The sequence below is a fragment of the Algoriphagus litoralis genome, assembly GCF_003259255.1.
Taxonomy (GTDB): Bacteria; Bacteroidota; Bacteroidia; order Cytophagales; family Cyclobacteriaceae; genus Algoriphagus; species Algoriphagus litoralis.
This window is the reverse complement of sequence record NZ_QGOL01000008.1, coordinates 344,357-402,027: the sequence shown is the minus strand read 5'-3', so window position 1 is coordinate 402,027 and position 57,671 is coordinate 344,357. Positions and strand designations below refer to the sequence as shown.

Here is a 57,671-nt window from a genome sequence, read left to right as displayed (position 1 = left end):
GACGATCAGCTGCAGGAGCTTTCGATTCGAGTGAGTTTGAAAAAATAATGAAAGAGGCTTCGGCCTCTTTTTTATTTTGGATTGATGAGATAGGATCTAATCCCCATCACGATCAACAGCTGGGCAACCACATACGTGCCCATGATAACAATACCGGATTCTGGGAAGTCCTGGAAGAATCGGCTGATGGCAATCGTCCCATCAGAGATGAAAAACAGAATCGCTCCAATGAATACCTGCCAAAAGGAGGCAGCATTACATTTTTTGAATCGGTCTCTGGCAGTAGCCACCATGCTGACGATGACTATGATGTAAATAATGACCGGGATTTTCAGACTACCCAAGTTTGGATTGATCAGATAGTAGGTGAAAGCTGCGGTGAGGTAGATGGGGAGATTGAAAAAGAAGGTTCGGATAAAATTAACCTGCTCCAATTTGCCGGAATTTTCCTGAGCGAGTTTGAAGCCAATGATGTAACAGACCTGCGCCATTAGAAATGCACCCAAACCGTAAACAAAAAGATCTGACCACAACAGAAGAATATCACCTATCCAAGAGAATATCAGTGCTGAAAGAATTGACTTGGTAAGGAGTGTGGAAGCAATCGGGCGGGTAATCCGGAAAAAATAAATAATTAACCCCAAAAGGATCAAGGGTTTCGAGTAAAAACGCATTTCTGAATTGCCTTCTAGCAAAAATGCAATGTCTGCCAGTGAAGCCAGCAGGAATAAATAAAGCCAAATAATATTTTTATCTCTCAAAGGAATAATATTCTGAATTTCAAGCTAAAGATAGATGAAAAGTTGGGTAGGGTGTAGGGGTGTTCTACTATGTTCCGAAAATCAGGAAAAAACCTTTTTAAATATAGGGTCTATTTCTAGGCATAAATTATAATTTTTTGGGGAAATTGTTCAATTGCAGTTAATAATCAAGCGTGATTTTTATAAAATGGATAAAAATTGTTTGATTGAAAGTGTTAAGGTTATGTTAATTATTGTGAAATTTGGGGGTCAAAAATTAACGATAACTACCCCTAGATGCCTAGGCGTAGAATTACCTTTGCAGCGAGTAAAAATCAAAACCAACTTTTACCAAAACAAAAAATTATGAGGCAAAATTTACTGAAAAACTTGATGGCAGTGATGTTTCTGGTGCTCAGCACAGGACTTGCATTGTCACAGGGTGTGACTACTTCCGGTATCTCCGGGGTAGTGTCAGAGACAAATGGATCCCCACTACCTGGGGCAAATGTCGTAGCGACTCACTTACCATCTGGAACTCGGTATGGTGCAGTATCAAATATCGATGGAAAGTACTCCATTCCAGGTATGCGTGTTGGTGGTCCGTATAGACTATCGGTATCATTCATAGGATTTTCTACGCAGGAGGTTGACGGTATTGTTCTTTCTCTCGGTGTATTTTCAAACGTTAACATTTCGTTGTCTGAAGATGGACAGGAACTTTCAGAAGTTGTGGTTACTTCAAGTCCCAACAACTTGTTTTCATCTGAAAGAACCGGTGCCAATACTTCTATCGACAACCAAGCGATTACCAGACTTCCTACTATTTCAAGAAACATCAATGACTTCACCAGACTTACTCCTCAGTCCAACGGACAGTCTTTTGCAGGTCAGGATTCCAGATTGAACAATATTACAGTCGATGGATCTTACTTCAACAACTCCTTTGGTTTGGGTAGCGGAAGTAACCCAGGCGGTAGAACTGGCGTGTCTCCGATCTCTTTGGATGCTATTGAACAAATCTCTGTAAACGTGGCTCCTTATGACGTAAGACAGGGTAACTTCACCGGTGCCGGTGTGAACACTGTAACCCGTTCAGGTACAAATGAATTCTCTGGTTCTGCATACTATTTCTGGAGAAATAACAATAACGTAGGTACGGATGCAGGTGAAAACACCTTTGATCCAGGAGACTTCACTTACAAGCAAATCGGTTTCCGCGTAGGTGGTCCGATCATTAAAGACAAATTGTTCTTCTTCGCATCATTCGAAGACGAGACTGAAGCTAGACCAGGCACTACTTGGAGAGCAAACAGAGGTGAACCAATCGAAGGTAACGTCACTCGAGTATTGGCTTCTGATCTTGATCAGTTGAGCAATTTCTTGAGAGACAATTTCGACTACGAAACAGGTCCTTACGAAGGCTATGATAACGAGACCCTCGGAACCAAATTCTTGGTGAAGTTTGACTACAACATCAATGACAAGAACAAACTAAGCTTGAGATACAATCACTTGGACTCTTCTACAGATGTGTTGATGTCAAACTCCTCTTCTCTGGGCTTTGGAAACAGAAACGGAAGACCAGAGGCGTTGAACTTCCAAAATTCGAACTACAGCATCTTGGAAAATATCCGATCTATCGTTGCTGAATTGAACTCAAGATTGAAAGATAATATGACCAACAGCTTGATCGTAGGTTATACTTATCAGGACGAAAGTAGAGGATTTAAAGGTTCATTCTTCCCAATGGTAGATATTTTGGAAGATGGTGCTACCTATACTTCATTCGGATTTGAGCCATTTACGCCAAACAACGAATTGAGATACAAAACTTTCCAAATCCAGGATAACCTTCAGATTTTCAAAGGAAAGCATACCATTACTGCTGGATTTAGCTACGAGCGCTACGAATCTGAAAACGTGTTCTTCCCAGGTTCTCAGTCTGCTTATGTCTACAATTCATTGGAGGACTTCTATACTGATGCCAACAACTTCCTGACTAATGGAAATACCGTTCCGTCTGACGTTGAATTGAGAAGATTTCAAGTAAGATGGAATAATATTCCAGGTTCTGAAAAACCAATTCAGCCATTGAAAGTAAATTATTTCGGTGTCTATGGTCAGGATGAAATTCAGGTGAAAACCAATTTCAAAGCTACAATCGGTTTGAGAATCGATGTTCCATTCTTTGGACAAACAGCACTTCGTAACCAAGACGTAGAAGCTCTTAATTTCAGAAATCCTGCAGGTGAGTCTGTTAAATTCAGAACTGATCAGCTTCCAGAAGCCAACATACTTTGGTCTCCTAGAGTTGGATTTAACTGGGATGTATTCCAAGATCAGCGAACTCAAGTACGTGGTGGTACAGGTATTTTCACAGGTCGTCCTGCATATGTTTGGATCTCTAACCAAGTCGGTAACAACGGTATCCTTACAGGTTTTGCGCAATTTGACAATACTGAAGAGCGTCCGTTCAACCCAGATCCTGATTTTTACAAGCCATCAGAGGTTTCAGGTGATCCAGCTGCTTCCTATGAACTTGCTTTGACAGAATCTTCATTCAAATTCCCTCAGGTTTGGAGATCAAATATCGCAGTAGACCAACTGCTCCCAGGTGGTATTGTAGCGACTGGAGAATTTATCTATAGCTCTGATGTAAACGGTATCGCTTATTACAATGCGAATTTGCCAGCTGCCTCAGGTTCGTTCACAGGTCCTGACAATAGACCTAGATGGACTTCTGGAAACAGAATTAACAGCAACATCCCGAATGCAGTTACCCTTTCAAACCAAGCGGTAGGTAATTCATGGGTTGCTTCCGTTTCATTGGAGAAGCCATTTGCAAATGGTCTTTATGTGAAGGCTGCATATAGCTACTCTGAAGCGAAAAACACTGTGGATGCAGGCTCAATTGCTTCTGGTTCTTGGTTCAACAATCCTATCTCAGGTGATCCGAATAATCCAGGTCTTGGATTTTCAAACAACTTCTCCGGAAACAGAATTTTTGCAGTAGTGAGCTACAACAAAGACTTCTTTAAGTTTGGAAACACCTCAGTTTCTTTATTCTGGGAAAGTGTTAACCAAGGTGTAGGTAGCTACAGATTCTCCGGAGACCTCAATGGTGACGGTGGAACAAATAATGACCTGATCTATATCCCTGCAAATACTTCTGAGATGAACTTCCAAGAGTTTACTTCCGGCGGAAGAACCTTTACTGCCGCAGAACAAGCAGCAGCTTGGGAAGCATATATTCAGCAGGATGAGTACCTCAGTGCAAACAGAGGTAAATATGCTGAAAGAGGCGGTGCTTTACTACCAATGGTGTCAAGAGCTGATTTCTCATTTGCGCAGCAACTGTTTACCAACATCAGCGGAAAGCGAAATTCCTTGGAGTTCCGAGTGGATATCCTGAACGTTGGTAACCTTTTGAACAAGGACTGGGGTGTAGGTGAAACTTTCAATTCCACTCAGCCATTGATCGTTCCATCCAATTCACAAGGTGGTCCTGCAAGTGCTAACGGAGCTACTCAATACAGATTGAGAAACTTTGGTACCAACCTAATCTCTGAAACTTACAGATCAACCGCTGGTGTGTCTGACGTTTGGAGAATGCAGTTTGGTCTGAGATATATCTTTAACTAATCGAAGATTTAAGTCTTTTTCAAAGCGCCTCTGTTTAGAGGCGCTTTTTTTTTATTTTTCCTATAAGTATTGCTTACCTAATTCTTTTAGCATGAAAAAAATTCTGATATCTCTGGCATTCAATTTATTTTTTGTCTCGGTCCTTTTGGCTCAAAATGACACGCTGATCATGAAAAACAAGGATAAAATCATCGGCGAAATCAAATCGATGGATAAGGGAATCATGACCTTTGAGACTGACTATTCCAATGTGGATTTCAAAATTGACTGGAAAAATGTGAATCAAGTTTTCTCCAAAACCAATTACCTCATCACATTATCGGATGGAATGCGATACAATGGCAGCCTTGGGAGCAAAAACGATAGCCTTGTTGAAATTTTTCCCACTTCCCCTGAGCGGGTAATTAATCTTTCCAAAAAGAAGAAAATCGATGAGCCTATTCCACTGACTGCGTTGACTGTCCCAATTGGGAATATTGTCTACCTCAATGCTATCGATGAGGGTTTTTGGAGCAGACTTTCGTTTTTCTTTGATGTGGGGACCAATATTACCAAAGCTAATGATCTCAGACAATTTACGTTCAATTTGGGTACGGGGTATCTGGCTGATCGCTGGAAGGTAAATATGACACTCAACTCCTTGAGGTCTACCCAATCCAATACAGAGCCAATCAAGAGAAATGAGGTGGCACTGAATTACAATTATTTCCTTCAAAAAGACTGGTTTTTACTTTATAATCTCAATGTGCTGTCCAATACGGAGCAACTGATCGTCTTTAGAAATTCCAACATGGTTGGTTTGGGTAAGTATTTCATTCATTCCAACAAAGTCTATTTGGCTTTTCAGGGTGGGGTCAACCTCAACAATGAAGAATTTGAGGGACAGACTAGTTCTACGCAAACGGCAGAGGCTTTTGTGGGCATGGGATATAATATTTATGATATTGGTGACTTGGATCTCTTGTCCTCTGTGGTAGTGTATCCCAGTTTAAGTACCAAAGGCAGGGTTCGAAGCGATTTCAAATTTGACATCCGCTATGAGTTTAAGTTTGACTTATATTTTAAAGTCGGAACAACCCTCAACTATGATAATCAACCTGTAGAAGGCGCATCAGACCTGGATTACATTTTCCAAACTACTATCGGCTGGAAATTGTAAAGGCCGTATTTTTTGGAATTGTACTTTTCGCCAATCTTTGGCTAAAAAGCATCACTTATTTTTTCCTTTGATAGTAAAGATTTGCCTCCAGTATCTTTTATCTATTCGAGGCAATATTATACCGTATTTTTGATATTTGGTAAACTTTTGTCCTTTTAGGGAGTCTAACTGTCTATGTTGTATTACAAAGAATTTGTACATCCGGAGAGTACCGAATGGGTGGTTTTCATCCATGGCGCAGGTGGGTCTTCTGCAGTTTGGTACAAGCAGTTGAAAGACTTCAAAAAGGAATTTAACCTACTTCTTATCGATCTCAGAGGCCATGGTAAATCCGCCGATCTGCCTCAGGCTGTTTGGAACGATGAATATACCTTTGAGGCAGTCACAGGAGATGTCATAGAAGTTTTGGATCATCTTCAGACACCGCCGGCTCATTTTATGGGCGTGTCTTTAGGGACAATTTTAGCCAGGCAACTTGCCGAACTAGAGCCTCAGCGTGTCAAATCTCTAGTGCTGGCAGGGGCCATCACCCGTCTCAATGCCCAAAGCAGAATTCTTGTTTTCCTGGGAAACACTTTCAAGCGAGTGATCCCTTACATGTGGTTGTATCGTCTTTTTGCTTTCATCATTATGCCTCGAAAGCAGCATGAGGAATCACGTAACCTTTTCGTCCGAGAGGCTCAAAAGCTCTGTCAGAAGGAGTTTATTCGATGGTTCAAGCTCACCAAGGACATCAATCCATTGTTGAAATTCTTCAAAGAAAAAGATTTGGGAATTCCCACACTGTATGTGATGGGAGATCAGGATGTGATGTTTTTGGAGCCAGTAAAAAACCTTGTCAAAATTCATAAAAATTCAATACTAACAATTCTTGAGAAATGCGGACATGTGGTAAACGTAGAAAAACCCGACCATTTCAATACCCTATCCATGGCTTTCATCAAAAACCAACAGTAATCTGACCTATTGCCTTAAATGAAAAAACAAACCAAAATCGCGCTGATCATCGGGATTATCGCAATCATAGCAATCGCTTTTTTTTACCCAAGATTAAGTAATCAGGCATCCAACTCTCCTAGTGCATCATCTTCAGTCGGAGGGTCTGCCGGCGCATCTCAAGATCTTCCTGTGAATGTGATAAAGCTTCAAAAGGAAACCCTGAGAAATCAACTTTCAGTTTCAGGTACGATTCTTCCAAATGAATCCGTAGACCTGCGATCAGAAATTTCAGGCTTGGTCACAAAAATAGCTTTTAAGGAAGGTCAATATGTGACTAAGGGTACCCCTCTGCTATACCTGAATGACGATGAGCTTCAGGCGCAATACCAGCGATTGCAGTACACTCAAAAACTATTTGAGACTCAGGAAAATCGTCAAAAACAGCTTCTTGCCCGCGAAGCGATCAGTCAAGAAGAATACGATATCGCCCTGAATCAATTCAATACCGCCTTGTCTGATATCAAACTCGTGGAGGCCCAGCTTTCCAAAACAGTCATTCGTGCCCCTTTCAGCGGTATATTGGGATTAAGACTGGTGTCTGAGGGTTCAGTGATCGGAACCAATGACATTTTAGTCAGTTTGGTAAATATTGACCCGATCAAAATTGAATTCTCAATTCCAGAGCGATATGCCAATCAAGTGACTGTCGGTTCTCCCGTGTATTTTACCAATGAAACTTCCACGGAAGAAGTTGAAGGCAAAGTTTATGCCTTCGAGCCACAGATTGATTTGGCTACCCGTACACTGAAACTCCGAGCCCAAAGCCCTAACAAAAATGGCCGCTTCCTCCCGGGGATGTTTGTCAAAATACGATTTATCCTTGAAGTAACAGAAGATGCACTGATGGTGCCTTCTGAGTCAGTTATACCGGAGCTTTCTGGATACAAAGTATTTGTAGTCGGAACAGATGGATCGGCAGAACAGCGTCTAGTCGAAATCGGAACTCGGACCGAATCTCATGTACAAGTCCTTTCAGGATTGAATGAAGGAGATTTGGTACTCACCACTGGTGTCATGCAAGTAAGGCAAGGAATGCCGTTACAACCCACTCAAATCAACTAAGCTATGGCTAGTTTATCCCAAGTCAGTATCAACAGGCCAGTATTGGCCATCGTGATGTCATTGGTCATCCTTCTCTTTGGAGGGATAGGGATTTCACTATTAGGTATCCGTGAATATCCCAGTGTTGATCCCCCGGTAATCAACGTCAGCACTTCCTACGTCGGAGCAAATGCAGATGTAATTGAGGCTCAGATTACCGAACCACTGGAAGAACAAATCAACGGTATTCAGGGAATTAAGTCCCTAACCTCAGTCAGTGCTGACGGGCGAAGCAATATCACCGTCGAGTTTGAAGTAGGGGGAGACTTGGAAGCTGCAGCTAATGACGTACGGGACAAAGTATCCGGTGCACAGCGAAATCTCCCTCCGGATGCAGAACCACCCGTAGTATCCAAAGCCGATGCTGACTCCCAACCGATCGTGGGCGTAAATGTGAAAAGTGAGAACCGTAGCTTATTGGAGCTCTCCGATATTGCTTCAAATATTTTCAAAGAGAGACTTCAAACCATCCCTGGTGTCAGCCGGATTCAGATCTGGGGAGAAAAGGAATATGCTATCCGCCTAAGGATGGATCCCCTCAAAATGGCTTCTTACGGGATCACCCCATTGGACGTCTTGCAGAAAGTACAAAGTGAAAACGTGGAGCTTCCGTCTGGAAGAATAGAGGGAGAAAGCATTGAGCTCTCGGTCCGGACTAAAAGTAGACTGAGTTCTCCTCAGGAATTTAACAGCCTGATCATCAAGGAAGATCAAAACAACATCGTTCGCTTCCAGGATATCGGTAATGCAGAATTGTCAGCGCTGAATGAAAAAACCGTGTTGAAGCGTGACGGTGTACCGATGGTTGCCGTAGTTTTGGTACCACTTCCCGGTTCTAATAACATCGAGATTGCGGATGAATTCTATCGCAGACTTGAATTTATCAAAAAGGATCTCCCTGATGACATTGGTGTCGAAATCGGTTTTGATTCGACCAAATACATCCGAAGCTCTATAGCTGAGGTTCAAGAGACGATTATTACTGCCTTTATTCTGGTGGTTGCGATCATCTTTCTTTTCCTGAGGGATTGGCGGACCACCTTCATTCCGGTACTGACTATACCGATTTCTCTCGTTGGGGTATTTTTTATCATGTACCTCATGGACTTCTCGATCAATGTCTTGACCCTCCTTGGCATAGTGCTATCGATCGGACTCGTGGTCGATGATGCTATTGTGGTCTTGGAAAATATCTATACCCGAATCGAAAAAGGAGAAAGTCCGAAAAAAGCTGCCGAAGATGGATCCGAAGAAATCTTCTTCGCAGTTATCGCCACTACTGTAGCCTTGGCTGCGGTTTTCTTACCTGTGATCTTCCTGACGGGCACCACTGGCAGACTATTCCGAGAGTTCGGAATTGTAGTTGCTGGGGCGGTTATCATTTCATCCTTCGTCGCTTTGACCATGACACCTATGCTGAGCTCCAAAATGCTTAAGCTACGTGAAAAGCAGAATGCGTTTTACAATTTTACCGAGCCATTCTTTGTCTGGTTGAATGATCTATATGATCTGGCACTTGGCAATTTCATGAAAATCAGATGGATCGCTTTCCCTTTGATTTTTATCATGGGATTTGGCATTTACTGGTTGTTTTCGGAGATCCCCACCGAGTTGGTACCCAATGAGGACCGTTCTGAGCTCCGCATCAACCTTTCAGGACCTGAAGGAGCCACTTTCGGCTACATGGGAAATGTGGTGGATAAGTTGACAGACCAATTTATGGAAGAAATACCCGATTCCGAACGTCTAGCTGTGATCAGTGTGACTTCACCAGGATTCGGCACAGCAAACACCAATTCTGCATTTATCAGACTGTTCCTCACGGATGCCGATCAGCGTACCCGAACCCAACAGCAGATTTTTAACAGTGTAAATGCTTCACTGAAAAATGAGACTGCCGTAAGAGGCTTTGCCCAGCAGCCTGTATCCATCGGTGACAGACGTGGAGGATTGCCTGTTCAATACGTGATTCAGGCACCGACTATTGAGAAGCTGAAAGAAGCCATCCCTCCTTTCATGGAAGAGGTTGGTAAAAGTCCGACTTTCATCTTTTCGGATATCAACCTGAAGTTTACTAAACCTGAACTGGAAATTGAAATCGATCGTGAGCGGGCTAGAAATCTCGGGGTATCGGTTCAGGAAATTGCCAGAACCCTCCAGCTTTCTTATTCAGGACAGCGCTTTGCCTATTTCATCAGAGACGGTAAGCAATATCAGGTTTTGGGAGAAATGAGACTTGAAGATCGAAATGAACCGGTCAATCTCCGAATGCTCTACGTTCGTGGAGATAATAATCAATTGGTCCAACTGGATAACTTGGTAAAGGTGGTAGAAAAAAGCACTCCTCCACAACTCTACAGGTTCAATCGTTTTGTAAGTGCGACCGTATCAGCAAACTTAGCCGAAGGCCTGACCATAGGACAGGGTCTGGACGAAATGGATAGGATCGCTGGTGAAGTATTGGATGGATCCTACTCCACCGATGTATCAGGGCCTTCGAAGGAATTCAGAGAGAGCTCCAACAGTTTGTTGTTTGCATTCATTTTCGCGCTTATATTGATTTATTTGGTCCTTTCAGCCCAGTTTGAGAGCTTCTTGGATCCATTGACCATCATGTTCACTGTGCCACTGGCGATCTTTGGAGCTTTGGCGACACTTTGGGCATTTGATTTTACGCTGAATATTTTCAGCCAAATCGGGATTATCATGCTGATTGGTTTGGTGACCAAAAACGGGATTTTGATCGTGGAATTTGCCAACCAGCGCAAAGCTCAGGGCATGGATCCTTATGAAGCAATCTATGGAGCTGCAGTAGCCAGATTCCGACCTATTCTGATGACAAGTTTGTCTACTATTCTCGGGATTTTGCCTATTGCATTGGCTTTGGGTGCAGGCGCAGAAAGTCGTGTACCAATGGGAGCTGCAGTCATAGGTGGTTTGGCCTTCGCCACGATTTTGACCTTGTTTATTATCCCGGCCATTTATACTTACCTCACCTCCAAAAAAGGAAGACTAGCTAGAATTTAATGAAGAAATTAGCCATTTTGCTCTTTTTGAGCCTTAGTTTTTCAAGTTTAAACGCCCAGATTCAGGAAACCCTTGACCTCGAAAAGGCCATTCAGCTAGGTTTGGAAAATAATCTTCAAATCAAGATAGCAGTAGAAGGGGTCAATCTCCGTGAAGGGGAAAAGAAAATTGGATTTGGGGATTTATTTATGCCTCAGGTTGATGCCACCTATCTAAGATCCTTTAGCAAGGAAGACGTGGAGCAAAAATTTGTAAATGATCCTGAGCCTCGACAGATCGATAATGCCAAATCCCAAAATGAGAATTTCAGCATTGTTGGGATTTATGGATTCCGACCTGAAGCCGTGGTGACAATGAAGCGTCTCGGGGAGTTGAGTGAAATCAGTGAGCTTGAAGCTAAAATAGCCGTAGAAAATACCGTTGCCGGTATTTCCACTGCCTATTATCGCCTGATTCTGGAGCTGCAGCGTTATAAGGTTTTGAAAGAGACCCTTACCTTAAGCAAGGCTCGTCTCGACATAGCCCAAGCCCAGTACGAGCTCGGTGGAGCAGGAAAACGTGACTACCTGACTGCTCAGGTTGATTACAATGCTGATTCCAGTCTTCTGCTCACTCAGGAACAAATCATCCAAAATTCCCGAGTCAACTTGAATGAACTGATGGCGATCAGTCCCGATGAAGACTATATGGTAGAAGATACTATTGTAATCTCCAGCGTTTTAAGCTTTGAGGATTTGGAAGACAATGCTTTCCTTGAAAATAAGCAATTGCTCATCAATCAAAGGCTCAAAAATGTAGCCTTTCTTCAAAAACGTGAGTTGCAAGCCTCAAGGCTTCCGATATTGAATTTCAATGGGAACTATGTGAACAACACCTCCAATTCTGATGCTGGTTTTTTAATTCAAAACCAGCGGCAAGGATTCAATTATGGAGGAAATATCACGGTAAATCTTTTCAGCGGTTTGACTCTGAACCGTAGAATTCAAAATGCAAAGGTTCAGGAACGAATTCAGGATTACGCGTTGGATGAATATGAAATCCAGCTTAGATCAGATATTCAACGAGCATATAACACCTACCAAAATAATGTGAGGCTCCTCTCAATCGAGCAGGCTAACTATCAGGTGGCTCGTGAAAACTCTGAAATTGCCCTCGAGCGATTCCGATTGGGGATTGCATCTTATTTGGAATTCAGAGATGCTCAGGTGAACTTACTGACAGCAGAGAACAGGCTGATCACTTCCATTTACTCCATCAAAGAACAAGAAATCGAGTTGATGAGGCTTTCTGGGAAGATTTTCTTCCAAAATAGTCAGGAGGAACTGACTCTCAATCCTTAAGCAAAATCGAAAAACTAACGGGGGCCAAAAGCTTCCGTTTTTTATTTGCTTTTTTTAAGATTCACTTTCTTTTTGTTTTGGCATAGGCTTTGCCAAGTAGCGGATTGAACCATCCGGGGATTCCTCCTAGGAATGAAAAAAGCCTTTATATCTGCATTTTCTACCTTATTCATGCTCTTCTCAGGAGTACAATGTACTTTCCTGGGAGACCGGATTGATAAGGTGATGCAGGAACCTTACATATTTGATCTCCCAGCTATCCAATCCAGGGGCACGCTCAGGGCCGCTGTGGACAATAATTCGACTTCCTATTACATCTACCGGGGAAGACGGATGGGCTATGAATTTGAGCTTCTCAGAGATCTGGGAAAAAGTCTGGGCGTCCAGCTGGAATTGGTCGTATTGGAAGATATTGACGAGGCTTTTGACTACTTGGATGCAGGAAAAGTTGATGTCATTGCCATGAACCTGGAAAACACCAATGATCGGAGAAACCGGGCCGCCTTTACCCATTACCTAGGTACCATGAGTACGGTAGTGGTAGGGAAAAAAACAAGCAATGCTCCTATGACTTGGCAAGAAATAGGATCGGACACCTTGTTTGTCAGAAAGGGAACAGTCTATTCGGATCAGCTGAATGCGATTAAAGATTCCTTGAATTTAGCCTTTACCATCCAGGAGACGGTAGAGCATGAAGAGAATCTCATAGATCAGATAGCCGAAAATTCGATTAAATGGACGGTCGCAGACCGGAATATCGCGAAAGCAAATCAGACTTATTATCCCGGCTTGGATGCCACACTCAAAGTTTCCGAAAATGGAACGGTGTCATGGGCGGTCCGAAGAAATGCACCTCTTCTTTTGGAAGAAATCAATTCTTGGTTAGAGGAAAAGAAGAAGCGGTTTATTCCCGAATTGTACGCTAAATATTTCCTGAGTTCCAGAAATAGTCTTTTCAGATCTACCAGCCCTTTCTCCTCTTTGGCAGGAAATAGGATTTCTGTGTTTGATGAATTGATCAAGGAGAATTCAAAGGAACTGGGTTGGGATTGGCGACTTTTGGCAGCTTTGGTTTACAAGGAATCCGGGTTTGATACCACGGCTCTTTCCTATGCTGGCGCAGAGGGATTGCTTCAATTGATGCCTGTTACACTGGCAAGATTTGGAGTGACAGATCCAAGTGATCCAAGTCAGTCACTGCAGGGCGGAGTGAAATATCTGCAGTATTTGGATAAATTCTGGAGAGCAAGAGTTCCTGATGCCAATGAGCGAATTCGGTTCATTCTGGCCTCTTACAATATCGGTCAGGGGCATGTCGAAGACGCTTGGAGGCTGACGATGAAATACGGAAAGAATACCCAAAGCTGGGAAGATGTCTCTTACTTTCTCAATCTAAAAAGTGATCCCGAGTTTTATCGGGATCCTATGGTCAAAAGTGGCTTCGCAAAAGGGCACATTGCTGTAAACTATGTACGAGACATTCTTAATCTATTCGAGTCGTATAAGGACTTAGTAGAGCCATAAATCTATTCATGAAGCTCAAAAAGTGCTTCGATCTCCACTGGGATATTGTCTGGCAATGAGCCCATTCCTACCGCAGAGCGAACGCCGATTCCATTTTCCTCTCCCCAAACACTGGCAAAGAGTTCACTCGCACCATTGATGATATACGGGTGTCGTTCAAAGCTGGAAATGCAATTGACCATGCCCAGGACTTTGATTACTCGTTTTACTTTGTCCAGTGATCCGATAGTGGCTTTGATCGTCGCAAGCATGGCAAGCCCCACTTGTCTGGCAGCCAATTTCCCCTCTTCCATATCCATATCCTCACCGATTCTTCCAATGATCAGCGTGCCATCTGACTTCACTGTACCGTGGCCGGAAAGGTAGAGGTATTTCCCGTCTATCAGGCAAGGTTTATATACGCCAAGTGGCTTTGGCGCGGGAGGGAGGGTTAATCCTAGTTTTGCAAAGTTTAATTCAGGGGTTTCCATACAGTTAGTTTTAAAATTGAAATTAGACAAAAAGATCTAAAATCAGGACGCCAATAAGTCCAACCACGGCTACAATGGTCTCCATCAGCGACCATGATTTAATGGTGTCTTTGATGCTCACGTTAAAAAACTCCTTGTACATCCAGAATCCCCCGTCATTGAAGTGGGAGAACATCAAACTTCCGGCACCAATCGAGAGCACAAGTAAGTTGGGGTCCACATTCATCGTGGTGACCAAGGGAGCGATGATTCCAGCCGTGGTAAGTCCGGCAACAGTCGCAGAACCGACGCAAACCCGAATCACAGCGGTAATCAACCAAGCCAAAATCAACGGATGCATATCCCAGGTTTTTAAGCTTTCTGCTATGGTCATACTTACTCCGGTGTCTGTGAAGATCTGCTTTAACGCACCCGCTCCTGCCACAATCAACAGAATCATGGATACATCTTTTGTAGCTACGGTATAAATGTCCATCAGCTTAGTCATCGGGGTCTTTCTCCTAAGTCCAAGCGAATAGGTCGCATAGAGCAAAGAGACCAACATTACTATTCCCGGATCGGCTATGAAATTGACGATCGGACTCATCGGGTCTTCTTTTGCAATATTCAGACTGAGGGCAGTGGTGCCAATCAGCAGAATCACAGGAAGCAAAGCAGTGAAAATGCTATTTCCAATCCCCGGAAGTTCGTGCTCAGGCTTTGGTTCTGCCTGGAATGTCTTGAGGGGTTCGGACTTGATGTTTTTAAGAAAAGGGGCAAAAAGAGGCCCTGCAATGATAATGGTCGGAATAGCAATTAAGAATCCGTAAAACAAAGTGAGCCCCATATTGGCATCAAACTGGGCCACCAAAGCAGCGGGAGAAGGATGTGGAGGTAAAAACCCATGTGTCACCGAAAGTGCAGCAAGCAAAGGTATTCCGACATAGACTGCAGGCAGTTTGTATTGATAAGAAACAGTAAACGCCAGAGGAACGAGCAGGACAAATCCTACATTGTAGAAAAGCGGAATCCCCACGATCAACCCCGTAAAAGCCATGGCCCAAGTCATGTGCTTTGCCCCAAAGATTTTCATCAAAAAACCGGCAATTCGCTGCGCAGCTCCGCTTTCAGCCACGAGCTTCCCAAGCATAGCTCCGGTAATGATGACGATCACCAGATCGCCTAGCATAGCACCCATACCTTTTTGAACGGACTTGGCCACTTGGTCAGCAGGAAGGCCGAGCATCAGTCCGCCTGCAATGGAAGCTATCAGAAAGGCAAGGAAGGGATTGAGTTTCGCCCATACGATCAGCAGGACCAAAATGGCAATACTGAGCAATACAAATACAAAGGTCATAGGTTGGGGTTTATGGGGTAAGATAGGAAAATCAGCCAAAAGTGTCTTTTCTGTTCGAATAAAAGTGTATTTGCTTGGGCTAAAGAGATCCTTAAGCAGAATCTTGGTACTTTTTCAAAAAATTCGCTTCAACAGGATTTCTTAAGTTTTTCGTGAAGTAACGGCCCTTTTCCCGAAAAAGATGTTTTGATACCTAAGGTAAGTATTGTTTGCTGATCCTGGAAGATTGAATTACTGTCTGATCAGCTTCCCTGTCACCACTTTTTCATCTGAATTGACCCTGACCAAATACAATCCAGGAGCTAAACCAGAGACCACCTCAGCTACATGGATAGCAGAAAGATTGGCCTGAACAATTGTCATGCCCTGAGAATCCTGAATAATCAACTCCGCCGCTTTTGCATCTATAGAGGGAGGCAGAATGAGACTTAATTCGCCTGATGCATAAGGATTTGGGTATAGGATAAGCTCCTCTTGGGGAAGGATTTCCTTCGGAAAAGCTACCCTTGTCACTCCACTCCATGATCCTCTGCCCGAAAAATCCACCTGTTTGATTTTATAATAATAGTCTTTAAATCTATGGGCTGCGGTATCCAAATATTGGTATTCTCGGGTCAAGTCGGTATCGCCAAGTGAATTGATGACACCTATTTTTTTCCAGTCTGCTTCGGAAACCGTCGGACGTTCACTTCTATAGACCTCAAAAAGTAAATTATTCTCCTCTTTTGCCACACGCCATTTAAGTTCATTGCCCCGGCTTGTAGATCTGGAAATCAACTCAAGCCAAGTCACTGGAAGTATGGAGAGAGTCCGGAAGCTACCTACTGTAAAATTTACTCCGGCCAATTCATCAAAAGTCAAGGTCCGCCTAGCCCAAAGTTCCACCGGATCCAATCCCTGGAGATGCGCTCCGGGTGCAGCATATCCGGTACCTACGATCCGAAGGTCATCCACATTATCTACGATAAGATCATCAGCCGAGATCCTCAGTTCCACGGGATTTGAGCTTGGGCTGAAATTTGAAAAATTAAAATAACTGAACAGCCGATACAAAATGGTAGTCCCGTCCGTATCAATAAATCCTGAATTGTATTCAGCTCCTAAATACTCGGTGAAATTGACACTGAGGCTGCCTCCGATTGAGTTTCCTAAGAGCTGCACTTTTCGGATACCTCCGTTTCGGGTATCTTCAAATGGAAACGTCGAATTGGATCCATCCAGATTGGCAGGAATTCCGAAATAGGTGAATTGGCCTATATTTCTCCATGATCCTTCATTGAAATTCAGCGAACCCAAAAGTCCAGTGTTGATGCGTAAATCATTCCCTTCCAAGTCTAGTGTTCCCTGAACTTGAATAAGGTTTCGCAGAATACTCAAATCCGCATTTGGATAAAAAACTCCTGCAGCTTTGTTTACCGTCAAATCACGAACTTCTAGTGGAAAACCAATGATTTCTTGATCTGAGGATCCAAATACGGTCAGATTTGTACCTGAGGCAAGGAAGTTTCCCGTTCCGCTTTTTTCTAAATTCCCAAGCAAAGTAAGGGATGTTGGGAGAGTTAAGTTTTGCGAACCTTGCAGTTCCAAATCTCTTACAGCACTGGGTGTAGAAGCATCTACAAAAGTGCTGGAAAGATAGGTTTTCGGTGACGTTCCGGCCCGGAAAATCACTCTCCCGTTCAATTGAAAATTTGCAGCTTCAATCTCCGGGTTAGACCCCTCCAAGATTAGTGTCCCGCCATTTTGAAGGTCAAAATTGAGCGCACTGATTGTGCCCGACCGAAACAAGATGTCGGAATTACAATCGGTAAGAAAAGTAGCACCGGACTCGATGATGAATTCCCCAAAAGGTCCTGTACCATATACTGTTGTTTCATTATTAAATGAAAAAGTCGGGCAGGCAGCAGGAAATACCGTGGTATCCAATTTTTGGATGACAGTTCCGGATTTTACTGTAAATGAAAGTGCCTTAAAGGGTTCTTCAATTATCAGTTCAACGCCATCTCCGGGATCAAAAATGACAGAATAGCGACTATTTGTACTAAATCCACTCCAAGCCCCGGATGGTATTATCGTTCTGGAATTTCCCCGAAAGACTAGTCTACTCGTGAGTGAGTTGCCTATCCAATTTTGACTATTCCATGATCCGCTTTGGATACCGGGAGCAGCTCCTGAAAATGCATTGAGTGAACCATAGACTTCAAGTTCAAATCCATTCAAATTCAGTTTTTGCCCGGCACCTGTTTGTGCATTGATGTACACATTTTTTACAGCCTCATTACCTATTAGTCGCAGGGTGTGCGTTTGATCCACATAGATATCATTGGTTTGATTGGGTTTTACCGTAGCAGGATTCCAGTTGAACCCATCCCATACGACCCAAATTGAAATATCAGGGAAGTCTCCGGAAAAGATGGTTTTGTATGCTCCAATTTGCTGAGAAAAGGAACCATGCAGGAAAGAACAGACCAATGCAACTGCCAGGAATAACCTGTATATTCGGCAGAGGAAAAGCGTACGCCGGAAAGCCGATAAACAATTAGCATTCATAAAAAATTAGGTTTCGAAAAAAGTATTTTAAGTTAAGAAGATGATTTCAAAAAGTAAATTAGTTTTCCTCTTTTTTTTACTGATAATCATAGGATTAGCTCCCTTACGAGCTCAAGTCTATGAAATTAGTCTTTTGACTTGCGATCCGGGCAAGGAGCTGTATAGCAGTTTTGGTCACAGCGCTATCCGTATGAGGCAGATCGGGTCGGGTGGGCAAGACTTGGTTTTTAACTTTGGTACTTTCAACTTTCAGACCCCAAACTTCTACGGCAAATTTGCCACTGGCAAGCTGGACTACATGCTGAGTGTGAGTACCTATGCGGATTTTATCCAAGAGTATGATTACTACCAGCGGGATGTCCGGGAACAGGTATTGGATTTGAATGGTCAACAGCGTGACTTTTTGATACAGCATCTTTGGGCACAATATGATCCAGCTAGGAGGTATTACCGCTACGACTTTTTCTTCAATAATTGCGCGACCAAGATTAGGGATGCTTTTGAAATCGCGCTGGGAGATCAACTTGTATGGAGCGATTCCTCCAGCATGGAAGAGAAGACATTTCGTGATCTCATAGACGAATACGTCTATCCCTTGCCTTGGGCGGATTTGGGGATTGACCTTGCGCTGGGTTCTGTGATAGATCGAGTGGCAACCGAGCGAGAATCCCAGTTTTTACCGGATTATATGGAAGCCGCTTTTGCAAAAGCCACTATTGTGGGTGATGGACCGACCAGACCTTTGGTAAAGGAGACCAGAGTGATTTTGGAATATCCCGACGAGGAATTCAAAATGAACCCCATCAATCCCTATTTCATATTTTGGGGGATTGCAATACTTTTCACCGGAGTAACCTTTTTTGGACACAAAAAGAAACGCTTATTCCTAGGCTTCGATGTAGCCTTGTTTTCAGTTTTAGGGATATTAGGATTAGTGGTGACCTTCTTGTGGTTTTTCACTGACCACTCAGCTACCAAGTGGAATTGGAACTTGCTGTGGGTTTTTCCAGGTCATTTGGTGTTAGTTTGGGGTTTATTGAAAAAAAATCTAGCCCCTTGGGTCAGGAAATACTTGCTGTTTGCGTTGATTATGGCAGATGCAGCCGTGGTTTTCTGGATTTTGGGCTGGCAGTCCTTCCACCCAAGCCTGATCCCAATTCTCTTGGTGATCATCCTTCGTACCAATTATCTGTATTACAATATTGGGAGTAGGCGTCTAAAATCTACCTGATTTTCGTGTTCCAAAAACCTTTTCCCCTCGTTTTGGTGTTGGCAAAGGAAGAATAAGCTATGGATTTCAAACTTACCTCAGATTATAAGCCGACAGGCGACCAGCCCAAAGCCATCAAGCAATTGGTGGAGGGAGTAAATGAAGGCGATGCCGCACAGGTTCTTCTTGGGGTGACGGGATCTGGAAAGACCTTTACGATTGCAAACCTCATCCAAGAAACTCAAAGACCTACCTTGGTACTGAGTCACAATAAAACTCTGGCAGCTCAGCTTTACGGAGAGTTCAAGCAGTTTTTCCCTGAGAATGCCGTTGAGTACTTCATCTCCTATTACGATTATTACCAGCCTGAAGCCTTTATTCCGAGCTCGGGGACCTATATCGAGAAGGATCTCAGCATCAATCAGGAAATCGAAAAGCTCAGATTGAGCGCTACTTCTTCGCTTTTGACCGGCAGAAGGGATGTAGTAGTAGTGGCCTCAGTCTCCTGTATCTATGGTATTGGCAATCCCGAGGAGTTTGGCAAAAATGTCGTTCGTCTACAGGAAGGAGATCGGATTCCGCGAAATCAGCTCCTATTTAAGCTAGTCGATATTCTTTACAGCCGGACCCAGCAGGACTTGACCCATGGAACCTTCCGGGTGAAGGGGGATACTGTAGACATCCATGTGGCCTACGGGGATTTTGCATACCGCATTTTCTTCTGGGGAGATGAAATTGAGGCCATACAGCGGGTAGAGCCTGCCAGCGGAAAGAAGATTTCTGATGAAAAAATCATTTCCATTTTCCCCGCAAATCTCTTCGTCACAGGACGTGATACCATAGATGTGGCCATCCGGGAGATTCAGGATGATATGGTCGCTCAGGTGAATTTCTTTGAAAAAGAAGGAAAATTCCTCGAAGCTAAACGCCTGCAGGAGCGTACCGAATTTGATCTGGAAATGATCCGGGAATTGGGCTACTGCTCTGGAGTGGAGAATTATTCCCGGTATTTTGATCGGAGACAGCCAGGGACGCGCCCCTTTTGCCTTTTGGATTACTTCCCGGATGATTACCTTCTGGTGATCGATGAGAGTCACGTGACCGTTCCCCAGATTCGAGCCATGTGGGGCGGTGACCGCTCCCGCAAAGTCAACTTGGTGGATTATGGCTTTCGTTTGCCTTCGGCTTTAGATAACAGGCCGCTCAAGTTTGAGGAATTTGAGCAAATGACCGGGCAGACGATCTATGTCTCTGCGACTCCTGCTGACTATGAACTGGCGCAGACTGAGGGTATCGTGGTGGAGCAAATCATCCGACCTACCGGCTTGTTGGATCCGACGATCGAGGTCCGTCCTAGCCAAAATCAAATCGACGATCTTTTGGAAGAAATCGATCAGACCATTAAAACTGACGCTCGGGTTTTGGTCACCACGTTGACCAAGCGAATGGCGGAGGAATTACAGAAATTCCTCGAACGGGCTGGGGTAAAGTCACGATATATCCACTCCGAGGTCAAAACACTCGATCGGGTGGAGATCTTGCGTGAGTTGCGATTGGGAGTTTTTGATGTACTCGTGGGGGTAAACCTTCTGAGAGAAGGCTTGGATTTGCCAGAGGTATCTTTGGTAGCGATTTTGGATGCAGACAAAGAGGGCTTTTTGAGAAATGAGCGATCGCTGGTGCAGACCATCGGCCGTGCAGCGAGAAATTCCGAAGGGCGAGTCATCATGTATGCCGACAAAATCACCGATTCCATGCAGTCGGCGATCGATGAAACCAAGCGAAGACGAGCATTGCAGATCGAATACAACACTGCACATGGAATCACCCCTACCACTGTGATCAAATCCCGGGATAAAATCATGGGTCAAACCAAAGTGGCTGATTCCAAGAAAAATGCAAAAATATACGCCGAACCTATGCCGGGAGAGGCTCAGATAGCGGCAGATCCGGTAGTTCAATACCTCAGCAAAGACAAGCTGGAGAAATTAATCCAGCAGACCCAAAAGCAGATGGAGAAAGCTGCAAAAGAGCTGAATTTCATGGAGGCCGCTAGACTGAGAGACGAGTGGCAATCCCAAAAATCCCGATTGGCTGAACTCAGCCGGGGACTTGGAAATTAGTATTCACCTGATCATCGGATCCTATGACCCTTCAAGAAGTGAAGGCTCTGGCTGCAAAAGGCGAGGGGCTTACCATCGAATTCAAGAAAAAGGCGGCATTTCCAGAGAAAATCGTCAGGGAAGTGATTGCCCTGGCGAATACCGAAGGCGGAGATTTGCTAATAGGGGTGGACGATGACGGCACGGTCAGTGGACAGCGATTCATAGAGGAGGAAGTTTTTGTGATGGAAAAAGCCATCCGGGAGATGATACTTCCAAGTCTGGAATACCGAATTTTTACCATCAAACTTTCCGAAAAGAAAGGAGTGGCTGTTTTCAGAATTCCAAAGAGTTTGGATCGACCGCATTATTTGTTGGAAAAGGAGCGAAAGCAAGCCTATATCCGAGTCATGGACCGCAGTGTGCAAGCCAGTCGCGAAGTCTGGGAAGTATTGAGAAAGGGTAGAATTCCCAGAGACACGATTTTCACCTATGGCTGGAAAGAAGAAATTCTGATAAAAGCATTGGGAGAAAATGAAAAAATCACCTTGAAAGAATTTGCACGAATTGCTAAAATTCCCCGCTTCTTGGCTTCTAAAACGCTGGTACGACTCGTGTCTGCCAATGTACTGAAGCTCCATCCTCAAGAATCAGAGGATTTCTTTACGCTCAAAGAATAGGCAGGTGGATTCCAGTCTGTGCCGCAAATCCGGCGTTCCCCTGCAATCCTCCGGTATGGATTAACAACACGTTTGATCCGCTAGGGAAATGCTCCTTTTGAATCAAATCCCATACTCCAAACATCATTTTTCCGGTATAGATTGGGTCAAGGGGGATTTTGAATGCGTTGTAAAACCATTTCATGAATTCGATCTGCTCCTGTTTATGCTTTCCGTATCCTCCAAAATTATACTCAGTCCGGATTTCAATGGCACCCTTGACCTGGATCCGGTTGAAGGCTAGCAGGTTTTCCACCTCCTGATGAATGAATTCTCCTTTCAAGGCGGAAAATCCGATCAACTTTTGATGTTTTTTAATTCGGGATGCAATTCCTGTAAATGTTCCTCCCGTCCCGATGGAAACACAGATATGGGAATACAATTCATGGGCTTCGGATACTATTTCTGCAGTACCCTGAATCGCCAGTTCATTTGTCCCACCTTCTGGTATCAGGTAAAAATCACCGAATCGAGTGCTCAAATTTTCGAGGAACGCGGCTGAATTTTTCTGCCGATAGCTATTTCTGTCCACAAAATGAAGATGCATTCCCATGTTTTTGGCATGGGTCAACGTAGGGTTTGAGCGATCCGCATCTTCCCCTCGGATAACTCCGATACTAGTGAAGTGCAGCTGCCTGGCAGCACTGGCAGCGGCATAGATATGATTGGAAAATGCTCCTCCAAAGGTCAAAATCGTCTTTTTCCCTTTTTTCTTTGCTTCTGCTAGATTGTATTTAAGCTTGTAGAATTTGTTTCCGGAAACCTGTGGGTCCACCAGATCCAGCCTCAATACGGCCAACTGCACCTGTTTTTCCTCCAAAAGTGGATGAGTCAGGGCCTGAACTGGAATGGGTTTCGCTAGAAGCATTTGAAGTCTTTTGCCAAAGTTAAGGTACATCCTCCTATTTTTGCAGGATGAATCAGCAGCCCGAAGAAGAGTTTGAAGAGGACGAGTTAGAATTGTTTGAGCGCCACAGGATTGTGGTGGACAAAGGTCAGTCTCAAGTGAGAATTGATAAGTTTTTGACAGAAAAGATTGCCTTCGTCACCCGCAACAAGGTACAGCAGGCCATCGACAATGAAACTGTCCTGGTCAATGGCAAACCGGTCAAGGCAAACTATAAGATCAAGCCGCGGGATGATATTCAGGTTTTCATGGATAAGCCTCGACGGGATACCGAGGTTATTCCTGAGAATATTCCTTTGGATATCGTCTATGAGGATAAGTACCTGCTGCTGGTCAATAAACCTCCGGGCATGGTGGTCCATCCTGCACACGGTAATTGGGATGGTACTTTGGCCAATGCGCTGGTGTATCATTTCCAGCATCTTCCGGAAATGAAGGGGAATGAAGGTCGCCCTGGTCTCGTTCATCGGATCGATAAAGATACTTCTGGCCTCTTGGTGATCGCAAAGGCGGAAGATGCCATGGCACCTTTGGCTGCGCAATTCTTCCACCATACGATTGACCGGACCTATGTTGCGTTGGTCTGGGGAGAGCTTGCGGAGGATTCCGGCACGATCGTGGGGCATGTAGGGCGCAGTGCTAAAGACCGAAAGGTGATGGATGTATTTCCAGATGGCAGTCAGGGCAAGCATGCGGTGACACACTGGAAAGTATTACAGCGACTGCGGTATGTGACATTGGTGCAATGCAATTTGGAAACGGGGCGAACGCATCAAATCCGTGCGCATATGAAATCAATCGGTCATCCACTTTTCAACGATGCAATGTATGGGGGAGATAAAATCCGAAAAGGAACCCAGTTTGCCAAGTATAAGTCGTTTATAGACAATTGTTTCACCTTGATGCCTAGACAAGCGCTGCATGCAATGAGCTTGGGCTTTGTTCACCCAATTACCAAAGAGCGAATTTACTATGAAGCCCCGCTTCCGGATGACTTTCGTTCTGTGCTTGAAAAGTGGGAGAACTACGTTAAGTATGAATAAAATTGACGATATGGCAACGAAAATGATTTTTTGATACAAATAGTGCAATGATTTTATTGAAATGATGCGTTTTAAATAAAAAAAGAAGCGGTTGTTAGTAAATCGTTAAAATAAGCTGTAGATAATGGGATGATATTAACTAATCATCATATATCAATCGATTTCATTAAATAAACTGTAAAAATTCAGATAATTTCTTGAATAATTTGCAAAATAGGTTCGGCTGCCCCTATATTTGAATCATCAAAAGGGATAAAAGATCCCTCACACAATGTAGGATGTTGAAATTGGCAGACAAGCCCTCCTGTCTCGAGGGTGGAGAATCTGGGATAAAGCAATTAGCGAGCTCGTAATTTTGCCTAACTACTCCGTGGAGGTTCGAATCCTTCTCCTACAGCAGGTTATTTTGGGTTTATTGTTAATTGACTAAAACCATGAAATTTTATTTCATGGTTTTTTTATTGCCTAAAATTTGATAGGCCAAATTATATTCTGTATCCATGATTAATTCAATAGCTTTATAAAGTTTTTTTAAGATATAGACTAGATTAACAAATTGTTTACAAAAAGGTCATTTTTGCGTGTTCGATTTCCTTTTTATTCTGAAAAAAGAGTTTTTATTAAAAATAATGTAAAAAAATAAAATAAAACTTGCCAAAATTTTAATAAACCAATGGTATTTCTAATTTTGGGGAATATTATTTCTCAAACCTATTCATTCTATATCCGAAAGCTCGCAAGAGCTTTTTGATTATCAGGGGGTTAAGAAAGTTTTACCAAAAGGGTAAGATAAATTTAACTCCATCATTTTCATTTTGTAGGATGTTGAAATTGGCAGACAAGCCCTCCTGTCTCGGGGGTGAGGATCCCAGCACAAAGCGTAATTCAACCGGACTATTGCCTAACTGCCTCGTGGAGGTTCGAATCCTTCTCCTACAGCACTTCCCAAAAGCAATGCACTGCATTGCTTTTGGTGTTTTTGGGATTTTTTTATGCTATCTTTTCATCAATAAGAGTTTAAATCATCTGTATGGCATCTGGGAAACGGGAGAAACATTTTGCCCATCCACTTAGAAAAAAAATACTCCGCTGGGTCATGATGGGGATACTTTCCCTTCTTTTTTTGGAATTTATAGTATACTTCGGCTCCAACATTTTTCTCTCAAATCTAGCACAACGTAAAATCAACGAAGCCACAGATAATATCTATCAGATTGATTTCAACCGCTTCAGCTTTTCTCTTCTGAGGAGAGGTTTTTTTATGGACGGAATCGTCATGAAGCCCATGAATTCTGATTTGAGAAAAGATGGACAGGCGCTTTTTGACGTGAAATTAGATCAGATTGCCTTTACAGGTCTTTGGTATAGCTTTTATGACAAAAACTTTACGATTGGGAAAATATATATCGACAATCCCAATGTCATCCTAGATCTTCCCGAAAGCTCACAGAATCCCAACTCAAAAAAACCGAAGGGTGCTTCAGCAGGGACTAAGAAAATTTCCCCGATAAAAGCACTCGAAGAGGAAATTAAGAAGACTGTTCAAAGTATAAACTTGACAGGGCTACTGGTAAAAGAGGTAGAAATTGATCATGCGAATTTTTTCTTTTTCAATTTCCTGAGCCAAGATGCCTTAAGAGCTGAAAATACAGCACTTATAGTTAAAAACATTGATCTGACTACTCAAAAAGAATGGGAAACCCCTTTCAATGCAGAAGGATTTGAGTTTGAACTTGATCAGGTTACCTTTCCATTGCCTGATGGTATTCACACCATTCTAGCCGAGCGGGTATTTATTTCTTCTTTGGACAATAGTATTGATATCCAAAATTTTGTACTAAATCCAGATAAAACGAAGGACAGCAGGGCCTATTATCAAGTGGGTTTGGAGGAGCTCCGAATCGGAAATGTGGATCTGAATAAGGCATTTATGACTTCGGTATTGGAAGTGGATGAATTGATCTTGAATGATCCAAATTTCAAAATTGCAAGTAATCCAAAAGTTAAATCCGATAGTGCAGGAACTGGAGATTTGAATGATTTCATCAAAGGCAACCTCGAGTCAGTCTCCATCAAAGAGCTGTCCATTACTAAAGGGACTTTTGTCAAATCGGAATTGGACGATACCCTGAAAAACAGAATTGAACTGGATGAATTGGATTTCAAGATGGTTGGATTTTATCTGGGTGACGATTCTATCCGACGGACAAACCAATTTTTCTATGGGAAAGATGCTGCCATGGATATCAAAGGGAGCAAGATTTACCTTGGTGACCAGATTCATGTATTGACAGGAGAGGAGGTCAGCCTATCTTCATTCAAAGACGAGTTGATCGTGAGAAATCTGAGTATTCAGCCAAGGACTGATCCAGCCGTAAACCAAAATCCGGAAAAACTTCTGAAAATTGACTTGACAGAGTTTTCGATTGAAGAGATCGATCTCAAAAAGTTATACAATGAGGGGAATCTTCAGGCTGATGAAATCCTGATCTATCAACCAAAAGTGGAATTTACGGAGCTGAGAGAGTCTACTGCGGACAAAAGTAAGCAAGTCCCGGCTGCTGAGGTGATTTCTGGATTTTTAAATCGGATCAACATCCGAAATTTTGGGGTGGAGGAAGGCTTGATCCAGTTCAAGGATGAAAGGGGACAGCGTAGCAATGATATTGGGTTTGAAAAATTCAGTTTCCGCCTAGAGGACTTGGAGCTAGTCGAGGATTCGGAACTAGCCCTAGCCGAAAAATTAAAAATCGGGGAGATTTACCTCTCGCTGGATAAGTATCGGCTTAAGCTAAAAGACAACCTGCATACCATTCTGGCTGATCAATTGATCGTAGACTCCAAACGACAATTGCTGGAGGTGTATAATCTGACCATTCGCCCTGAAAATCAAGAGCAAATCCAGACCGCGCTGGATGCCTATGGCAAAACAGCAGCGATTGATTTTTCAGTCCCTGTATTCAGAGCGGAAGGGATCGATATCAAATCAGCCTTTTATAATGAAGAACTTTTCATCAGGCAGATTGTACTGCCAGGTCCTACCTTTTTCATTTCAAATTATCGGGAAAAAGCAAAATCAGGTGATTCACCTGAATCCTCGGCCGATGTCAAAAACCTACTATTAGGGTATTTCAAGACGATTCAGATCGATTCGCTCAGTTTGGATAAAGCCCAAATCAAGTACCAAAGTTTGGTTGAGAATAAACGGTCCAGTTTTGAAGAAGATAATTTTTCCTTTAAGCTAAAAAACTTTTATCTGGATGAGCAAGGATTGATTCAAGAGGATAAAACCCTCTTTTCTGATGAAATCGAACTCATCTTCAATAATTATTCTTTCAGTCTGGCAGGCGGAAAATATGAGGTAACGACAGATCAACTGAAATTTAATTCTCTGTCCCAATCGATTGAAATCAAGGATTTGGAGTTGATCCCAAATGAGAATTTCTCCGGAAGAATCCAGCTGGGGATGCAGTTTCCCTCGGTAAGTTTTCAAGGGGTGGATATCGAAGAATTTTTCTTTGAAAATAAATTGGATCTGAACAAACTCGAGATAAGCCAAGGAAACATTGAAGTAGGAATTGACAAAAAAGTCGAACAAAAGTCTGACTCTCCTTCAGCTAAAAAAATCAAAAAAAGAGCACTCAGTGAGATTCTGATCGATACTATTCAGACCAGGAATTCTACTGTCGCTATCAATTATCAAGTAGATGATTCTGAGCTGAACTCAATCCAAACTGAGTTTGAATTGATGATTCGTGACTTTAGGCTGGATTCTGCTATTTCTGCTACACGGAAAGTCGGGGATATGTACAAGGAGGTAAACTTGAGTCTGAATGATTTCAAATTTGCCTTGCCTGATAGCGTTCACACCTTAGGTTTTTCGGATGTAATTATCGGAAACCTTAACGATGAAATCTCCTTTACCGATTTCTACCTTATACCAAAGGATCAATTTGGAAAACCGGGAAATCCTGTCCTAGAAGCTAAAATAGACCAACTCATTTTGAGAAATAATTATCTCGCTGAAATCCAGGAGACAGGAATATTTAACCTTAAAGATATCAGGGTAGTCAATCCCAAATTGAATCTCTACCTGGATACTGCCAAGGTGGAAAAAGCCACCAAACCCAGCAAGCCTAAGTCCTCGACTTCCCTGATTCAGTCCATTTTGCTCGGAGATTTTCATCTGGAAAATGGAGAATTGACGGTGCATCACAAAGGAAAAGGGCCAATCCCAAGACTGGATTTCCAAGGCATTGGACTGGATATCGAAGGCCTGAATCTGGATCTATTGGATAAAAATCAAGCGGTGGACCTGAAAAAACTTGCCGAAGTAGATACCAAATTCAGCTTGGGTGACTATTCGATGGTTACTCCAGACAGTCTCTATAAGATCGACATAGGAAGTGTGGATTACAGCAGCAATAACCTTGTTTTGGAGAATATTTATTATCGTCCTTTATCTGGGAATTATGCCACACTCAGGAAATTACCCTACCAAACAGATGCTGTCACAGCTATAATAAAGTCGGTTGGAATAGATAAGTTGGATATTCAAAGCTATCTCGAAAACAAAACAATGAAGGCGGAAGGGCTCACTATAGACGATCCGCAAATTGATCTGCTACGGGATAAAAGGCGACCATTTGACAGTGCTGCCCAGAAGCCGATGCCTCAGCATCTGCTGGAGCACGCTAGAATTGATGCTGACCTAAATTTTCTGCGAATTCGTGGTGGGGATTTGCGGTATTTTGAATTTGCCGAAAAAGGCTTAATGCCCGGAATGATTTCATTTGATCGAATCAATGTAGATATGGCTCCCTTTTTTCTCAGAAAAGCCGGTCAGGAATATCCACTGGATCAATTGCGACTCGGAATCGAAGCCTACATCATGGACACCTCCAAAGTTACGTTGAATGCGGTGATGCTATTTGAGGAAGACTATCCTATGGATGTCAAAGTGAACATGGATAGATTTGCATTCAACGAATCAAATGACTTCCTCTCCAAGACTCTTTTTATTAAGGCATTGGATGGGACAGTGACTGAGGGAGATTGGCAGTTTCGTCTGACGGATGATGAAGCGATCGGAGAAATGAAGTTTGCCTACTCCAATTTGAAAATCCAGTTTTTGGATTCGCTCACGCTAGAACAAGGTTTGGGTAAATTGAAAGTATATACCTTTGGAGCCAATCTTTTGGCAAAAAATAGAAATCCCAGAGGGCTTTCCTCAAAAGTTGTTTCCCGAAAAATCTATCAAGAACGAGACAAGCGAAAGTTTGTGTTCAGTGCTTGGTGGAAAGCTACCTTCAGTGGACTAAGAGGAACTTTTGGACTTGGGAGAGCCAAAGGACCAAAGGAAATTAAAAAGGAAGAGGATGAATAGCTGTTGAGTGGTTATAGCCAGATCATGGAATAGCCTCAGGCATATTCATTAAGTAAAGAGAAATCCGTGTAAAAAAAGAATAGCGGCTGAATATCCTTCGGCCGCTATTCGCATGATTGATGGTTTGCTTACTTTTTCAGCTTGCCTTCAGTATCGGTAAACTCTCCCGATATGCTGGCTCCACTGTTGATGGTGACGTCGCCATAGACTGTAATTGATGTGCCTTCTCCCACAAACTCCAGTTTTGCACCACTATTTAGTCTCAAGTCCCCATAGATTACTATACTTCCTGAAAGTCTGAGGATAGCATTGCTGTTGACGTTCAGACTGGTGTTTTTTCTATATTGGCCAAAAGCAAAAGATCCATATACCTCCATCAGCCCGTTTGAGTTTACATTTAGATTTTGCTCAATGGCCAAAGAACCGCAAAAAAGGAAGGTTCCGCCGATGTTGACATTTTTCAATTGAGCAGACCCCCGATATCCTACGGATTCATTGCTGTTCACATTGAGATTGGAGTTGCCTTTGTATGACTCAAGGGATTCACAGTCTGGCTTTTCGTTCTCATCATCGTCGTCATCATCCTCGTCTTTTTTCTCAATCTTCAGAATCTGGAGGCCGCCGGCACCCGTTGCCACAAAGACAAATTTGTCTTCATACCTGACAAAATTGGAAGAGCCATCTAAGTCCAATACCCCATAAAGTTCGGCCTCCTCTTCATCATCGACGTCTGCGATGGAGATTCCGGCCGCACCATTTGCCATAAACAGCAAATCATCCTCAACAGAAACCGCATTGGTTACAATATCGCCGGATTCAACATTTTCCGGATTGATGGGGATCGAAAGTTTGTTGACTTCTTGCCCGTTGGAAAGTCGGTAAATGCCCGATCCATTTTTCCCTTCGGCAATGTAAAGATGATCGTCCTCGATGTCCATAGTTCGTTTGGCTTCCGATGCATCTGCGGGCAGGCTGATGCTGGCCACTTCAGCGAGGGAATTGGGATTTAGGATTTTAGCTCCGGCACTTCCGCTTAGAATTGCAAGGCGATCATCCCCATAGGCTACACCTCTCAAATCCTCAAACGGTAATTCTCTCAAAGTCTCAAGACTGCTATTAAATAGTGTCAGCGAGCCATTGTTGCCACTGACCAAAGCCACAAATTCACTTGTCGCCTGGACGTCTGTAGCTACAAATCCGGGCACTGAGACAAATTTAAAATCCGAGGTAAATTGGCCATTCACGACGGATACTATACCCAAATTAGCAGGGCTGGAAGCATCACTGTTATCCACATCGATGGCCATTGCCAGATATAATTGTCCATTTCTATATTCTACAGCGCTGACATCTGCATTTTTGAAAATTACCTGAGATACGATTTTTGGCTTATACGCATCAGAAATATCAAATATCTCCACTGCTCCAAGGTATTGGGGTCCAGCTGTGTTGTACGATACAAAGGCAAAGTCATCCTCAATATCCACGTGTGTAGCCTGAAGCGAGGTGCCTTCATAGGTAGGAGAGGAGGCTTGAGAAATCAGGACCAATGAAATTTTCTCGGCATCGTCATCATCTAGTGTCCTTCCTGATGGGTTGGAGGGGGCTGTGATGCCGATAACCCCAGAACCATCCAAACTTAACCTTTGGCTCAGGGTTTCTGCATCATTATTGAGCAGGATGTTGTCATCATTTGGATTTTCAGAGGTATTCTCACAAGCGGATCCTATCAAAATAAGCGTTAGGAATAAGATAGGCTTAGCAGCCCACGCGTGAATTTTTCTTTTCATAATTTAAAATTGTTTTGCTTTGACTTAGAATCTCGGAGGATGGGGAAGAATTACTGCTTTATTTCATTGCAGAAACGTTTGATTTCGTCACAATTTTTTTGTTTTTCAAATACTGTAAAATGATATATAATTTGGTTTGAATAAAAAAAAAGGAATTTTATTTTGAAAATGGCTCGAAATATAGAGAAAAACTTTAAAAAACAACCTGGTCAATATTTGAATAAAAATTTACCCCTAGTCTAGGTCTACTTTTTCCATTGAAAAAAATGCCACTTAGTAAATGAGCAGTTTGATTGATTTCAGGTGGATGGGGTTAAAAATGTAAGATTGGATAGGTATGGCGATACCTTATTATTGAGGTATTTTCACCTCATCTTTGGCCTTTATTCTACTTTAATTCGGGCTCAAGTCGAATAGAAGCCATAGAAAGTCCGAACTAAGTCCGAACTAAGTCCGAATAAACCCTAGGTGAGATACCCATTAGATGAACAAAAAGAATAATGGATATACCTATTAATAAAAGAAGAAAAAAAGATGGCAAGTAGCTATCGACTTTTGGATCTGTTCAATGCTTTGAAAAACTACTGAATGATGAGTTTCAGTTGTTGAACAGTATCACCCCATTGGATTTTCAAAATATAGATTCCTTGAGATCGGGTTTTAATGGCCTCAGGGAGATCTCTGGAAAGAATGCTTGGTGATGAATACTGGTAAGTTTCAGTTAATCCAGTCATAGAAGAAACTGTCACGAAGATTGGCTCATCATGATAGGATTCAGGTCTTAGGAGTTTGATCTCTACTCGCTCATTTCGAGTACTAGGTACAGGATATGCGGTCCATGGATTAGACCCTTCCAGAGGATTAGCTTGGATGGCTTCTGTATTGGAATAGATAAATTTCCCATTGAAATCCACTTGTTTGATGCGGTAAAAGTGGCTTCCTCCAGAGGCAATCAAGCTTTTGTCTTCAAAACTATATTTCAGAGGAGTCTCAGAATATCCAGCTCCTTCTACTTTCCCAATTACCTCCCAGGATTTGACATCATTTACCGACCGTTCAATTTCAAAATGTGAATTCTCCCATTCTTTAAGTGTGGACCAAGTCAAGACTCCAGCGCGCTGAGCAGGAATGTATTGAGCCTCGAAGTCTGCAAACTCCACCGGGAGGATGCGGCAGCCTCCATAGTATGCTGGAGAGGGAGCAATATTCATATTTGTATGGGTTGTGGGAGGGTAGGCGCCTGATTTGGTTCCATTTACTCGGTCATTACAAATAACCAATTGGCCTTTGTTCAGGACTGAAATGCTTCCAGAATATTGAGGCTTGGCCAAATCACCTTTGATTAAAACATCACCTTCGCCTGAAACTTGAAGGTGTGTTCCTCCCCCTTTGAGGATTACATCCTTTTCAAAAGTCGCAAACCCCGGAATTCCAATACTTGCGCTTCCTTCCAAATTTGTGATTCCTCCTACCAGAAGATTACCATTTGCGAGCACAGAGGCATTGCCTTTTATGGTTAGGTCGCCTTTCAATTGGGCGTTCCCTTCGATTGGAAAACTTGTGGAAGATTTAATTTCACTTGATCCATTTACTGTGAATGTACCTGACCCGGAAACGCTTGCTGATGCTGATCCTTCTAATGTGAAATCATTGGTTACATTCAGTTTCCCAGATAGGGTGCTGGTTGTACTTCCGACCAGCGAAAGGAACTTAACTGTTCCTTGTGAATCAGGTAAAAGCTGAAGATGATTTGATGTGGAGCCAGTATTTGTCAAAGTGGTAGCTGAAAAAGTTCCAGAAAGTTTCACATCGGCACTGCTACCTGCGAGTTTAAACTCATTTTTCACTTCAAGAGAGGATGTTGCATCGAGTTCAATCAAACTGGAATTCCCGCCGGTAGATAGGTTTCTTCTGACGATGACCCTTCCGCCATTGATGACTTTTAGTTTTGCTCCATTACTTATTTCTAAATCATAAACCTCCAAAGTACCTCCATCTACAATTAATTCTACTGCACCATAGGAATTATTGGTAACAGTGATTGTTTTATTTGAAACAAAATTAAGTTTGGCACCTTGGGTGATTTTCAGACTTTTGAATTTTGAAGAAAAAGTTGCCTGATCACTTTTAGTAATCTGATGACTGATTGTAACAGTAATTGCACAATCTGGCCAAGAACTTGAAGTAGGGGGTACTTGCGGATGATTTGAATCATTCACAGAACCCCAATTTGGAGCAGGGCATATCGTTTGACGCTTCCATACATTTTGGGAGCTCCAATCTCCATCACGGAGTGTAGAATAATTTTGGCCAAAGGATTTACCGAAAAATCCCAACCAAAAGATCCAAACTAGCGACCAAATTGTTTTCATGCTACAAATATAAGAGGCAAAAAAAGGTATTCAAAATACAAAAAAAAGTATTTGAAATAATCGTCACGATTTTGATCTATCTCAAAACAGAATATTATTTGGCAATATTAGAGTTTATGATATTAAAATTAAGCCCTGAGAGTTAGTAGCAGGAGGGAAGCGGTGTTGGATCGAAAAAGGAGATAGAAGTTCTAACTATTGAAGCTATTTTTTTGAGGGGTTTTTCCTTTCAATTCCCTCCTGCTTCAGCTGGGGGTTTATACAATCACCAAAGAGCTATGCTACTTTAGCCAAATACTTAAAAAAAGATCAATGATTTGCCAAAAGCCGATTGGTATGTTGATTCTTGGAGGAATTGACTAAAGCCACATTTCTATTAATTGGACAGTAGATTTCTTGGGGGTTTCTATTCAATTCCCTCCAGCTTTAGCTGGAGGTTTATATAATCATGAAAAAGCATTGCGGCTTTAGCCAAATCAAGCTTACTAAAAAGTAAACCGAACAGTCATAAATGATCCCAATTTGCAGTTTCAGGCTCCAAATGGAATCTTTTTTAGGCAATTAATCCAAGTTCCACTTTCTATCTCCTCAAAATAACCTTATGGTATTCCCGCTGAATGCCCCAACTTATCTCAATCGTATAAATCCCAGCTCTTTTGCTTCGCAAAATGTCGGATAGCAGAGTACTCAATTGAGAAGGAGAGCTGCTTTCGATTATATCATATTGACCTGTTATTGATACTATTCGGACAGTGATATTCTCATCCCGAAAACCTCTGTTGTCCAACAGCTCTAGATTGATCGGATCACCTGTGGTTGGATTTGGATATATTCTCCAATAGGTCGTACCTGCCAAAGGGTCCACTTGGATCGCTTTGGTGTCACTGTAGCTGAACTCCCCGCTAAAGTCAAACTGCTTTAGGCGATAGAAGATGTTTCCACCAGCTAGTGGAAGCTTCATATCCCGATACGCATATTCGACAGGTTGGTCAGAATAACCTGAACCAGATACTTGCCCGACAGTCTCCCAAGACTTCACGTCATTTACTGATCGTTCGATTTCAAATCGGTCATTTTCCCACTCTTTGGCTGTGGCCCAGGATAAGTCACCGGATCGCATAAAAGAATTGTAGTCGGCTTTGAAGTAGAGGAATTCGACGGGGAGGATGCGGAAGTTTTTATACCTAATAATTACTATTCCAGATCCGCCATTTCCACCATTTTGATTGTTTCCAGCTGCGCCACCGCCTCCACTTCCTGTATTTGTCGCACCATTTTGCGGAGCTATAGACCTATTACTTCCATTCCCTCCAATTGCAGAACCGCCAATAGCAGCGGAATTTGAGTTTCTAGCAGTACCACCACCACCACCCGCAGCATAAAATCTTCTAAATCCTGTAAAAAGGTTACTGTAGCCGTCACCACCGTTACCAGCTGGGCCATTTCCGTTTGATGCATTTTCTCCATTTGATGTACTTCCGCCACCTCCACCTCCATGATTATTGTTTGTGGCTCCCCCGGAAGTAGAATTCCCTCCCACAAATTCACCCGTTCCACCTGTATTAGCATCACCAGAGTTAGTTCCAGCCCCTCCCCCTGAACCATTTATCGAAAGTATAGAAGATGATGAAGAAGTTATTCCATCTCTACCAATTCTTGAGTCCGAAGTACCACCTCCGCCTCCACCACCAGCAACTATGGTTACAATTCCATTCGAAAATGTGGAGTTTTCACCATCTCGTTGGGTATCATTATTCCCAAAACCACCAGTTCCAACAATAACTGGATAGGATGCCCCAGAAGGGATTCCCGATCCTGGTACACTAAAGAATTCCCAAACAATACCTCCGGCTCCACCTCCTCCTCCAGTTTTAACTAGAGTATTTGAATTAGAAGTTGTTGTTCGTCCGCCTGCACCACCACCTCCAACTAGCAGAACCTCATATTCTTGTAAACCTGCTGGAGGGTTCCATGTTCCCGAGCAAAAATATTCAATAACTGTGTATCCATCATTTGTTCCAAATTCAACAGTTCTTGAGCAGGGATCAATTGTTGGACAGGTAAAAGAAATTGTGACTTGTCCATTCCCTCCAGAACCACCTATACCTCCAATATTAGCAGATCTAAATCCACCACCCCCCCCTCCACCAGGAGAAACACCAGTAATTCCTGCAGTTGAATTGTTAACCGCTCCTGAACCTCCATTTCCTCCACCGAGTGGTGCTGTTCCTCCTAAATTTGTGTTTCCAAGATTAGTTGCTGAATTTGAAGTTCCTGCTGATGCGCCACCACCTCCGCCATTAGAGCCAGATGTCCTAGTAGATCCGTTTCCACCACTATAAAGAATTGCTCCAATTCCATTTGTACTTAATCCTCCATTACCACCGTTTTGAGTGTTTGTTTGGCCACCGTTACCACCTTTAGCTAATATAATTGCATCTGCTACATTTGTAGTTCTTGCTATCCATGAATCCCCACCAGAAGAGTTAGGTGCGCCTCCTACACCAACGTTTATGTATATTGTTTCCCCTTCGGATACACTAATTATACTTCTTGTATATGCACCACCACCACCACCACCACCACGACCATTAGTTGATCTTGATGCACCACCACCACCACCACCCCAAATTTCAACTGTAATTGAGGATACACCTGCAGGAACGTAGAATGTTCCAGTTGTATAATAGTTTTCAAAACAAGTAGCACAACCTGTTCCGCTTGTTCTGCTACTAGATCTATAGCATGCTGATTGAGTTACCAAAGGGCCTGTGGACCATGTTGTGGTATTTCCAAAAACAAGAAATTTCGAAGAACCTGATAAGGAAAGTGGATTATTCGATTGAACATTATGAATTCCTAAAATTTGAATTCTACTAAAGTTACTACCAACATAATTTCCTCCGCCAGATTGCGATAAATTACCATTAACAAATATTTCAGAATTCTCTCTGGAATTGACTACTCCATTTTGAATGTCCAAATTTCCAATAATTGAGGTTCTAGAAGTACCATAAAAATTAACAGTTCCGCCTGATGAAAGTGTTAAGTCTCGTGTTTCAAAGTCACCATTGATGTTTAATGTGGCATTACTTTCAAGCCTAGTAGTATTTTCAACAATTAACCTTGAGCCTGCTTCAACGTTGACAATTGGCGAGTTAGCTCCAATCACAAGATTCCGAACAGTAATTATACTATTCCCAGAAATATTAATGACACCTCCTCTATCTAAAGTTAATGTGCCATTTGGAACATTTAATTGACCACCGTTTATGACGTTAAAGACCACATTATTAGGAGCAGGTAGGCTTGATCCGCTGGTATTAAATACCACATCCCCTTGAAAAGTTAGATTTCCAGTTGGTCCATTGACTGTTAGAAATCTAAAATATCCCCCACCAAAAGAAGCAGTAGGTGAATTAAATAAGACTGAGTGATTAATTATAGCATCAACTTGGCATGGTCTTGCATAATCATTTGTATTTGGTGGTGAATTTCGAAGAGGTACTCCGCAAGAATTAGGATTTGTCCTAGTCCAAATGCTTACCGAATTCCAGTTACCATCTTGATTAGAAGTATAGGTTTGCCCCTGAGCCTCCCCAGCCCAAGACCATAATCCAAGAAAAATTAAAACCCAAAAGCCTTTTAACCTCGCACTCATTTAAAATTCTAATTTTCGCAGTAGGGTGATGAAATGGTTTTTTTTGGGTTTGTAAAACAAAAGTATGCATTTAGTGGAATTCATTTATTTTAACTAAAAAAATTTTGAATTGTTTTAAGGAATTTTGGCATTTTTCTGAGTTTATTTTTAAACTCTCCATAAATTCCTACCCACGTACGTATATTTTATTTACGTATGAATTGAATCTGATGGATTTATAGGTTGAAATTTTTTCTCAATAGAATTTGAGATTCTGAGGACAATTGACAGGATTTAAAATTTGCCTTTTGTTCTCTATTCTTGGAAGGTGGAGAAATGGAGCAAATCCTCATTTTCTATATTTCCAAATACCACATTTCCTAGGTCATCTCCCCATCAGTCCTATAGCAACTCCATAGCAGTCCCGTATCAGTCCCATAGATACTTAACCTTTTTAGTAGACCAGAAATACGAGTCAAGTCCATAGATTCCACAGATTCCATATTTTCCACGGATCACACGTTTCTCAGAATTACAAATTCGAAGGACTTTTTGTAAGATTTCTAATCCGACTAAAGGCAAAAAATTCCCTCCTGCTTTAGCTGGGGGATTAAATAATCACGAAAAAGTTTTATTGCTTTAGCAATGACTCTTTTCGGTAGATCAGAATTTGGCTGAAGCTGGTTGAGATTATGAATTTTGGAGCTATAGGCTAAAGCCACATTTCTATTTATGGAAGATGGAATTATCAAAAATTTTGATCCGATTCTATCAGAAATCAATTCCCTCCTGCTTTAGCTGGAGGATTAAATAATCACGAAAACGCTTTTGGCCTTAGCCAAATCATTTTTCACCGAACGTAATCAAGAAAAAATCCCAATTCGAAGCATCAGACTTCAAATTGGGATCCTTAAGTTTTCCATATAAGAAATCCTATCTCCTCAAAATCACCTTATGGTATTCTTTAAAGGTAGACCAGCTGATCTCCACAGTGTAGATTCCAGCAGCTTTGCCTCGCAAAATGTTGGAAAGCTGACTGCTCAGAAGTACTGCTGAAGTTCCTTTCAAGGATTCAAACTGTCCCGTTGCTGAGATCACTCGAACAGTGATTTCTTCATCGTTATACACTCCCGTATCTAGCATTTCCAGATTTATAGGATCGCCTGTTGTTGGGTTTGGATATACCCTCCAGAATGTAGCTCCTTCCATTGGCTCTACCTTGATTGCCTTGGTATCACTATAAATTGAATCACCATCAAAGTCGACTTGCTTCAGACGGTAGAAAATGGTGCCACCAGCTAACGGCAATTTCAGGTCTTGGTAAGTATATTCCGTAGGCTTATCTGAGTAGCCGGCGCCAGCCATTTCTCCTATAGTTTCCCAAGATTTCACATCATTGACTGAGCGTTCGATTTCAAATCGGTCATTTTCCCATTCTTGAGCTGTAGCCCAAGTCAGATCCCCTGAACGGAATACTGGATTGTATTTGGCATTGAAATAGAGGTATTCTATTGGTAGGATTCTGAAGTTAGGGTAGCGGATGTAAACTACGCCTTGGAAGCCGTTGCTTCCACCCAATCGTCCTGCGCCTCCACCTGATCCGTATGTACTTGGAGACTGACCTATACCATTGTTGTTTCCATTACCTCCGGCATTAAATGTTCCGTTATAAGGACTTCCTCCCGCTCCGGCTTCATTTGAAATCGCTCCTGATGAAGTGCCCCCACCTCCAGCGCCATAGTAAATTACTTCACCTGAAATAGTTCTGGATTCACCATTTCCGCCTGATCCGGCAACCATTAATGCTCCACCGCCGGTGAATGTCCCGCCTTCTCCAAGTGAACCTGCACCACCTCCGCCTGCACCTGCTAGTCCAAAGGTTTCTGAAATTGCATTTCCTCCGTTATTTCCTGCATTACCTGTTCCTCCAACTGCTTCATCGGTACCATATGCCGCACCACCTCCTCCGGAAGCACCAGGGGATCCCTCTCTGATTAAGGAAGAAGAATAACTTGATCCGCCACCTCCGCCACCAGCTGCAGTAATATCTGAGAAAGTATTTCCTCCTGCATACTCAAAGTTAGGGCCGGTAAAGGATGAATTTCCTCCGTTATATCCTTGCTCTGAATTAGAACTTGCTCCCAAACCTATTCCTCCAGGAGTGACAGTAAATACTGCTCCCTGAAGCCCTGGAGATCCGTTCATGGTGATTCCAGTGTATTGCTGGTAGACAACTTCGCCACCGCCACCGCCGCCGGCCGCTTCTCCGTAGCCACCGCCACCGCCACCGCCGACTACAAGTACTTCAAATTCATCCAACCCATCCGGAGCAGTCCAAGACCACGAGGAACAGTCGCCTGTAATCCGAATCACGGTGTACCCTTCGGAATCGGTGTATTGGTACACATCGCCCGTACCACTACATGGTGGAGGTGGAGAACAGTCGTAATGAATTACAATCCTGCCATTCGGTCCGGTGGCTGAAACAATGTAATCTGCAGGAGTTGCGGAAGCCAAAGGCACTTGGGTAGCAAAAATTTCATTTCCAACTGTTCCAATAAATACCACTCCCCCAGGTATAACTGGGATGGTTTGAGTCTCGGAAGGAGAGCCATCACCATAGGCTACAATAGTAAGTTCAAAGACATCTGCAGGTACATAGAAGGCATCATCTCCTCCACTCTGAAGAGACTCAGAGCTGCATCCAAATCCATAAATTGCTGTATTGTTATTTGGAGGGAAATAAGCACATGGATCTGCCGGACTTGGTATTATTCTTCGAATAGAATTGATAGTCAAAACAGTAGTGCCTTCATTGGAATAAGTAGGAGAGGTCAAAGTAAATTGGCCGGATGTCGATACCACTACAGTGGTCATCACATTATTTGCACCTCCATTTACCCCATTCGTACTGTAGACAATCTCATAGGTACCCGGAGTCATATTTGGACTAAATACCGTAAATGTGGAACTGCCTGGGAGAGCGGTTGGATTGACTACATCGATAGAAGTGATTGGGTAGTTAGGGTTTTCTACGGTGATAGTACCCGTAGCATTTACTGAACCACAACCTCCAGTCAATGGAATACTGTAATTGAATTCCCCATATTCTGTAGGAGTTCCTATGATAGTGATGGTGTTACCTGACCACGTAGCAAAAATTCCGAGTGGTAATCCATTTGCACCGGATACTCCATCATTGGCAATGCCTGTAGCGCCTGAAGTAGTATGGATAATTGTCGAAATCCCTACACCTATACAGATACTTGGGTCTGGGTTCACTGGAGTTACAGTATTGTTAGGGTTTATAGTGACTTGAACAGGAGTTGTGGTCGCCTCACAGATTACCCCATTAAAATCAGCTACTGTGGTTCTTCTAAATTGGGTAGTAACACTTAATGCAGGCGCATCATAGGTAGCCAAATTGGCTCCGCTAATTTCTGTCCAAGTGGTAAATGGACTTACCGCACTTTCCCAGATGTAGGATATTGTCCCAGATCCAGATCCATCCAAGGTACTGGTAAATGCAGCAGGATCCTCTCCTTGACAAATAGACTGATTACCAGCAATTGTTCCCTCAGTTGGAGAAGCACTTACAATAACTTCAACCGGAGCTGTAGGTACTGATTCGCAATCCACACCATTAAGAGTAGATATGGTAACTCTTCTAAATCTAGTAGTCTGCGTCAAGCCTGCAGGGGCATCGTAAGTGGAAGAATTTGCTCCGCTAACTGAGGACCAAGAAGAGAATGGGCTTACAGCACTTTCCCAACGATATGTAATTGTACCATCTCCTGTACCATCCATGGTACTGGTGAATGCGGCAGGATCGTCACCATTACAAATTGTTTGATCTGCAGCTATAGTTCCCGCTGTTGGCACACTCTGTAAAGTAATAGTAACCGGATTTGTTGCAGGGCCTTCACAGCTATTGGCTCCAACAGTAGAAGTGGTATACCTTCTGTATTGAGTTGTGATCGCCAATACGGGAGGATTGTAATCCGCACCAGTAGGATTACCAGGGACATCTACCCAATTTGGAGTAGAAAGGTCAGTATTCATTTCCCATCGATAAGAAATTACCGCTCCGGCATCCTGTGGAGTATATACTATACCAATGATCGGAGAAGGTGTGTCTCCTTCACAAACGGTTTGGTCACTTGCTATAGCGCCTGCATCTGGAACATCTCTCACGGTGATCAAACCTTCTACCCGTACTTGCTGACAAGAGCCAGTAGTAAATACTTCGTAAATATATTCTCCCGGAGTAGTTGGAGATCCACTGATCCTCAAATTCAATCCGTTCCATGTAGCTGTAACGCCTGCAGGCAAACCAGTAACCAATGGTCCATCCAAACCTCCACCAACAGCATATTCAATATCTACAATAGGAGAATCTTCGCAAACCACTTGGCTGTCGTCTGTGCCTACGGCTGAAGTTAATCTAATGAATGGAGAAAGCGTACCGAAGGAGATATCATCTAAAGCAAAGTCATTACCTCCAAGGGCAGTATTTAAGTTTACTATTTCAATTATTGCAGTTGTGGCACTACCTGAGCTCCAGCTTGGATTTGATCTAAATTCTCTCCAATTATCTAATCCCACCTGTGCATCGCTCGTTGGTTCAGGTGCAGTTGACAAATCCAATACGGTACCTACCAATTGACCATTGATTTTGAACTGTAGTCTAGCATTCGAGGCTGGATTCAGATTCATCGCCCATGCAGAAAAATAGTATTCCGTGAAAGGCTCGACTACCACTTGTTGCCTCCAAATTACTGGCTGTCGGAGAGGGCTGCCGATGAGTGCCCCTCCATTTACCATCATAAAATTCCTTGGACCGGATGCATTATTGGTATGATCTCTTCCATAGAATGCAGTATGATAACCCGGAGGTGTTGTAGTTGTGCTACCGTTAGCATTCACATTAACAGCATAATATCCTTCAGGCCATAATCCAGTCGAACCATCTCCATTGACATAATAGTTTTGATTCTGTGTGTACTCGGTAAAGAAACTTGGATTTGCAGGGTCAAAGTTTGTGAATGATCCATCTACAATTAATTCTTCTGCTATACTTATAGAAGCTGTACTTATGCATCCATCTGGAGATGTAGCGGTTACAGAGTAAGACCCTGCGATATTGACAGTAATAGATGCTGTTGTTTCTCCTGTACTCCACTCCCATGAAGTGCCTGTAACATTTGAACTGGCCACCAAGAGTACACTACCATCTACCGCACAATAATCCGCTTGCAATGTGATTACTGGAGTAGGATCAACGGTAATGGTGAAGGTTTCTGAAGGACCGGAGCATCCATTAACTGTTGGCGTCACTGTAATTGTTGCGGTGATCGGTCCTGAGCTAGGATTCTGGGTAACGAATGCAGGAATATTCCCGGTTCCGGATGCTGCCAAACCAATAGATGGATGACTATTCGTCCAATTATATATTACACCGGCTACTCCATTTCCGCTAAAATTCACCGGAGTTGTAGATTGACCAGAACATCCAACATCTTGATCAGAAATAGGATTGACTATTGGGGTTGGCCGCACCAAGACATCCACTTCAAAGCTGTTTCCTACACATCCTTCTGGAGTAATTGGGGTAACAGTGTATGTTACTGTCTGATCCACAAGGGATGTATTGGTCAGAGCCTGTGAAATATTAGCCTGAGGGGTAGAGACATTTGATTCTCCGCTTACATTTCCATTGGTAGAAACAGTCCATGTGTAAGTCGTACCTGCAGGAACAGAGCCGTTTGTTCCGTTTATAGGAGTAACATTAAATGTGGCTCCACTACAGATGATGGTTCCTGTAATATCAGAAATCACCGGTGTGACATTGACATCTGTGGAATTTGTAACTGCAGATACTGCTGTACAACCCCCTGCATTGGAATAATTTACAGAAACGTTCTTAGTGCCGCTCGTTAACCAAATAAGGGTAACAGTATGATCGTTTGATCCAATACCTCCAGCAGTAATTGTATAATCTATTCCTGAAGTTCCGGGTATTGTCCAAATATAGTTTGCTTGCCCTGGTTGGGTACTATAAGTCACCGGAGCTCCAATACAAAGGTCAGTTGATGGAGCAGCTGTAAATGTAGGAGTTGGAAGTGGACTTACATTTAAAGAGTTTGAAACAGCCGTTGCCGCTGTACAGTTATTCGAATTGCTATAATTAACACTTACATTTTTGGTACCACTAGACAGCCATCTTACGGTCACTGAATTATCAAATGGTCCAATTCCACCAGAGGTGATGGTATAGTCAGTTCCGGCAGTTCCTGCCACAGTCCAAACATAATTCTCTTGACCAGCTTGGGTGGTATAAGTTACCGAAGTACCAACACAGACATCAGTTGTAGGTTGAGTTGTGAATGTAGGAGTCGGCAGTGAATTTACAATAGTGGTGTTAACCACAGCGGATGCAGCAATACAATTAGTGGCATTGGTATAATTGATTGAAACATTTTTGTTTCCAGATGTCAACCAAGTTAGGGTTACCGTATTGCTTGAAGTTCCAGTTCCTCCAGCTGTAATAGTGTAGTCGGTTCCTGAGGCCCCAGGAATTGTCCAAACGTAATTTGATTGGCCTGATTGGGTGGTATAGGTTACCGAAGTACCTACACAAACAGCTGCTGGGGGTGCTGCGGTAAATGTAGGGACAGGAAGTGCATTTACTAATGTCGAATTGATTGTAGCACTAGCTGCAGTACAATTATTCGAGTTTGAATAATTGACTGAAACGTTTTTTGTACCCGATGTCAACCATCTAAGCGTAACTGTATTACTTGATGTTCCGATTCCACCTGCGGTAATAGTGTAATCGATACCCGCCGTTCCTTGAATCGTCCAAGCATAATTTGATTGACCAGGTTGGGTGGAATAAGTTATTGGAGCGCCCACGCATACCTCTGAAACAGCTGGAGCTGTGAAAGTTGGTGTAGGTAATGCATTTACTATAGTGGAATTTATAGTTGCTGCAGCAGCAGTACAATTGTTTCCATTTGTATAGTTAACAGATACTGCTTTGGTACCACTTGTTAACCAGGTAAGCGTAACTGTGTTGCTGGTATTTCCAATACCTCCTGCAGTAATGGTGTAATCCGTACCTGCTGTACCAGGCACATTCCAAAGGTAATTGGATTGACCCGATTGGGTGGAATAAGTTACTGATGTACCTACACAGACCTGAGCTGGTGGCGGAGCAATAAACGTTGGAACAGGCAGGGCATTTACTATGGTAGTGTTGACAGTGGCGGTTGCCGCAGCACAATTGTTTGAGTTATTGTAATTAATAGAGACATTCTTGGTTCCAGCAGTTAGCCATGTCAAAGTTACGGTATGATTTGTTGCTCCTATTCCACCTGAGCTTATGGTGTAATCAGTATTTTGTACGCCTGGTATTGTCCAAACATAATTGGATTGGCCAGCTTCCGTAGTGTAAGTGATGGAAGTACCAACACAAATCTCACCGGTTGGAGTTGGAGTCAGGGTAGGAACCGGCAATTCGTTCACTACAAAGCCACCTGAAATACTAGAGGTTTGATCCGGTCCACATCCTCCTGAGCTTGTAACTACCACGTAGTAGTAAACAGGGATGCCATCAGCACTAGTTGAAGGTGGAGTAAATGTGTCAGAGTTGGTTCCAACCTGTGTATCAACTCCTGTATTTATCACCCCTGTTGTATTACTGTACCATTGATAGGACAAGGTTCCAGTGCCAGAAGCGCTAACTGATATCGGGCTAAATGGACCCTGACCTTCACAAATGGTATCTCCGACTAGATCCTCAGAGTCAATAGCTGTTAGAGGATTGACTATAAATGCACCAGAAATTGAAGAAGTAACCGTTCCGCAGCTTGGACTGGTGGCAGTAGCATAATAATATCTCGGTAATCCATCCGCCACACTCGCATCAGATGGAGGAGTGAAGGTAGAATTGGTTTCGCCTGTGAGCAATATGCCCCCGGTGTTGGTAGGAGAGGTGTTTTGGTACCATTGATAAGTTGCAGGCACGCCTCCATCACCAGTTGCAGCGATTTCCAGCTGCGAGAAAGAAACAGCGCCAAAACAAAATTCCTGATCAGGAGCTGTTGAGTCTAGATCTAGGTTGATGGCAGTTCCAGAAGGGGAAACGATGTAGGCTCCTGTGAGGTCTGAAGTTTCAGGGCCACCACAAGTTCCTGAGACGACAACATAGTAGTAAGAAATACCCTCAGGAGAGGAAGGAGGAGTAAAGGATGCTGTTGTTGCACCAGGTACAGCCGTACCAGGATTGGTACTGATGTCCGAATTATCTGGTTTCCGATACCATTGGAAAGTTAAACCAGAGCCAGATGCTGTAATTGTAATAGGGTCAAAACCATCACCAAAACATTCAGTATCACCAAGCTGACCCGGATCAATCTCAGGATTAATAGCAACTGGAGTACTTATTTCAATCGTATTCGAAGCCGGGCTCGGCACTGAACAACCATTCGCATTTGTATAATTGACTGTTACTGTTTTGCTACCCGATGTTAGCCATTCTATAGTAACTGTATTGCTGTTAGTTCCAATACTACCTCCAGTGATATTGAAGTCAACCCCTGAAGTACCGTGAATATTCCAATCATAATCGAATTGACCACTCTCAGTAGTATAGGTTACAGCATCATTGAGGCAAACCGGATTTGATGGCTCTACTGTAAAACTTGGCGCAGGGAGTGGATCCAAGTCAATGGTGTTTGAAGCTGGAGTGACACCCGTACATCCATTGGCATCCGTGTAATTAACTGTTACCGTTTTCGTACCATTCGTTAGCCACTCTATGGAGACTGTATTGCTGGTAGTACCGATTCCACCTGCTGTTATAGTATAGTCAATTCCGACAGTTCCTAAAACAGTCCAAACATAGTTGCTTTGCCCTGCTTGGGTAGTGTAAGTCACTTCCTGCCCAATACAAACCGGGTTTGCAGGTTCAGTAGTGAATGTTGGTACAGGAAGAGGGCTTAATGTGATTGTATTGGTAGCTGGTGTTGGATTAGTACATCCATTTGTATTGGAATAATTGACCGTTACAGTCTTATCCCCATCGGTCAACCATTCAATGGTTACAGTATTGCTGCTTGTACCGATACCTCCAGCTGTGATGTTGTAATCAGTGCCTGAAACTCCCGTCACTGTCCACAGATAGTTTGATTGTCCTGACTGTGTGGTATAGGTTACTTCATCGCCTATACAAGTCGGATTTGCAGGTTCAGCAGTGAAGGTCGGAACAGGAAGCGGATCAATATCAATGGTGCTAACCGCCGCTGAAGCTCCCTGACAACCGTTGGAATTTTCATAGTTGACAGTTACGGTTTTTTGCCCATCAGTCAACCAAACAAGTGTCACCGTGTTACCTCCATCCGAAATGATGTTGTAATCAGTTCCTTCATCTCCAGAATATCCCCAGTCATAGTCTACAATGTCCGGGCCGGATTGTGTGGTATAGGTGACTTCTTGATTGATACAAATTGCGCCAGAAGGTTCTGCAATAAATGTTGGAACTGGTAGAGTATTAATATTAATGGTATTTGTGGCAGCAGACGTTCCTGCACAACCATTTGCGTTTTCATAATTAACTGTAACAGTTTTAGATCCTGCTGTCAACCACTCAATGGAAATTGAATTACTAGTTACCCCACCAGCGTTAATTGCATAATCTGTCCCCAAAACTCCTGTTAAAGTCCAAGTATAGTTTGCCCGACCTGACTGGGTGATATAGGTTACCACTTCACCTATACAATATTCACCTGATGGCTCAATTAGGAAGGTAGGCGTTGGCAATGGACTGACTGAAATTGGGCTGCTGATAAATGCTGCTGCTGAACACCCGTTGGAATTGGAATAACTCAAGAATACTTGTTTTGAACCTTGGGTTAACCAGATTAGTGTAAGTGAATTACTTGTACTCGTCCCGCCTGATGTGATCGAATAATCGGTTCCTGAAATTCCAGAAATCTGCCAATCATAGTTGAATTGCCCTGCTTGAGTAGAATAAGTAACCTCTTCTCCTATACATACCACACCGGTCGGTTGAGCAGTAAAACTTGGAGTTGGAAGAGGATTTATGGTTAAACTTCGGGTAGCAGTGTCATCTGGACAGCTTCCAGAACCTGCTACAGTATAGGTTATTGTTATGCTACCACTAGAAACTGCAGTGACCTCACCAGTTGAACTGTTTATTGAAGCCACTGCTGGATTGCTTGAAGACCAAGTTCCTCCAAGAGTAGTTGAGGAGAAAGTTGAGCTTTCCCCAACACAGAGTTCATTTACTCCACTTAAAGTGCCGGCATCAGGTAACGGAGTCACTGTGATAGATCGGGTTTCAAAGTCGTCTGAACAACCTCCTGAACCAGAAACGGTATAGGTAAGGATTGCCGAACCCGGAGACACTCCTGTTACAACCCCTGTTGAAGGATCCACTGTTGCTACAGCTGGATTTCCTGATGACCAGGTACCGCCAGAGATAGTGGAAGAGAAAGTGCGGGTTCCACCTTCACAGACTTCCTGTGTTCCACTCAAGATTCCAGCATCAGGCGGCGCAGTGACAGTAATACTGATACTGGTTTGAGGAGCAGGACAACCTCCACTGGCAGGAAGAGTATAAAAAATATCTACCGTTCCTGAAGAAATCCCGGTTACCAAGCCTGTGCTGGATACTGTTGCAATAGCAGGATTACCTGATGACCAAGTACCAAAGGAGGTAGAAGATAAGAGCTGTGTATCTCCTCCGATACAGATATCCTGATTTCCGCTCAGGGTTCCTGGGCTAACAGGCTCATTTACAAATACCGTTCTGGAAGCAGTGGCTACCGTACATCCCGTTATGGTATAACGTATGGTTGCGGCGCCTGCACTTACTCCGGTGATAACCCCTGTTGTTGGGTTGACCGTAGCAATAGTTTCATCTGTAGAGGACCATACTCCGCCAGCCATGGTAGAGGTAAAGATTGTGCTGCCTCCTTCGCAAATTGATTGTGGTCCATTTACAACACCTGCAGATAGCGTATAGGTTAATTTGATTTGGCCATTTGCACCATTTCCTCCTAACCATGTACCAATACTGCTGTTTCTAGAAGCTCCACTTCCACCCCCACCAATTGAAGACCCTCCCACTCCATTCGTAGTACTATTATCTGGAGCTGTACCTCCATCACCGCCCCCATTTGTATTGCTTCCTCCAAATCTTCCAGATCCAGGTTCTCCATCGCCACTTTGGCCAGCACCACCGCCTCCGCCGCCACCTCTTCTGCTACCTCCTGATCCAGATCCGCTTGCTCCATCTCCGCCTGAATATTTTACTTCACCTTCTCCATCATCCGCATCACCTCCAGTGGCCCCTCCACTTGTATTATTAGATACTGAGTTTCCTCCAGTGGCCCTAACAAGGTCCGTCCCGGGTGCTGATGATAAATAAAATCTTGATGAGCCTCCAGATGAAGTGGAGTTACTACCAGCACCAATAACATATGAAAAATTTTGACCTGGTGTAACAGAGATAATGGAGCGTGAGTACGCTCCACCGCCTCCTCCTCCTCCAGTTCCATTTGAAGTTCTTCCTCCACCTCTTCCTCCACCTCCCCAAGCTTCTACAATGACCTCGGTAACCCCATTTGGAACTATCCATGTATCAGACCCAGAAGGAGTGGTGGAAAAATCATAAGTAAACTCACAGCCACAATCTTCTACGATGATAGTTCCAGTTGCAAAAGCTACTCCGCAAGTACCCAGTAATTCTATGCTATAGTTGAAAGTTCCAAGCTCTGTTGGATTCCCAGTGATATCAATTTCACCAGTTACAGAATTAAATGTTGCACTGACTCCATCAGGAAGGCCATTGGCACTGTCCACTCCATCTCCATTAATTCCAGTTACCCCGGTAGTACCATGCGTAAGATTAACGTCTCCTGAGAAAAAGCAGACTGTTTCAGTAGTAACTGGTGTTACTGTTTTGCCCGGATTTACAATTATGGTTTTTGTAACTACAACAGGACTACAAGATCCACCACTTGCGGTAAGCTGCAAAGTGATCACACCCAAAGCACTATCGTTCGATCCGGCAGTGTAGGTTGCAGTGGCTGGGTTATTGGCGTTGGTCCAGGTTCCGTTTCCATTCAAGTTGGTCCAGATTCCGCTGGTGGCAGCACCACCTATACTTCCACCCATAGGAGCTGAAGTCTCTCCATCACAGATCTCTGCCAAAGCCCCACCTGCATTTGCCGTAGGGCTAGTCGTTATAGTTAGCGTTTTGGTTGCAGTGGCTACCCCACAGCTCCCCCCGACAGTAGTTAGGGTTAAGGTAATCGTTCCTGTTTCAGATGCTCCTGGGGTATAAGTAGCAGTTGCCGGATTGTTTGGATTGGTCCAAGTACCTGAACCCCCGCTCCAAGTTCCTCCCGCAACAGATCCGCCAACAGATCCTCCCATTGCAGGAGTTGTTTGGCCTTGGCAAATTCCAGATAAAGCAGGACCAGCGTTGGCTGTTGGGAGTGCATTAACTTGAATAGTTTTTGAAGCAGTTGTAGTACCACAAGTCCCACCTGTAGTGGTTAAGGTTAGCGTAATTAAACCGGATTCCCCAGATGCAGCAGTGTAGGTAGCAGTTGACGGATTGTTGGCATTAGTCCAGGTACCGGATCCTCCACTCCATGTTCCCGAAGTAGCGACACCTCCGATACTTCCTCCCATAGGAGCTGAGGTTTGACCTTGGCATATCGCGGCTAATGCTCCTCCAGGATTTGCGGTTGCGCCTGGATTTACCGTTATGGTTTTAGTGCCAGTAACAGAACCGCATGATCCCCCAGTGGTGGTCAGGGTTAAGGTGGCAGTTCCTGTATAGCCAGTGGGAGGCGTCCATGTAGCGTTGAGAACGGTTGGAGCTGGAGTAAATGTACCACCAAGTCCTCCGTCAGTCCAAATTCCTCCTGTGGCCCCACCGAAGACCAAGCCTCCTAGGCCCACGGTTGATTCCCCCTCGCATATATCTGGCAAAGGAGCACCGACCGTTAAGGTGGGATTTTCGTTGACAAGAATAGTTTTTGAATCTGTATCGCTGCAGCTACCTCCCGTTGTGGTTAAAGTAAGGGTTGCAGTTCCTGAATATCCTGCTGGTGGAGTCCAAGTGGCATTAAGAGTATTGGCATTGGGGCTAAAGGATCCACCAGCACTGGAACTCCATGTTCCTCCAGTTGCGGCTCCTGCTACACTACCACCTAGAGCAGCAGAGGTTCCTCCTTGGCATATAGCTGCCATAGCTGATCCAGCATTGGCTGTTGATGAACACCCGGGTCTTAATGCGAGTAAAATAGATCCAAAATGGGAATTAGTGTTTCCAGAAAGTTCAGAATCTCCATCTCCAGTATTTCCTATACTATTTTTAATAACCCAAGCACCACCAATAGCCATATCAGCACTGGTTGTGGAGCCCAAATCAAAAAGTTCATTTAAACCTAAATTTCCAGGACCAGGGGTATTAACATTCCATCCTGAAAAAGTTCTATTGCCCTCAATTATACCTAGCATCACAATTCCAGCATCAGCAGTGGTGTTTGATATAGAGTTTGCAGTTAAATCATCATCGTCTCCTGTTGTAAAAGTTCCAATAGCTTCAAATGGAGAAATTGGATCAACACCTGAAAAAGCAATTATAGCCCCGATAGTACTTTCTGAATCATTATCTACATTGAAGGTAAAATTTGCAGCAGCAACATCGGCCGCTGTCGCTACTTTATAAAGAATGGTTCCCCACCATCTATCATCTGGAGTCCCGGGATTAATTTGCTGTCCATGAATAAGTGTCCAACCTGTGCGAGTGGCATTACTTAGGTTATCGTCTTCATTATTGCTTTGACCGATAGTCGCTATCATCAAATCACCAACTTGCAGGCCGGTAGGTCTTGCTATTGTTATTGTATTATTTGTTGAGGTTGCTGTAGTAGCCGCCCCCCTCTGAGCTATCTGCCCCCTCACTTCCCCTGCTCCTAAAAAAATCATTCCCATCAAAACCACTAACCCGATTAGCCCTTTTTTCAAAAAAGGGAGGGTTTTGGTTTGAATACCAAATTCAATACGGGTATGTTGAAAAATAGCATTTCCACCTACTCTTTTTAACCCTTTGAGGATTAAAAACAGAAGGGGTAAAAAACCTAAAACAAATACCAAATTCGTCAGACTCATTTCCAAAGAAATGGATAAGGGTGAATGTTGTAAATGTACATAAAAATGTATTTCACACAAACAAAAGTCCTGAAAATCACATGTTTTAGGTGGTATGTCATCTCAACTGAGGCTGTTTTTGGAGGAATCCCAATGTATGCCGATGCACACTTACATTTATTCGGTGCCCCTCATAAGAGATATTCCTATTTAAATAAAATATAAACTTGCCCTGAGTAAAAAGGCTTCCGACTAAAGTGTATTTAGTATTTAAAAATTTGTAATAGTTTTTCATAGGCAATTTGTTTCCAACCACTCAATCAAAATATCATCAAATAGCAAATGGGCACAATAATATTGCAGAAAAATTAAATAAACAAAATTTAATTTTTAAGCTCATTTTTTGATTCTCCAAATGCAAAAAATTGGATTTCAAGCATATGGAATGGAAATCAGGTGTTTTCCTTTGTGTCGTTCTTCGAGATTTGTAATCTCGAAGAACGACTATGGGATTTGCATTCCCACTTCTATTTTTTTTAAGGCTAAAAGCCAGGTTTATACCGGCCATGGGCGCCCTCCCTTTGAATTTTGGAAGGATCCAAATTGAGGATGGGTCTGAAGGATGGGATTTTCAGCAAAAAAATAACCCCGACATCGCTGCCGGGGTTAACCAGTTATATGGAAGAAAGGATATTACCCGTTCATACTAATCAAAAACTCCGCATTGTCGCGCGTTCCTTTCATTCGGTTGAGCAAGAATTCCATCGACTCCTGTGAGTTCATGTCGCTCATCAGTTTTCTGAGAATCCAAACACGTTGCATTTCTTCTTTGTCCATCAGTAAGTCTTCACGACGGGTACCTGATCCCAATACATCAATTGCAGGATAGATACGTCTATTGGCCAACTTACGATCCAAAGCAAGTTCCATGTTGCCGGTTCCTTTAAATTCTTCAAAGATCACCTCATCCATCTTGGAACCTGTTTCCACCAAGGCTGTTGCGATGATGGTCAATGAACCTCCATTCTCTACATTCCTAGCCGCGCCAAAGAAACGCTTAGGTTTGTGAAGCGCATTGGCATCCACCCCTCCGGAAAGAATCTTACCAGAGCTTGGTACCACAGTATTGTGAGCACGGGCCAGTCGGGTAATCGAATCCAATAAGATTACTACATCATGTCCTACTTCCACCATTCTTTTGGCTTTTTCCAAAACAATATTGGAAACTTTCACATGACGGTCAGCAGTCTCATCAAAAGTGGAGGAAATTACCTCTGCATTTACTGATCGGGCCATGTCTGTCACTTCCTCAGGACGCTCGTCGATCAAGAGGATCATCAAATGAACTTCCGGGTGATTCTTCGTGATCGCATTGGCGATCTGCTGAAGTAATACAGTCTTACCGGTTTTTGGCTGCGCCACGATCATGCCTCGCTGCCCTTTTCCGATGGGAGCAAATAGGTCAAGGATTCGGGTAGAATAGCCATCTGGCTTGGTAGATAGATTTAATCGTTCCTCCGGGAAAAGCGGGGTCAGGTATTCAAAAGGAACCCGGTCACGGATTTCGTCTGTGGTCTTTCCGTTGACGGTAGCGATTTTAAGTAGGGCGAAGTACTTTTCTCCTTCTTTAGGCGGGCGGATCGACCCTTTGATATGATCTCCAGTCTTTAGACCAAAAAGTTTTACCTGACTCGGTGATACATAGATATCATCCGGAGAGGCCAGGTAGTTGTAGTCTAGGGAACGAAGGAAACCATACCCTTCCTGCATCATTTCCAAAACGCCTTCATTCTCGATCACTCCGTCAAATTCGCGGGGACTGACAAAAGGTTTTTTGCGGTTGGGATTGTGGACGGTCTCAGCTGCAGGAGCCATGATTTCGTCCGGAGAGCGGAAGTTTTTTCGCTTGGGTAGTTCGATTTCAGCTTCCTGTTTTGCTGCTGGTGCCGGTGCTGAAGCGGGAGGTGTGACTTCCTGAGATTCCCCCGTATTTCCAGTGATGTCAACTTCTTCAAATGCCCTTCTTCTAGGTCTGAAGGTTTTTGGTTCGTCTGAAGAAGGGGCTGCAGTAGGTTCTGCTTGGGCTTCTTTCTTTTCAGGTGTAGGCCTAGGCTCTCTTTTCTCCAGATTAGGTCTTTCTTCCCGCTTCTGCTTCCATTCCGGTTTGGGCGGTTTTGATTCTGCGGTAGCTTCTGCAGGCTCTGGGGAAGTTTTTTCTGGTTCAGGAGTGGCGGGGATTTCAGTGACGTTCTGTCTTCTGAATTTTGGTTTGAATTCTGCGGCCTCTTCAGCTTTAGGTGAGCTGATTGTAGGTTTTTCGTCTGGTTTTGTTGCCTCGGTAGGGGGGATCTCTACGGCTGAAGGCTTTTTCTTGGGGAGGGCTTGCTCTGGGGTGATGGCTTGCTGATCAAGTATTGCGTAGACTAATTCGTCTTTTTTGAGGGTTTTGAAGTTTTTGACTTTAAGCTCCTCAGCAATCTCCTTCAGTTCAGATAAAAGCCTGATTCGGAGTTCTTCTATGTTATACATAAAGAGGGTATGAAATAAATAAGATATTGTAAAATGTGCTATTTGGGAACGTGGATGATTTTCTGAGCAAAAAAGGTCTGCAGGAAAAGCTCAAGTCAATGTGGGCGACTTGTTCATTCACGGTGATGCCACAATATTAACCGATGGTTTTGGATTTAACAAATTTTTGTTTCTAGTACAGATTTTTGACAGTCAGCGGATTCACTCCAGCACCTGTCTAATGACTACCAGTGATTTGAAGGAACTTGAGTTTTCCATATGCTGGGAATAAAAGTCCAGCAGATGATCCAATAGCTTTCTTCGCAAACCAACGGGTACTTTGTCGCAACACTTGTATTTATCACTCAATAACCTTTCCAAATAATCCAAAATCTGCGGAAGCTCCTGATCTGAAAAGGGCTGGTGGACAGATTCCAAGAGAAATCCTTCTGCGTCTTCCGGAGAAAAACCCAGAAACTTTGCCTTTTCGATCAAAAATACCAAAGGGAAATGGGTCAATAGCGCCTCTCCCTGATCTAGGATGATTACACTTTCAGTCAAGAAGTCAAACAGGGATTCGTTCTGATAGTTTTCATATATACTGCGATTGATCACTTCAGTCATAAATAAAGCGATGCTGGTTCGGGAAAAATCAAAAGGAATCCGTTGGTGGGCACGTTGCAGCTTGGCGTCTGAAATCCGCTGAAGTCCCGAATTTTCTTTATTGTAAACCACAAGATCAAGCAGCGTCAAGGGTTGGTAAAGTGCCATTTTGGAACCTTTTCCCATGCTGCGTACTCCATTGACCAAGTAAGATTTCAAACCGAGTTCCCGGGTGAAAATCTTCACAATGATGCTCGTGTCTTTATATCGAATCGAGCTGAGCACCAAACCGGCGGTTTTGCGGATCATTGGATAAAGAGTTTGAGATTTGTAGTTTGAGATTTGAAATTCGGGCCGTTACATCGCGGGCCGTTACATCGGTTCCTTTCTTCAGTGTACCTTTTTTTACCGCAAAGTACAGGAAGGAGCGCGAAGTTTTTTTGAGAAAAGCTTTCGGTAAGCTTGAGTGGGACTTTTCGGGGTTTTACTAGTAGTTGACTTTTTTTCAAGGTCACAAAGGCTAAAAGCTTCGCTTTTATGTATTTGCTGGACTACCTACTCTTTTACTATTTACGACTTACAATCCCTACATTACTACCCCTTCTTGATACTTGATACCAGATTCACGGGTCTCGACTCCGCTCGACCTGCTACGTCAGCCTCCTTCTGCTTTCAACATCGGTTATCGGTCATTTCTTCCGTCTTCTGTCTTCCCACTTTTTCAATATCGAACATCGAATGTTGAATTTCGAATGATGAAGTTAAGCCCCACATCGGTCATCTGCCATCCCATATCTCTCACTCACTTCTTATCCTCAAAGAAACACCTTCGGCATCGGGCTTCGTAGCTTTCCTTTTCTCCTAAAACGACCTTTTCTTTTGCTTCTGAAAGCCGAAGAGAAAATGCCGCCAAATCTCCACATTTCATACAGATTGCGTGAACTTTGGTCACATACTCAGCGATCGACATCAACTTGGGCATAGGCTCAAAGGGTTTTCCCTCAAAATCCATGTCCAACCCAGCGAGGATGACCCGTTTTCCCTTGTTGGCCAGTAGCTGGACCACTCGGACGATTTCTTCATCAAAAAACTGGGCTTCATCGATTCCTACGACATCACAATCACCGGCCAGCAACAGGATGTCACCGGCAAAGTTTACAGGAGTAGAACGGATACTGTTTTCATTGTGGGAGACGACGTCCTGATCATGATATCGGCGATCTACAGAAGGTTTGAATATTTCAACTTTAAACTTGGCCAATCTGGCCCGGTTGAGCCTTCGGATCAATTCCTCGGTCTTGCCTGAAAACATCGACCCACAAATCACCTCAATCTGACCTTTTCGCTCAGATTGTCTACGACTGTTCAGAGAAGGTTCTATAAACATACTTATTCCGTGTAGGCTAGGTGCGGGAATTTATTGATCTCAGCTACTCTAATGACTAGGTCTCCGCCTATAATCTGACTCTGGCAGCAAAGTCGTTCATTGGATCGGAGCCGGTTTTGATTTTTGTAAAAAAGCTCCCGGTCCGTTTCAGGACTTAAGTTTTCGATTCCTTCGATGACTATCATTTTACAGGTGGTGCAGCGCCCTTTTTTTCCGCAGGCATGCATCCAATCCGTGCCGTTTTCATGAATTATTTCGATAACTTTACGATCAGGGTGTTCCGAATCAATGATAAGATTTCCCAGGTTTTGAATGATTATTCGGGGCATTTCTTCGTTTGTTTTTGAAAACAAGACCCACACATGACAGTTCAAATTAACAGCAATTATTTAGAAAATTACTCAACTGAATACACAGATCTGGTTTGTAATCAATTTTTTGCCGGAAGGCAATACATTACGGGACAGGATATCATTCAGTTAACAAGCAGTACGCAGGTCAATTTTTTCATTATCAAGCGTCTCTTTGAGCTTTGGCAGGAAGAATTGGCAAAGTTAAAGAGCAGTCCCTATTTTGATTACCGGGATATCGCAGTGCATGACGCGCTCACGCAATTCATGAATGTATTGTCTCGCAGGATCAAAGTGGAGCGGTCCAATCTCGAACCTCTGGTCAAGTCTGCTGTCATCCAGGCAATCCAAGTGGCAACCGACCCGGTAACTTTTTACCAGAATGAAATTAAAAAAGCTCCTGCAGGAAAAATCAATGATTTTCTCAAGGAAAATAAAAAGTACTACAAATGGCACGATAGAGTAATTTCCTTCCTGATCGATAAGACCGGATTTGGTCATGACTCAGATTCCTATCTCAGAGCGATTGCTGCCAATTACCAAGCAGTTAAGGATTCCTTAGAGTCTGTCAATTTACTCTTGGCCACTCTGGGTGATATCAAGGCATTTGATGTCGACTTGTATATGGGGGCAGAAGATGCTGAGGCTACGCCAATATCCAAACCCTCAGTCAGTGTAGATGCCGCCGACGGGTCGTTTTTTGATACGGTAGAAAAGGAAGAGACCCAGATCAGTCCAGCAGCTGCAGTCTCCGAACCTACTCCTCCAATTCAAAATACTGCGCCGGTAGTAGTAGAAAAAATTTCTATCTCCAGCAATGGTGCTCAGTTAAATGCCACTAGGCTCAAAGCCCAATTTGCTACCGAATCGTATCGAGGCATGAAAGGAATCATCGGAGAGCTTTCGGAAAGCCTGGCCCTGAATCAGCGCTTTATGTTTACAAAAGAGCTTTTTGACGGAAACGCAGATTTGTTGCGTCATGCTTTGAAGTCCATTGATGAAGCAGGCTCCTTTGAAGCGGCTGTAGAATTGATCAATTCTCGTTTTGTCTCTGAATTGGGTTGGGAGACAGAATCAGATCCTGTGCAAGAATTCCTTCAATTGGTCTATCGGAAATATTCAGATTAATGTAAAGCGACTTTCTCATAACTCCTGTTTGTGACATTGAGCGAAGCCGAAATGTTGCTTAATTTGCCGCAAATGGCCTTCGACTTCGAGACTCTTGTCTCTCAGGTGCTCAGGCTGACAAAAACATGCCTTATGAGACAGTCTCTTTTTATGTTCTTCTTGGAGGGTTATCTAGATTAGTCAGGTAAACAAACAGGATAGAATTCAAGACCAAATCCACCTATTGCAACTTGTGAACCGCGACTGATCCCTCCGAATGTAAACTGACCACTGCCTACTATTATCATCCCAATCTTCCCAGTTGTGTAGCTCTGGATGAGTCCATCTTGATGAAGATGAACAGCAAAACAGTAAAGGACCACAGCGAAGATCCTCCATAGCTGAAAAAAGGAAGCGGAATACCGACCACAGGGAACAGTCCTATGGTCATGGCGATATTGAT

29 protein-coding genes (2 of these 29 running past the window's edge) are annotated in these 57,671 nt (G+C 43.2%); 15 read left to right on the top strand and 14 right to left on the bottom strand.

Translation table 11 applies throughout. The annotated features are described in order from the left end of the window. Positions 1–48, top strand: the final stretch of a protein-coding gene (aspS, locus tag DK188_RS11405; RefSeq protein ID WP_111670938.1) for an aspartate--tRNA ligase. 1,707 nt of this gene lie to the left of the window's left edge; only the last 48 of its 1,755 coding nucleotides appear in the window; the start codon falls outside the window, past its left edge; the stop codon is at positions 46–48. Positions 49–71: 23 nt separating this feature from the next. Here the strand turns inward: aspS and DK188_RS11400 are convergent, their stop codons facing one another. Beyond that, a complete protein-coding gene (locus DK188_RS11400) occupies positions 72–761 on the bottom strand; it encodes a lysoplasmalogenase (RefSeq protein ID WP_111670937.1) in 690 nt (229 codons plus the stop codon). Between the two features lie 345 nt (positions 762–1,106). Here DK188_RS11400 and DK188_RS11395 point away from each other — a divergent pair, with 345 nt between their 5' ends. The 7 genes from DK188_RS11395 (at position 1,107) to DK188_RS11365 (ending at position 13,535) form a co-directional block, all read left to right on the top strand. After that, positions 1,107–4,385 (top strand): TonB-dependent receptor, encoded by a 3,279-nt coding sequence (locus DK188_RS11395; RefSeq protein WP_111670936.1) that lies wholly within the window; start codon positions 1,107–1,109, stop codon positions 4,383–4,385. Between the two features lie 91 nt (positions 4,386–4,476). Then, the gene (locus tag DK188_RS11390; protein WP_111670935.1) at positions 4,477–5,544 is read left to right on the top strand and encodes a DUF481 domain-containing protein; all 1,068 of its coding nucleotides are present in this window, start codon (positions 4,477–4,479) and stop codon (positions 5,542–5,544) included. A 174-nt stretch (positions 5,545–5,718) separates the two neighbouring features. After that, on the top strand, positions 5,719–6,501 hold the full coding sequence (locus DK188_RS11385) for an alpha/beta fold hydrolase (protein WP_111670934.1): 783 nt from the start codon (positions 5,719–5,721) through the stop codon (positions 6,499–6,501). Between the two features lie 18 nt (positions 6,502–6,519). Further along, positions 6,520–7,605, top strand: coding sequence for an efflux RND transporter periplasmic adaptor subunit (locus DK188_RS11380; RefSeq protein WP_111670933.1), 1,086 nt, complete (start codon positions 6,520–6,522; stop codon positions 7,603–7,605). A gap of 3 nt (positions 7,606–7,608) precedes the next feature. After that, complete coding sequence (locus DK188_RS11375; RefSeq protein ID WP_111670932.1) at positions 7,609–10,671, top strand: efflux RND transporter permease subunit; 3,063 nt, start codon at positions 7,609–7,611, stop codon at positions 10,669–10,671. Continuing rightward, the gene (locus DK188_RS11370) at positions 10,671–12,011 is read left to right on the top strand and encodes a TolC family protein (protein WP_111670931.1); all 1,341 of its coding nucleotides are present in this window, start codon (positions 10,671–10,673) and stop codon (positions 12,009–12,011) included. Before DK188_RS11375 ends, DK188_RS11370 begins: the two co-directional genes overlap by 1 nt. Before the next feature lie 132 nt (positions 12,012–12,143). After that, positions 12,144–13,535, top strand: a complete 1,392-nt coding sequence (locus DK188_RS11365; RefSeq protein WP_111670930.1) for an MltF family protein — start codon at positions 12,144–12,146, stop codon at positions 13,533–13,535. A 2-nt stretch (positions 13,536–13,537) separates the two neighbouring features. Here DK188_RS11365 and DK188_RS11360 read toward each other — a convergent pair whose 3' ends face one another. The 3 genes from DK188_RS11360 to DK188_RS11350 form a co-directional block, all read right to left on the bottom strand. Continuing rightward, complete coding sequence (locus tag DK188_RS11360) at positions 13,538–14,005, bottom strand: RidA family protein (RefSeq protein ID WP_111670929.1); 468 nt, start codon at positions 14,003–14,005, stop codon at positions 13,538–13,540. Between the two features lie 22 nt (positions 14,006–14,027). Then, positions 14,028–15,341 (bottom strand): gluconate:H+ symporter, encoded by a 1,314-nt coding sequence (locus DK188_RS11355; RefSeq protein WP_111670928.1) that lies wholly within the window; start codon positions 15,339–15,341, stop codon positions 14,028–14,030. 231 nt (positions 15,342–15,572) lie between these two features. Further along, complete coding sequence (locus DK188_RS11350; protein WP_111670927.1) at positions 15,573–17,891, bottom strand: T9SS type A sorting domain-containing protein; 2,319 nt, start codon at positions 17,889–17,891, stop codon at positions 15,573–15,575. Between the two features lie 40 nt (positions 17,892–17,931). Here DK188_RS11350 and DK188_RS11345 point away from each other — a divergent pair, with 40 nt between their 5' ends. The 3 genes from DK188_RS11345 to DK188_RS11335 are packed head-to-tail and all read left to right on the top strand — an operon-like array spanning position 17,932 to position 21,883. Then, positions 17,932–19,122: a lipoprotein N-acyltransferase Lnb domain-containing protein gene (locus tag DK188_RS11345; protein ID WP_111670926.1), complete on the top strand. Its 1,191-nt coding sequence runs from the start codon at positions 17,932–17,934 to the stop codon at positions 19,120–19,122. Positions 19,123–19,181: 59 nt separating this feature from the next. After that, positions 19,182–21,224, top strand: coding sequence for an excinuclease ABC subunit UvrB (gene uvrB / locus DK188_RS11340; protein WP_111670925.1), 2,043 nt, complete (start codon positions 19,182–19,184; stop codon positions 21,222–21,224). 23 nt (positions 21,225–21,247) lie between these two features. Next, positions 21,248–21,883, top strand: coding sequence for an AlbA family DNA-binding domain-containing protein (locus DK188_RS11335; protein WP_111670924.1), 636 nt, complete (start codon positions 21,248–21,250; stop codon positions 21,881–21,883). Here DK188_RS11335 and DK188_RS11330 read toward each other — a convergent pair. Beyond that, positions 21,873–22,820: a 1-aminocyclopropane-1-carboxylate deaminase/D-cysteine desulfhydrase gene (locus DK188_RS11330; RefSeq protein ID WP_232825714.1), complete on the bottom strand. Its 948-nt coding sequence runs from the start codon at positions 22,818–22,820 to the stop codon at positions 21,873–21,875. The two genes, DK188_RS11335 and DK188_RS11330, sit on opposite strands and share 11 nt — an antisense overlap. Before the next feature lie 17 nt (positions 22,821–22,837). On the opposite strand from DK188_RS11330, the gene DK188_RS11325 reads away from it, so the two are divergent. Both DK188_RS11325 and DK188_RS11320 read left to right on the top strand, forming a co-directional pair. Beyond that, positions 22,838–23,872: an RluA family pseudouridine synthase gene (locus DK188_RS11325; RefSeq protein WP_111670923.1), complete on the top strand. Its 1,035-nt coding sequence runs from the start codon at positions 22,838–22,840 to the stop codon at positions 23,870–23,872. 1,030 nt (positions 23,873–24,902) lie between these two features. Then, entirely contained in the window at positions 24,903–29,258 is a 4,356-nt protein-coding gene (locus DK188_RS11320; protein WP_111670922.1) for a hypothetical protein, read from the top strand. Positions 29,259–29,386: 128 nt separating this feature from the next. Here the strand turns inward: DK188_RS11320 and DK188_RS11315 are convergent, their stop codons facing one another. The 4 genes from DK188_RS11315 to DK188_RS11290 form a co-directional block, all read right to left on the bottom strand. After that, positions 29,387–31,048, bottom strand: a complete 1,662-nt coding sequence (locus tag DK188_RS11315; protein ID WP_111670921.1) for an LVIVD repeat-containing protein — start codon at positions 31,046–31,048, stop codon at positions 29,387–29,389. A gap of 581 nt (positions 31,049–31,629) precedes the next feature. Continuing rightward, the gene (locus DK188_RS11310) at positions 31,630–33,420 is read right to left on the bottom strand and encodes a T9SS type A sorting domain-containing protein (protein ID WP_111670920.1); all 1,791 of its coding nucleotides are present in this window, start codon (positions 33,418–33,420) and stop codon (positions 31,630–31,632) included. A 580-nt stretch (positions 33,421–34,000) separates the two neighbouring features. Continuing rightward, entirely contained in the window at positions 34,001–37,081 is a 3,081-nt protein-coding gene (locus DK188_RS21475) for a T9SS type A sorting domain-containing protein (RefSeq protein ID WP_157963222.1), read from the bottom strand. Positions 37,082–37,993: 912 nt separating this feature from the next. Then, entirely contained in the window at positions 37,994–50,059 is a 12,066-nt protein-coding gene (locus DK188_RS11290; RefSeq protein WP_198673006.1) for a beta strand repeat-containing protein, read from the bottom strand. Between the two features lie 61 nt (positions 50,060–50,120). Between DK188_RS11290 and DK188_RS21640 the strand changes: the two genes are divergently transcribed. After that, on the top strand, positions 50,121–50,831 hold the full coding sequence (locus tag DK188_RS21640) for a hypothetical protein (RefSeq protein WP_198673005.1): 711 nt from the start codon (positions 50,121–50,123) through the stop codon (positions 50,829–50,831). A 1,115-nt stretch (positions 50,832–51,946) separates the two neighbouring features. Here the strand turns inward: DK188_RS21640 and rho are convergent. The 4 genes from rho to DK188_RS11265 all read right to left on the bottom strand — a co-directional run bounded on the left by rho (position 51,947) and on the right by DK188_RS11265 (position 56,080). Continuing rightward, positions 51,947–53,782, bottom strand: a complete 1,836-nt coding sequence (gene rho, locus DK188_RS11280) for a transcription termination factor Rho (protein WP_111670914.1) — start codon at positions 53,780–53,782, stop codon at positions 51,947–51,949. A 201-nt stretch (positions 53,783–53,983) separates the two neighbouring features. Beyond that, positions 53,984–54,673 carry a DNA repair protein RecO gene (gene recO / locus DK188_RS11275; protein WP_111670913.1) on the bottom strand — a complete coding sequence of 230 codons (690 nt, stop codon included), beginning with the start codon at positions 54,671–54,673 and terminating at the stop codon, positions 53,984–53,986. Positions 54,674–55,166: 493 nt separating this feature from the next. Beyond that, positions 55,167–55,751, bottom strand: a complete 585-nt coding sequence (locus DK188_RS11270; protein ID WP_111670912.1) for a thymidine kinase — start codon at positions 55,749–55,751, stop codon at positions 55,167–55,169. A 2-nt stretch (positions 55,752–55,753) separates the two neighbouring features. Next, entirely contained in the window at positions 55,754–56,080 is a 327-nt protein-coding gene (locus DK188_RS11265) for a 2Fe-2S iron-sulfur cluster-binding protein (RefSeq protein ID WP_111670973.1), read from the bottom strand. A gap of 33 nt (positions 56,081–56,113) precedes the next feature. Here DK188_RS11265 and DK188_RS11260 point away from each other — a divergent pair, with 33 nt between their 5' ends. Next, positions 56,114–57,229 (top strand): hypothetical protein, encoded by a 1,116-nt coding sequence (locus tag DK188_RS11260; protein WP_111670911.1) that lies wholly within the window; start codon positions 56,114–56,116, stop codon positions 57,227–57,229. 283 nt (positions 57,230–57,512) lie between these two features. Here DK188_RS11260 and rodA read toward each other — a convergent pair whose 3' ends face one another. Next, positions 57,513–57,671, bottom strand: the end of a protein-coding gene (gene rodA / locus DK188_RS11255) for a rod shape-determining protein RodA (RefSeq protein WP_111670910.1). 1,116 nt of this gene lie beyond the right edge of the window; only the last 159 of its 1,275 coding nucleotides appear in the window; its start codon lies off the right edge, out of view; it ends in the stop codon at positions 57,513–57,515.

Bases quoted from the DNA above. Each gene is read 5' to 3' on its own strand.
- DK188_RS11395 (WP_111670936.1), top strand. From the start codon at position 1,107: ATGAGGCAAAATTTACTGAAAAACTTGATGGCAGTGATGTTTCTGGTG.
- DK188_RS11390 (WP_111670935.1), top strand. From the start codon at position 4,477: ATGAAAAAAATTCTGATATCTCTGGCATTCAATTTATTTTTTGTCTCG.
- DK188_RS11385 (WP_111670934.1), top strand. From the start codon at position 5,719: ATGTTGTATTACAAAGAATTTGTACATCCGGAGAGTACCGAATGGGTG.
- DK188_RS11380 (WP_111670933.1), top strand. From the start codon at position 6,520: ATGAAAAAACAAACCAAAATCGCGCTGATCATCGGGATTATCGCAATC.
- DK188_RS11375 (WP_111670932.1), top strand. From the start codon at position 7,609: ATGGCTAGTTTATCCCAAGTCAGTATCAACAGGCCAGTATTGGCCATC.
- DK188_RS11370 (WP_111670931.1), top strand. From the start codon at position 10,671: ATGAAGAAATTAGCCATTTTGCTCTTTTTGAGCCTTAGTTTTTCAAGT.
- DK188_RS11365 (WP_111670930.1), top strand. From the start codon at position 12,144: ATGAAAAAAGCCTTTATATCTGCATTTTCTACCTTATTCATGCTCTTC.
- DK188_RS11360 (WP_111670929.1), bottom strand. From the start codon at position 14,005: ATGGAAACCCCTGAATTAAACTTTGCAAAACTAGGATTAACCCTCCCT.
- DK188_RS11355 (WP_111670928.1), bottom strand. From the start codon at position 15,341: ATGACCTTTGTATTTGTATTGCTCAGTATTGCCATTTTGGTCCTGCTG.
- DK188_RS11350 (WP_111670927.1), bottom strand. From the start codon at position 17,891: ATGAATGCTAATTGTTTATCGGCTTTCCGGCGTACGCTTTTCCTCTGC.
- DK188_RS11345 (WP_111670926.1), top strand. From the start codon at position 17,932: ATGATTTCAAAAAGTAAATTAGTTTTCCTCTTTTTTTTACTGATAATC.
- uvrB (WP_111670925.1), top strand. From the start codon at position 19,182: ATGGATTTCAAACTTACCTCAGATTATAAGCCGACAGGCGACCAGCCC.
- DK188_RS11335 (WP_111670924.1), top strand. From the start codon at position 21,248: ATGACCCTTCAAGAAGTGAAGGCTCTGGCTGCAAAAGGCGAGGGGCTT.
- DK188_RS11330 (WP_232825714.1), bottom strand. From the start codon at position 22,820: ATGTACCTTAACTTTGGCAAAAGACTTCAAATGCTTCTAGCGAAACCC.
- DK188_RS11325 (WP_111670923.1), top strand. From the start codon at position 22,838: ATGAATCAGCAGCCCGAAGAAGAGTTTGAAGAGGACGAGTTAGAATTG.
- DK188_RS11320 (WP_111670922.1), top strand. From the start codon at position 24,903: ATGGCATCTGGGAAACGGGAGAAACATTTTGCCCATCCACTTAGAAAA.
- DK188_RS11315 (WP_111670921.1), bottom strand. From the start codon at position 31,048: ATGAAAAGAAAAATTCACGCGTGGGCTGCTAAGCCTATCTTATTCCTA.
- DK188_RS11310 (WP_111670920.1), bottom strand. From the start codon at position 33,420: ATGAAAACAATTTGGTCGCTAGTTTGGATCTTTTGGTTGGGATTTTTC.
- DK188_RS21475 (WP_157963222.1), bottom strand. From the start codon at position 37,081: ATGAGTGCGAGGTTAAAAGGCTTTTGGGTTTTAATTTTTCTTGGATTA.
- rho (WP_111670914.1), bottom strand. From the start codon at position 53,782: ATGTATAACATAGAAGAACTCCGAATCAGGCTTTTATCTGAACTGAAG.
- recO (WP_111670913.1), bottom strand. From the start codon at position 54,673: ATGATCCGCAAAACCGCCGGTTTGGTGCTCAGCTCGATTCGATATAAA.
- DK188_RS11270 (WP_111670912.1), bottom strand. From the start codon at position 55,751: ATGTTTATAGAACCTTCTCTGAACAGTCGTAGACAATCTGAGCGAAAA.
- DK188_RS11265 (WP_111670973.1), bottom strand. From the start codon at position 56,080: ATGCCCCGAATAATCATTCAAAACCTGGGAAATCTTATCATTGATTCG.
- DK188_RS11260 (WP_111670911.1), top strand. From the start codon at position 56,114: ATGACAGTTCAAATTAACAGCAATTATTTAGAAAATTACTCAACTGAA.